Annotated in this window: 57 protein-coding genes, 1 pseudogene and 1 riboswitch (1 of these 59 cut by a window edge); of the genes and pseudogenes, 19 read left to right on the forward strand and 39 right to left on the reverse strand. The window is 63.2% G+C overall.

The genetic code is table 11. The annotated features are described in order from the left end of the window. The 3 genes from AC1D0I_RS22875 to AC1D0I_RS22885 all read right to left on the reverse strand — a co-directional run. Positions 1 to 1,118: sugar ABC transporter substrate-binding protein (locus AC1D0I_RS22875; RefSeq protein WP_477397897.1), on the reverse strand; the 1,118-nt coding region annotated here is incomplete at its 3' end. Positions 1,119 to 1,422: 304 nt separating this feature from the next. Further along, complete coding sequence (gene gntR, locus AC1D0I_RS22880) at positions 1,423 to 2,451, reverse strand: HTH-type transcriptional regulator GntR (protein ID WP_477397899.1); 1,029 nt, start codon at positions 2,449 to 2,451, stop codon at positions 1,423 to 1,425. Between the two features lie 154 nt (positions 2,452 to 2,605). Continuing rightward, complete coding sequence (locus tag AC1D0I_RS22885) at positions 2,606 to 3,835, reverse strand: MFS transporter (protein WP_477397901.1); 1,230 nt, start codon at positions 3,833 to 3,835, stop codon at positions 2,606 to 2,608. A gap of 176 nt (positions 3,836 to 4,011) precedes the next feature. Here AC1D0I_RS22885 and AC1D0I_RS22890 point away from each other — a divergent pair, with 176 nt between their 5' ends. After that, positions 4,012 to 4,299, forward strand: a complete 288-nt coding sequence (locus tag AC1D0I_RS22890) for a DUF3175 domain-containing protein (protein ID WP_477397903.1) — start codon at positions 4,012 to 4,014, stop codon at positions 4,297 to 4,299. A 6-nt stretch (positions 4,300 to 4,305) separates the two neighbouring features. Here the strand turns inward: AC1D0I_RS22890 and AC1D0I_RS22895 are convergent, their stop codons facing one another. Together AC1D0I_RS22895 and AC1D0I_RS22900 are read right to left on the reverse strand one after the other, a co-directional pair. Then, positions 4,306 to 5,082, reverse strand: coding sequence for a FadR/GntR family transcriptional regulator (locus AC1D0I_RS22895; RefSeq protein ID WP_477397905.1), 777 nt, complete (start codon positions 5,080 to 5,082; stop codon positions 4,306 to 4,308). A gap of 102 nt (positions 5,083 to 5,184) precedes the next feature. After that, complete coding sequence (locus AC1D0I_RS22900; RefSeq protein WP_477397907.1) at positions 5,185 to 6,081, reverse strand: NAD-dependent epimerase/dehydratase family protein; 897 nt, start codon at positions 6,079 to 6,081, stop codon at positions 5,185 to 5,187. A gap of 119 nt (positions 6,082 to 6,200) precedes the next feature. Here AC1D0I_RS22900 and AC1D0I_RS22905 point away from each other — a divergent pair, with 119 nt between their 5' ends. Then, positions 6,201 to 7,139, forward strand: a complete 939-nt coding sequence (locus AC1D0I_RS22905; protein ID WP_477397909.1) for an NAD(P)-dependent oxidoreductase — start codon at positions 6,201 to 6,203, stop codon at positions 7,137 to 7,139. Positions 7,140 to 7,288: 149 nt separating this feature from the next. On the opposite strand, the gene AC1D0I_RS22910 is transcribed toward AC1D0I_RS22905, so the two are convergent. After that, complete coding sequence (locus AC1D0I_RS22910; protein WP_477397911.1) at positions 7,289 to 8,074, reverse strand: FadR/GntR family transcriptional regulator; 786 nt, start codon at positions 8,072 to 8,074, stop codon at positions 7,289 to 7,291. 181 nt (positions 8,075 to 8,255) lie between these two features. Then, positions 8,256 to 9,245, reverse strand: a complete 990-nt coding sequence (locus tag AC1D0I_RS22915) for a sugar-binding protein (RefSeq protein ID WP_184875023.1) — start codon at positions 9,243 to 9,245, stop codon at positions 8,256 to 8,258. A 470-nt stretch (positions 9,246 to 9,715) separates the two neighbouring features. Here AC1D0I_RS22915 and AC1D0I_RS22920 point away from each other — a divergent pair, with 470 nt between their 5' ends. The 12 genes from AC1D0I_RS22920 (at position 9,716) to AC1D0I_RS22975 (ending at position 20,575) form a co-directional block, all read left to right on the forward strand. After that, complete coding sequence (locus AC1D0I_RS22920) at positions 9,716 to 10,456, forward strand: ATP-binding cassette domain-containing protein (RefSeq protein WP_095091448.1); 741 nt, start codon at positions 9,716 to 9,718, stop codon at positions 10,454 to 10,456. 35 nt (positions 10,457 to 10,491) lie between these two features. Further along, a complete protein-coding gene (locus tag AC1D0I_RS22925; protein ID WP_477397913.1) occupies positions 10,492 to 11,490 on the forward strand; it encodes an ABC transporter permease in 999 nt (332 codons plus the stop codon). An 86-nt stretch (positions 11,491 to 11,576) separates the two neighbouring features. Then, complete coding sequence (locus AC1D0I_RS22930) at positions 11,577 to 12,344, forward strand: SDR family oxidoreductase (RefSeq protein ID WP_477397915.1); 768 nt, start codon at positions 11,577 to 11,579, stop codon at positions 12,342 to 12,344. Positions 12,345 to 12,530: 186 nt separating this feature from the next. Continuing rightward, complete coding sequence (locus AC1D0I_RS22935; RefSeq protein ID WP_477397917.1) at positions 12,531 to 13,358, forward strand: helix-turn-helix domain-containing protein; 828 nt, start codon at positions 12,531 to 12,533, stop codon at positions 13,356 to 13,358. Positions 13,359 to 13,494: 136 nt separating this feature from the next. Further along, positions 13,495 to 13,938 (forward strand): SRPBCC family protein, encoded by a 444-nt coding sequence (locus AC1D0I_RS22940; protein ID WP_477397919.1) that lies wholly within the window; start codon positions 13,495 to 13,497, stop codon positions 13,936 to 13,938. Positions 13,939 to 13,950: 12 nt separating this feature from the next. Further along, a complete protein-coding gene (locus AC1D0I_RS22945) occupies positions 13,951 to 14,745 on the forward strand; it encodes an FAD binding domain-containing protein (protein WP_477397921.1) in 795 nt (264 codons plus the stop codon). Between the two features lie 60 nt (positions 14,746 to 14,805). Beyond that, positions 14,806 to 15,288: a (2Fe-2S)-binding protein gene (locus AC1D0I_RS22950; RefSeq protein WP_477397923.1), complete on the forward strand. Its 483-nt coding sequence runs from the start codon at positions 14,806 to 14,808 to the stop codon at positions 15,286 to 15,288. Positions 15,289 to 15,299: 11 nt separating this feature from the next. Then, positions 15,300 to 16,667, forward strand: a complete 1,368-nt coding sequence (locus tag AC1D0I_RS22955) for a xanthine dehydrogenase family protein molybdopterin-binding subunit (protein WP_477397925.1) — start codon at positions 15,300 to 15,302, stop codon at positions 16,665 to 16,667. Between the two features lies 1 nt (position 16,668). Continuing rightward, on the forward strand, positions 16,669 to 17,673 hold the full coding sequence (locus tag AC1D0I_RS22960) for a xanthine dehydrogenase family protein molybdopterin-binding subunit (protein WP_477397927.1): 1,005 nt from the start codon (positions 16,669 to 16,671) through the stop codon (positions 17,671 to 17,673). Between the two features lie 9 nt (positions 17,674 to 17,682). After that, entirely contained in the window at positions 17,683 to 18,564 is an 882-nt protein-coding gene (locus tag AC1D0I_RS22965) for an AAA family ATPase (RefSeq protein ID WP_477397990.1), read from the forward strand. Positions 18,565 to 18,569: 5 nt separating this feature from the next. After that, positions 18,570 to 19,688 carry a vWA domain-containing protein gene (locus AC1D0I_RS22970; RefSeq protein ID WP_477397992.1) on the forward strand — a complete coding sequence of 373 codons (1,119 nt, stop codon included), beginning with the start codon at positions 18,570 to 18,572 and terminating at the stop codon, positions 19,686 to 19,688. Further along, entirely contained in the window at positions 19,688 to 20,575 is an 888-nt protein-coding gene (locus AC1D0I_RS22975; RefSeq protein WP_477397994.1) for an amidohydrolase family protein, read from the forward strand. The genes AC1D0I_RS22970 and AC1D0I_RS22975 overlap by 1 nt, the downstream gene beginning before the upstream one ends. 56 nt (positions 20,576 to 20,631) lie before the next feature. On the opposite strand, the gene AC1D0I_RS22980 is transcribed toward AC1D0I_RS22975, so the two are convergent. From AC1D0I_RS22980 to AC1D0I_RS23015, 8 genes are all read right to left on the reverse strand, one after another. Beyond that, positions 20,632 to 21,162: an N-acetyltransferase family protein gene (locus AC1D0I_RS22980; RefSeq protein ID WP_477397928.1), complete on the reverse strand. Its 531-nt coding sequence runs from the start codon at positions 21,160 to 21,162 to the stop codon at positions 20,632 to 20,634. A gap of 30 nt (positions 21,163 to 21,192) precedes the next feature. Continuing rightward, positions 21,193 to 21,600, reverse strand: coding sequence for a carboxymuconolactone decarboxylase family protein (locus tag AC1D0I_RS22985; RefSeq protein WP_477397930.1), 408 nt, complete (start codon positions 21,598 to 21,600; stop codon positions 21,193 to 21,195). A gap of 154 nt (positions 21,601 to 21,754) precedes the next feature. Continuing rightward, positions 21,755 to 23,251, reverse strand: coding sequence for a sugar ABC transporter ATP-binding protein (locus AC1D0I_RS22990; protein WP_477397932.1), 1,497 nt, complete (start codon positions 23,249 to 23,251; stop codon positions 21,755 to 21,757). Further along, positions 23,251 to 24,306 carry an NHL repeat-containing protein gene (locus AC1D0I_RS22995; protein WP_477397934.1) on the reverse strand — a complete coding sequence of 352 codons (1,056 nt, stop codon included), beginning with the start codon at positions 24,304 to 24,306 and terminating at the stop codon, positions 23,251 to 23,253. Before AC1D0I_RS22995 ends, AC1D0I_RS22990 begins: the two co-directional genes overlap by 1 nt. After that, positions 24,303 to 26,426, reverse strand: a complete 2,124-nt coding sequence (locus AC1D0I_RS23000) for an ABC transporter permease (protein ID WP_477397936.1) — start codon at positions 26,424 to 26,426, stop codon at positions 24,303 to 24,305. The genes AC1D0I_RS22995 and AC1D0I_RS23000 overlap by 4 nt, the downstream gene beginning before the upstream one ends. Positions 26,427 to 26,516: 90 nt before the next feature. Then, positions 26,517 to 27,542: a sugar ABC transporter substrate-binding protein gene (locus AC1D0I_RS23005; protein ID WP_477286667.1), complete on the reverse strand. Its 1,026-nt coding sequence runs from the start codon at positions 27,540 to 27,542 to the stop codon at positions 26,517 to 26,519. Between the two features lie 100 nt (positions 27,543 to 27,642). Further along, the gene (locus AC1D0I_RS23010) at positions 27,643 to 28,629 is read right to left on the reverse strand and encodes an ABC transporter permease (protein ID WP_477397938.1); all 987 of its coding nucleotides are present in this window, start codon (positions 28,627 to 28,629) and stop codon (positions 27,643 to 27,645) included. Between the two features lie 267 nt (positions 28,630 to 28,896). Then, a complete protein-coding gene (locus AC1D0I_RS23015; RefSeq protein ID WP_477397940.1) occupies positions 28,897 to 30,330 on the reverse strand; it encodes a DHA2 family efflux MFS transporter permease subunit in 1,434 nt (477 codons plus the stop codon). A 118-nt stretch (positions 30,331 to 30,448) separates the two neighbouring features. Here AC1D0I_RS23015 and AC1D0I_RS23020 point away from each other — a divergent pair, with 118 nt between their 5' ends. Next, complete coding sequence (locus tag AC1D0I_RS23020; RefSeq protein ID WP_477397942.1) at positions 30,449 to 31,450, forward strand: ornithine cyclodeaminase family protein; 1,002 nt, start codon at positions 30,449 to 30,451, stop codon at positions 31,448 to 31,450. Next, positions 31,447 to 32,964, forward strand: a complete 1,518-nt coding sequence (locus AC1D0I_RS23025; RefSeq protein ID WP_477397944.1) for an HAL/PAL/TAL family ammonia-lyase — start codon at positions 31,447 to 31,449, stop codon at positions 32,962 to 32,964. The genes AC1D0I_RS23020 and AC1D0I_RS23025 overlap by 4 nt, the downstream gene beginning before the upstream one ends. Here AC1D0I_RS23025 and AC1D0I_RS23030 read toward each other — a convergent pair. The 15 genes from AC1D0I_RS23030 to AC1D0I_RS23100 form a co-directional block, all read right to left on the reverse strand. Continuing rightward, positions 32,929 to 33,729, reverse strand: coding sequence for a 3-methyl-2-oxobutanoate hydroxymethyltransferase (locus AC1D0I_RS23030; protein WP_477397946.1), 801 nt, complete (start codon positions 33,727 to 33,729; stop codon positions 32,929 to 32,931). The two genes, AC1D0I_RS23025 and AC1D0I_RS23030, sit on opposite strands and share 36 nt — an antisense overlap. A gap of 34 nt (positions 33,730 to 33,763) precedes the next feature. Beyond that, on the reverse strand, positions 33,764 to 34,075 hold the full coding sequence (locus AC1D0I_RS23035) for a MocE family 2Fe-2S type ferredoxin (RefSeq protein ID WP_477397948.1): 312 nt from the start codon (positions 34,073 to 34,075) through the stop codon (positions 33,764 to 33,766). An 11-nt stretch (positions 34,076 to 34,086) separates the two neighbouring features. Further along, a complete protein-coding gene (locus tag AC1D0I_RS23040; RefSeq protein ID WP_477397950.1) occupies positions 34,087 to 35,178 on the reverse strand; it encodes a fatty acid desaturase family protein in 1,092 nt (363 codons plus the stop codon). Positions 35,179 to 35,198: 20 nt separating this feature from the next. Then, positions 35,199 to 36,113 (reverse strand): sugar phosphate isomerase/epimerase family protein, encoded by a 915-nt coding sequence (locus AC1D0I_RS23045; RefSeq protein WP_477397952.1) that lies wholly within the window; start codon positions 36,111 to 36,113, stop codon positions 35,199 to 35,201. Positions 36,114 to 36,169: 56 nt separating this feature from the next. Next, on the reverse strand, positions 36,170 to 37,258 hold the full coding sequence (locus tag AC1D0I_RS23050) for a Gfo/Idh/MocA family protein (protein WP_477397954.1): 1,089 nt from the start codon (positions 37,256 to 37,258) through the stop codon (positions 36,170 to 36,172). A gap of 181 nt (positions 37,259 to 37,439) precedes the next feature. Beyond that, a complete protein-coding gene (locus AC1D0I_RS23055) occupies positions 37,440 to 37,892 on the reverse strand; it encodes an aconitase X swivel domain-containing protein (RefSeq protein ID WP_477397956.1) in 453 nt (150 codons plus the stop codon). Further along, the gene (locus AC1D0I_RS23060; protein WP_477397958.1) at positions 37,889 to 39,139 is read right to left on the reverse strand and encodes an aconitase X; all 1,251 of its coding nucleotides are present in this window, start codon (positions 39,137 to 39,139) and stop codon (positions 37,889 to 37,891) included. The genes AC1D0I_RS23055 and AC1D0I_RS23060 overlap by 4 nt, the downstream gene beginning before the upstream one ends. Before the next feature lie 71 nt (positions 39,140 to 39,210). Beyond that, a complete protein-coding gene (locus tag AC1D0I_RS23065; protein ID WP_477397960.1) occupies positions 39,211 to 40,278 on the reverse strand; it encodes an ABC transporter ATP-binding protein in 1,068 nt (355 codons plus the stop codon). After that, the gene (locus AC1D0I_RS23070; RefSeq protein ID WP_477397962.1) at positions 40,278 to 41,066 is read right to left on the reverse strand and encodes an ABC transporter permease; all 789 of its coding nucleotides are present in this window, start codon (positions 41,064 to 41,066) and stop codon (positions 40,278 to 40,280) included. Before AC1D0I_RS23070 ends, AC1D0I_RS23065 begins: the two co-directional genes overlap by 1 nt. Continuing rightward, a complete protein-coding gene (locus tag AC1D0I_RS23075; protein ID WP_095091419.1) occupies positions 41,066 to 41,929 on the reverse strand; it encodes an ABC transporter permease in 864 nt (287 codons plus the stop codon). The genes AC1D0I_RS23070 and AC1D0I_RS23075 overlap by 1 nt, the downstream gene beginning before the upstream one ends. Positions 41,930 to 41,996: 67 nt before the next feature. After that, positions 41,997 to 43,058, reverse strand: coding sequence for an ABC transporter substrate-binding protein (locus tag AC1D0I_RS23080; RefSeq protein WP_477397964.1), 1,062 nt, complete (start codon positions 43,056 to 43,058; stop codon positions 41,997 to 41,999). A 55-nt stretch (positions 43,059 to 43,113) separates the two neighbouring features. After that, a complete protein-coding gene (locus AC1D0I_RS23085) occupies positions 43,114 to 44,088 on the reverse strand; it encodes a PfkB family carbohydrate kinase (RefSeq protein ID WP_477397966.1) in 975 nt (324 codons plus the stop codon). Continuing rightward, positions 44,085 to 45,125 (reverse strand): ADP-ribosylglycohydrolase family protein, encoded by a 1,041-nt coding sequence (locus AC1D0I_RS23090; protein ID WP_477397968.1) that lies wholly within the window; start codon positions 45,123 to 45,125, stop codon positions 44,085 to 44,087. The genes AC1D0I_RS23085 and AC1D0I_RS23090 overlap by 4 nt, the downstream gene beginning before the upstream one ends. A gap of 3 nt (positions 45,126 to 45,128) precedes the next feature. Continuing rightward, positions 45,129 to 45,854 carry a GntR family transcriptional regulator gene (locus AC1D0I_RS23095; protein WP_477301832.1) on the reverse strand — a complete coding sequence of 242 codons (726 nt, stop codon included), beginning with the start codon at positions 45,852 to 45,854 and terminating at the stop codon, positions 45,129 to 45,131. 211 nt (positions 45,855 to 46,065) lie between these two features. After that, positions 46,066 to 46,347: a DUF982 domain-containing protein gene (locus AC1D0I_RS23100; protein ID WP_095091794.1), complete on the reverse strand. Its 282-nt coding sequence runs from the start codon at positions 46,345 to 46,347 to the stop codon at positions 46,066 to 46,068. A gap of 74 nt (positions 46,348 to 46,421) precedes the next feature. Between AC1D0I_RS23100 and AC1D0I_RS23105 the strand changes: the two genes are divergently transcribed. Continuing rightward, positions 46,422 to 46,679, forward strand: coding sequence for a hypothetical protein (locus AC1D0I_RS23105; protein ID WP_095091414.1), 258 nt, complete (start codon positions 46,422 to 46,424; stop codon positions 46,677 to 46,679). 278 nt (positions 46,680 to 46,957) lie between these two features. Here the strand turns inward: AC1D0I_RS23105 and AC1D0I_RS23110 are convergent, their stop codons facing one another. The 7 genes and pseudogenes from AC1D0I_RS23110 to AC1D0I_RS23140 form a co-directional block, all read right to left on the reverse strand. After that, positions 46,958 to 47,122 (reverse strand): DUF3309 family protein, encoded by a 165-nt coding sequence (locus AC1D0I_RS23110; RefSeq protein WP_095091793.1) that lies wholly within the window; start codon positions 47,120 to 47,122, stop codon positions 46,958 to 46,960. A 256-nt stretch (positions 47,123 to 47,378) separates the two neighbouring features. Then, a complete protein-coding gene (locus tag AC1D0I_RS23115; RefSeq protein ID WP_477397970.1) occupies positions 47,379 to 48,014 on the reverse strand; it encodes a methyltransferase family protein in 636 nt (211 codons plus the stop codon). A gap of 503 nt (positions 48,015 to 48,517) precedes the next feature. After that, positions 48,518 to 49,540 carry an ABC transporter substrate-binding protein gene (locus AC1D0I_RS23120; protein ID WP_477397972.1) on the reverse strand — a complete coding sequence of 341 codons (1,023 nt, stop codon included), beginning with the start codon at positions 49,538 to 49,540 and terminating at the stop codon, positions 48,518 to 48,520. Further along, entirely contained in the window at positions 49,533 to 50,312 is a 780-nt protein-coding gene (locus tag AC1D0I_RS23125) for an ABC transporter ATP-binding protein (RefSeq protein WP_477397974.1), read from the reverse strand. The genes AC1D0I_RS23120 and AC1D0I_RS23125 overlap by 8 nt, the downstream gene beginning before the upstream one ends. Then, positions 50,309 to 51,064: an ABC transporter permease gene (locus AC1D0I_RS23130; RefSeq protein ID WP_477397996.1), complete on the reverse strand. Its 756-nt coding sequence runs from the start codon at positions 51,062 to 51,064 to the stop codon at positions 50,309 to 50,311. The genes AC1D0I_RS23125 and AC1D0I_RS23130 overlap by 4 nt, the downstream gene beginning before the upstream one ends. A gap of 99 nt (positions 51,065 to 51,163) precedes the next feature. Continuing rightward, positions 51,164 to 51,737: pseudogene (locus AC1D0I_RS23135) on the reverse strand (YkoF family thiamine/hydroxymethylpyrimidine-binding protein). Beyond that, positions 51,728 to 51,841: riboswitch (TPP riboswitch) on the reverse strand. (Overlaps the previous pseudogene by 10 nt.) Before the next feature lie 104 nt (positions 51,842 to 51,945). Then, positions 51,946 to 52,866: a LysR family transcriptional regulator gene (locus AC1D0I_RS23140; protein ID WP_477397976.1), complete on the reverse strand. Its 921-nt coding sequence runs from the start codon at positions 52,864 to 52,866 to the stop codon at positions 51,946 to 51,948. Between the two features lie 145 nt (positions 52,867 to 53,011). Between AC1D0I_RS23140 and AC1D0I_RS23145 the strand changes: the two genes are divergently transcribed. Together AC1D0I_RS23145 and AC1D0I_RS23150 are read left to right on the forward strand one after the other, a co-directional pair. Then, a complete protein-coding gene (locus AC1D0I_RS23145; RefSeq protein ID WP_477397978.1) occupies positions 53,012 to 53,749 on the forward strand; it encodes an SDR family oxidoreductase in 738 nt (245 codons plus the stop codon). Between the two features lie 184 nt (positions 53,750 to 53,933). Beyond that, the gene (locus tag AC1D0I_RS23150; RefSeq protein ID WP_477397980.1) at positions 53,934 to 55,028 is read left to right on the forward strand and encodes a nucleotidyltransferase family protein; all 1,095 of its coding nucleotides are present in this window, start codon (positions 53,934 to 53,936) and stop codon (positions 55,026 to 55,028) included. An 81-nt stretch (positions 55,029 to 55,109) separates the two neighbouring features. On the opposite strand, the gene msrA is transcribed toward AC1D0I_RS23150, so the two are convergent. Further along, positions 55,110 to 55,628, reverse strand: a complete 519-nt coding sequence (gene msrA / locus AC1D0I_RS23155; protein WP_477397982.1) for a peptide-methionine (S)-S-oxide reductase MsrA — start codon at positions 55,626 to 55,628, stop codon at positions 55,110 to 55,112. A gap of 135 nt (positions 55,629 to 55,763) precedes the next feature. Then, positions 55,764 to 56,239, reverse strand: the 3' portion of a protein-coding gene (locus AC1D0I_RS23160) for a glycosyltransferase family 39 protein (protein ID WP_477397984.1). Its footprint extends 1,069 nt past the window's final position; the window shows 476 of its 1,545 coding nt (coding positions 1,070–1,545); its start codon lies off the right edge, out of view — the gene reads right to left on this strand; it ends in the stop codon at positions 55,764 to 55,766.

Consider the following 56,239-nt stretch of genomic DNA (forward strand, 5'->3'; position numbering starts at 1 on the left):
GCCTTGGTCTGGCCCATGATTTCCTGCGCGGTGAAATTGATACCGCAAGTCGGGAAGGAATTGCCGACGAAGAAATTGTCGGACTGATCAGGGAAGAAATCCTGACCTGCCTTGAAGTTCGGATCCTCGACGATCGCAAGCGGTAGCTTGACCGACTGCGGGACGACGTTGCCTTCAAGGGCTGCTATCGCCGTCTTGATAGCAACCGCCACCTGGGCGGGGCCGGTACCGGCTGACGAGCATTTCAATCCGTCCGCCGCATGGGCCGCGCAGAATTTGCGGAAGCCGTTCTCTGTTTCGCCGCCGAACGGCACGAACGGATGCTTGGCGTCGATCATCGCCTGCACGATGCCGGTGTCGCCACCCTGGCCGGTGATGCCGACGAACGGACCATTGGTGGCGATCGCGTCAGCCGTGACTTTCTGCGCCGTCGGATCGTCCCACTTGCCGGCGACTTCGGTGACGTCCCATTTCTTGCCCGACGCGTCGAGAACCTCATGGATGCCATTGTGGCGATCGGTGTCGACCGACGTGCCGGCAACGCCACGGACTTCAAGAATCTTGCCGCCTTCGGGTATATGGCCGGTCAGCCATTTGCCCCAAAGTTCGCCAAGGCCCTTCTGATCGACATTGACGTTGATGGCATCCTTGGTATCGAGAATGTTGTCGAAGGCGACCAGCACGACGCCGGCTTCCTTGGCGCGCTTGATGACCGGCGCGAAAGCGGTCGGGTTCTGCGCGTTGACAACAATGGCGTCATAGCCGGAATCGATGAAGTTGTTGATCGCCGAGATCTGCGCCGGCACATCCTCGCCGGTCGACACCACCTTGAATTCCTTCAGCTTGGCGGCGACGTCCTTCTGCGCTGCGTAAGCCTTGGCCGTCTGGATCATCTGGATGCGCCACGTGTTGGCGATATAGCCATTGGCGAGCGCGATCCGGTATGGGCCATCTTTCTTGGGAAACTTGAAGAACTGCGTATCTGCGGCCCAGGGCGCGAAGCAATCCGGTTCGGCGGCTGGTCCCTTCACGACTTCGGGGCCGGCGGCCATTGCGGCCGAGTTGAGCATGACAAATGCAGTGGCGGCAACGATGCCACCCACGAGTGACTTGATCATCGATATTCCTCCCAGTTGCAGTTTTGATTGTTGTTGGCTGCCATGCACTTCACGCGTCCGGCTAGGCACCTCCTGCCTTGCCTGCAGCGCTTTCTTAAGTCGCCAATGTCGACCCGGGTCCCTCCCTTGCCACCTCTAAATGGGAAATAAAAACTATCATATTATACATAATAAACAAGCATCAGCTGTCGCTTATATATAATAAACAGGCCTTGGCTTTTGCCGTAAGTTTCCACTCTACGAAATTGGTAGCGCTACCATGACGTTGTGTAAACCGGCATTCACACAGTCGCTTCTGTGTGTTTCAACGGGCGGTGCTCTCGCGGCGCTTGAGTTCGAAGCCGAGATCGACGATCCGTTGTTCCGGCCTGTTGCCGGCGATCGCCGCCAGCGCCATGGCGACCGCACGTCGGCCGATCTCATAGCGGTGGGTGCGGATGCTGGTGATCGAAGGAAACGCCACCTGCATCATGTCGAGATCGTTGAAGCCGACGATGCCTATCGTCTTCGGCACCGCGATCGAGGCGCGATGGCACTCGAACAACACGCCGAGCGCGATGTCGTCATTGTTGCAGAACACACCGTCGAGCGTCGGTACCTTGGCCAGCGCGTCGCGGAGCATTTCGCGCCCGAGCGGCACGCTCGACAGCACCGGCGTGGTGGTGACGAGGCGTGGGTCGAACAGCCCGGCGGCCTCCATCGCCGCGCGATAGCCGGCAAGGCGCCGCTGCGAGCGCGGGTCCATGCGCGCGCCGATGAAGCCGATGCGGCGGTAGCCTGTCTCGATCAGATGCTCGGTCGCCGTCCTGCCGCCGTCGAAATGCGAGAAGCCGACCATCATGTCGACAGGATCGGGCCCGGTTTCCATGACCTGCACCACCGGGCAGCCGGCGCTCTCCAGCAGTTTTCGCGAGGTCGGTGTCTGGTCGATGCCGGCGACGATCAGCGCTGCCGGCCGCTGCGAACCGAAGACCTGCAGCAGCCGCTCTTCTTCGAGGCCGGAATAATGGGTGTTGCCAAGCTGGATGCGGAACGGGCTGGCCGACAGGCTGTCATAGATGCCGCGCACCACCTCGGCAAAGACGTTGTTGGTGAGCGACGGCACCAGCACGCCGAACACCTCGGCGCGCGCCGAAGCCAGTGCTCGCGCATTCGGGTCCGGCACGTAGCCAAGTTCGTCGACCGCGGCCTGGATCTGGCGTCGCAAATCCTCCGAGACGCGCTCCGGCTCGCGCAGGGCGCGCGACACGGTGATGGCGCCGACACCGGCCTTGCGCGCGACATCGGCAATGGTCGGGCGGCCGCCGCCCCGGCGCGAGCGCGGCTTGATCAAGGACCCGCTCCCTCGGAAGTGCACCCACCGAAGCGCGGGGATACGATCGTCCTCGCTGTCGTCATCTCACCCGGCTTGCCTTGCCGCACCCACTCGTGTCTGGCGTCGCGCAGCCTTTCGCCCTTGTCAAGCAACGCGAAATAACTCTGCCCTTTCAAGCCATCGCCATGGCACGTTGCCTTGCCCTCCAAAACAACAGACCGATCGCCAGTATGTTCAGCAGATTCCACGCGATACCGTTCAGGAATGCCGCGGCGTAGGAGCCGGTCAGATCGTAGATCCAACCCGACATCCAGCCGCCGATCGCCATGCCGAAGATCGTCGCCATCATGACGATGCCGATGCGCTGGCCGGCCTCTTTGGCCGGCATGTATTCGCGCACGAGGATCGCGTAGCAGGGCACGATGCCGCCTTGCGACAGGCCGAACACCAACGATACGACGTAAAGCGAGGCAAGTCCGTCGAAGGGAATGTAGAACAGCAGTGATAGGCATTGCAGCACCGAGCCGACGAGCAGCGTCTTCACGCCGCCGATGCGGTCGGCGAGAAACCCGGAGGCCAGCCGGCTGACGACGCCCGCCGCCATCATGATCGACAGCATGTCGGCGCCGTGCGCCATGCCGTAGCCGAGGTCCATGCAATAGGCGACGATATGCACCTGCGGCATCGACATCGCCACGCAGCAGCCGAGGCCGGCGACGACCAGAAGCACCTGCAACGCCGCCGGCGACAGCGAGATCGGCTGCACCGGCCGGCTTCCCGGCGAACCAGCTGCGGCAGTCTCCGGAGCACCGCGCCGCAGCAACAGCACCAGCGGCACCATGGTCACAAGGCAGAAGACGCCGATCGCGGCATAGGTGAAGCGCCAGCCTTCTGCCGTCATCAGCGTCGGCATGATGGTTGGCCAGATCGCTCCGGCAAGGTAGTTGCCAGCGGCCGCCGCGGTCACCGCGACACCGCGCCGGCGGTTGAACCAGTGCGAGCTATCGGCGATCAGCGGCCCGAAGATCACCGATGTGCCGACACCGATCAATAGCCCTTGAGCAAGGGTGAATTGCAGGATCGAGGTCGACAGCGCCGCCAGCAGGAGGCCGGCGGCGAGCGCAATCGAGGAGAGCAGCGCGGGGATCCAGTAGCCCATGCGGTCGATGGCGCGGCCGACCAGCACGTTGCCGGCGGCGAAACCGACCATGGTCGCGGTGTAAGGCATGGACGCCGCGGCGCGATCAACGCCGAACTCGGCCTGCACAGCGGGCAGCACGACGACGACAGCCCACATGCCGACGCCGCCGATCGTCGCCAGCAGCATCGAAATCGCGAGCCGCATCCAGGCATAGCTGCTGTCGATCCCGGGGCTCGGCCGGCTCAAGTCGGTTCGGGTCAAGGCGTTTCCTGTCGGCGGTCTCGAAAATCGGCTGCCGTTTGCGCCACTATCGGCACATTCGCAACGCGCAGCAGCGCCACGGCGGGCAAATCCGTCGCACCAGACCCCACGCGAATGCGGAACCGATGCCAAGGTGTGGAGTTTCCTGGCAAGCCACCCTGCAAAGGAGTCCTGCCATGACCGCGAAGAAGAAATGGTCGGCCGAGGTGACGGAGCACAGCGACGCGATGGATCTCGAGGACCACGTCTTCGAATCCGACGACGCCAGGAAGATCGCCGCCTCTCTCAAGCGATCCGCCGAACACAGCCTCCGGCGCAAGGCCGAGCCGTTCCAGTCCGCCATGTCGATGCTGAACTTCTACATCAACCGCGCTGGCAAGAATCTGCCCGCTTCGCGCAGACAAGTGCTTGAGGACGCCAAGGACGAGCTTCGCGGCGCCTTCGGGCGGGAGAAAGAGGATTAGCCGCGCCTAGCGCGAACGGATGACGCCGTCAGTGTTGGCCAACAACTTGCGCACCGCGTTGCGCGCCGCATCCGGCCGCTGCAGGCGGATGTTCTTCTCGATCGCCTCGTGCAGCTTCTGTGCGTGCTGCAAATCATCCAGCTCCCGTGTCGTATAGGCGAACAGGTGGTCGAACGCGGATTCGATGAGCACGCCGAGTGGCACCAAAAGGTCGTTGCCGGATGCCCGCAGGATCGCCAGGTGGAAACGCGTGTCGGCACGCGTGCGCTCCTGCAGGCTCGTCGCCTCGCCCATCTCGCGGCAGGCCTGGCTGATCTCGGCCATCTGCTCGTCGGTCCGCCGCATGGCGGCAAAGGCGGTCGCTTCCGGCTCGATGATGTGGCGGAACTCCTGCACGGTCTTCAGGAACACCTCGCGATCCGGGGACGTCGCGTACCAGGCGAGCACGTCGCGATCGAGAAGGTTCCAGCGTTCCTTCGGCTCGACCCAGCTGCCGATCTTGGGGCGCGACGCCAACAGGCTCTTGGCCATCAGCATCTTGATCGCTTCGCGCACCGCCGAGCGGCTCACGCTGAAGGTCTCCGACCATTTCGCTTCATTGGGCAGGATGGTACCGGGCGGATAGTCGCCGCGCACGATCCTGAGACCAATCTCGCTGGCCAGCGAAGCATGGACGCTCGAGCCGGGGATGCGCGCCGCGTCTGGTCGGCGAACGCCCGCCGTGCGCTCGCCGGAGGCCGCTTTCGCTGGCGATTTTTCCTTGTTCGGCTTCGCGTCCCGCATAGGCTCCAGAAAGGCCGGATTGCAGGGGCTGTCAAGCGCGGCAAGCGGCTCAGGCGGCAAAGCCGGCCGCTGTGCACAGATCAGCCCGATTGCCCCTGCGGATCAGGCCTGCTTGACGTATTTGCGCCAGCTGTGCTCCGGACGAAAGCCGAGAATATCCCGCGCCTTGCGGTTCGACAGCAGCGTCTCGTATTCGCCGAGTTCGGCCTTGACCGGTACGCTGGGATAGAACCGCTTCAGGAGTTCGGCGGTCGGCAGGTCGGATGAAGTATCGTCATTGGCGGCGTTGAACACCTGATAGCCGAGCCCGTCCTTCTCGATGGCACGCAGGGTGATCTGGCCAAGGTCGCGCGCAYCGACATAGCTCCAGGCAATGCGCYTGCGGAAACCCGGGTCGGCGAACCATTTCGGAAACAGCGAATATTCATGTGGTTCGATGACGTTGCCGATGCGCAGCGCATAGATGTCGGTGCCGTTGCGCAGAGCAAAGGCGCGCGCCGTCTTCTCGTTGACGACCTTGGAAAGCGCGTAGCTGTCCATCGGATCGACATCGTAGTCCTCGTCGAGCGGGAAATACTGGGGATCACGGGGCTCGTTGGCGAACACCAGCCCATAGGTGGTTTCGCTGGAGGCAATCACCACCTTGCGGATGCCGAGCTTCACCGCCGCCTCGATGACATTGTAGGTGCCGAGCGCATTGATGCGGAACACCTCGTTGTCGGTGGTGATCATGATGCGCGGGATGGCTGCGAAATGCACCACCGCATCGACCGGCTGGGAGCGCAGCGACGGGTCGAATTCGTGCAATCCCATATAACTCGACAGCGCGTTGAACACCTGTCCGCTGTCGGTGATGTCGGTGATCAGCGTGCGCACCTTGGGATTGTCGAGCGGCTTGGTGTCGATGTTGAGCACCTGGCAGCCCTGCTCCACCAGATACTGCACGACATGGCGTCCGGCCTTGCCGCTGCCGCCGGTGAACATGATCCGCTTCGTCATTTTGCTCTCCACATACGCTGGGATTTATGTGTATTGTCAGACAAAATCGCAATCCGCAACCACCCTCGCCTGCAAAACGGCAGCGCTGATCATCAATCATTGCAACAGGACTTGAAGACATGAACACGACTGCCGCGAGCGAAAAGATCGGCTTCATCGGCCTTGGCCTGATGGGGCATGGGATCGCCAAGAACATCGTCGACAAGGGCTACAGCCTGACCTTTCTCGGCCGCAAGAACCGCAAGCCGGCGGAAGACCTGCTTGGCCGGGGCGCCACCGAAGCATCGACCTCACGCGACGTCGCGGCGGCATCGGACATTGTCTTCATCTGCGTCACCGGTTCGCGCGAAGTCGAGGCCATCATTCGCGGCCCCGGCGGCCTCAAGGAGGGCTTGAAAAAGGGCGCGGTCGTCGTTGACTGCTCGACCTCCGATCCGGTCTCGACCATTGCATTGGCGGCCGAACTCAAAGCACTCGGCATCGACTATGTCGATGCGCCACTGAGCCGCACGCCGAAGGAGGCCTGGGAAGGCACGCTCGACGCCATGGTCGGAGCGCCGGACGCCGTCTTCACCCGGGTGAAGCCGGTGCTCGAAACCTGGGCCGGCCGCATCGTTCATATCGGCGACACTGGTGACGGCCACCGCATGAAGCTGCTCAACAATTTCATCTCGCTCGGCTATGCCGCGATCTATTCCGAGGCCCTGGCGCTGGCGCAGAAAGTCGGCATCTCACCGCCGCGCTTCGACAGCGTCATCCGCAACGGCCGCATGGATTGCGGCTTCTACCAGACCTTCATGCGCTGGACGCTGGAGGGCGACCGCGACGCCCACAAATTCTCCATCGCCAACGCCTTCAAGGACCTGACCTATCTGGAATCGATGGCCGGCGCGGCCGGCATCGCCAACCCGCTCGGCAACGCCACCAAGAACTCTTTCGCCGGCGCCTTCGCCACCGGCCCGGCCGAGCAATTCGTGCCGATGCTGGCAACCCATATCGGCAAGGTCAACGGCGTCGACCTGATGCCGACCAAGGATGGCAAGAAACAGACGATTTGAGGTGAGAAGCGGTCCGCGCAACTGACCAAAAGCCAATTGCTTGGCTTTTCGAGTTTCGAACGGTGAAGGCCGGGTCCGCTTCCGGGCGGAAAAAAGGGCCAGTGGACATTTTAAAGGGAAAGCCCGAAGGGCCGGCTGTCACTGCCGCACTACCATCGCCTTGACCGTCCGATCCCTTCATCGGTGTTCTCAAGCAGTTTGTGCACGGCGTTGCGCGCGGCTGTCGGACGCCGCAGCCGGATGTTCTTCTCGATCGCCTCATGCAGCTTCTGCGCCTGTCGCTGGTCACCAACCCTCTGCGTCGTAAAGTCGAAGAGATGGTCGAGTGCCGATTCGATCAGCACGCCGAGCGGCACCAGCAGATCGTTGCCGGAGGCGCGCAGGATGGCGAGATGAAAACGCGTGTCGGCGCGGATACGCTCCTGCAGGCTCAAGGCATCGCCCATCTCGCGGCAGGCCTGGCTGATCTCGGCCATTTGCTCGTCGCTGCGCCGCATGGCGGCAAAGGCCGACGCTTCCGGCTCGATGATATGGCGAAACTCCTGCACGGTGCGCAGGAAAGCCTCGCGGTCTGGCGCCGTCGCGTACCAGGCCAGCACGTCGCGGTCGAGCAGGTTCCAGCGCTCTTTCGGCTCGACCCAGCTGCCGATCTTGGGGCGCGAGGCCAGAAGGCTCTTGGCCATCAGCATCTTGATGGCTTCGCGCACCGCCGAACGGCTGACATTGAAGATTTCGGCCCATTTGGCCTCGTTGGGCAGGATGGTGCCGGGCAGATAATCGCCGCGCACGATCCTGAGACCAATCTCGCTGGCCAGCGAGACATGAACGCTCGCTCCCGGAAAGTGTGCAGCGCCAGCCCTGCGCATGACAACCGGACGGAGGCTGTCTTGTGCCTTGGCCCGGTCGGTTCGCTTCTTTGACTTCTTGTCCGGCATCCACGTTCCAATGCGTCGGCCGTCTGTCGTCCGGACTGGTCCGAACCCGCACGGCGCGCCGATCTCGTTGCCGAAAAATCCAGACCATGGACGCGACAAAGCCGGAGCCTGTCGCCCCAACCACAGCGTCCCGTTCAGGAATCGACGGGGCGCCCGTTACCGAGCGCCCCAAATAAGGAACCTACTTTTGGATGCAGGTGTCGACCGTGTCCTTGGTGCATTCGTCGAGACCGGTAAACACCGGATCGGCGACGGCCTTGCCTTCGATCAGGTCGATCATCACCGATGGTGCCTTGTAGCCCATTTCGAACGGCCGCTGGCCGACCAGTGCGGTGACCAGGCCGTCGCGAGCAATCGCCACCTCGTCGCCAATCGTATCGGCAGCGCCGATGACGAAGTCGTTGCTGGCGATGCGGTCCTTGAGCGGCCCGAACAGATCGCGATAGGGCTGCGGCGCACCGAACAGCGGCCAGCCGCCCATGATGCCGAACGCGTCGAGCTTGGGGTTGGCGGCGAGGATATCGGTCATCGCCTGAACGCCCTTGGCGCCATCGTCATTGGTGAACACCGGGCAGCCGGCGACTTCGGTCCAGCCACCTTCGCCGGCGAGCGCCGCGAGGCCTTCCTTGCCCGACAGTGCGTCACGCATGCCTTGCGCACGACGCAAGATGTTGTCGGCCGCAGGATTGCCCTCGATGGTGCAGATCGTGCCGCCATTCGGCTTGCCCTTCTTGATGTACTCGCCGATCTTCTTGCCCATCAAATAGTTGTCGGTGCCGAGATAGGTCTTGCGCAGCGCCGCATCTTCCTTGCTGAGGTCGGCATCGACCGTCATGATCGGGATCGTCGGATTGGCGGTCTTGATGGTCTGCGCGATCAGCGGCGCATTGGATGGCGAAATCGCCATCGCCACGGTGTCGGCCTTGCTCAACATGTCCTGGACGATCTGCGCCTCGCCGGCCTCGTCCGAGGTCGAAGCAGGGCCGGTGTAGAAGCATTCATATTCCGAGCTGGCGTTTTCCTTGTTCCATTTCTCGCAACCCTGGTGGATGGCTTCGAAGAACGGATTGTCGAGACCTTTCACGACAATGACGAGCTGTTTCTTGGCCAAAGCCGGTCCGGCGCCAAGCGCCATCATGGCGGCGGCGGCAAGCAAAAGTGATTTCCTCATATCAGTCCTCCCTTGAAACAGACGGACACGGCGTGCCCGCCACACAGATCGACCGGACGCGTGATGACCGAGGTTCGTTTCGCGAGCTCTCGTATCGCCAAGACAGATCGATAAGCATTTCCAGATGCGGCCTTGGACCGGCTCAACACACGGGGTGCAGCCGGAACCTCCACCGATAAACCTCCACCGATTCCACCCGGCGAACCGCAGGCAGGGACCGGCATAATCTCCTCCGACGCTTAGCTAATATCGGCTCGCCGCCAACGTCAATGCTATTTGTCCTACAAAACGGATTTTTAGAATAATCCAACCTTAATTCGTCCGACAATTGATTGACGCGCGCCGGCTTTTGCGTAAAAGAACGCTAACGCTGTTTCCGGGAGGAGCTGGGAAGAGCGAGGCCAAAGCAGCGCCGGCATTGACGCCGGGAACAGCAGCAGGTCGCAAAGCACGGGGAGGCAAGAAGGCTGGTGGCGGTTCTCGAACTCACCAACATATCGAAGCATTTCGGCGCCATCCAGGCGGTCAACGACGTGTCTTTGTCGATCGAGCCCGGCCAGGTGGTCGGCCTGATGGGCGACAATGGCGCCGGCAAGTCGACGCTGGTCAAGATGATCGCCGGCAATTTCCGCCCGAGCCACGGCACCATGCAGATGGACGGCAAGGATTTGATCCTGCACAAGCCGGTCGAAGCCCGCCAGCACGGCATTGAGATCGTCCACCAGGACCTGGCGCTCTGCAACAATCTGACGGCAGCGGCSAAYGTCTATCTCGGCCGTGAAYTGCGCCGCGGCGTCGGCCCCTTCCGCATCCTCGACTACGCTTCTATGTACAAGCGCGCCGGCCAGATCTTCGCGGAGCTCAAGTCCGAGACTCGCCCGCGCGACCTCGTCAAGCAGATGTCGGGTGGCCAGCGCCAGGCGGTGGCGATCGCCCGCACCATGCTGTCGCAAGCCAAGATCGTGCTGATGGACGAGCCGACGGCGGCGATCTCGGTGCGGCAGGTCGCCGAGGTGCTGAACCTGATCCGTCATTTGCGTGACCAGGGCATCGCCGTCGTGCTGATCAGCCACCGCATGCCCGACGTCTTCACCGTCGCCGACCGCGTCATCGTCATGCGGCGTGGCCGCAAGGTCGCCGACAAGACGATCGCGTCCAGTTCGCCCGAAGAAGTCACCGGGCTGATCACTGGTGCTATCGAACAGGTTTGATTTCAGCGCGTTCCACCGGCAGATAAAGGTCGATAATGGCAGTCACCCTTGACCAGACGATCGCACAGAAACAGCACACCTTGCTGTCGAAGCTGTTTGCCAGCCAGACCTTCTGGGTGGTGATCGCGGTCATCCTCGCCTGCCTGTTCCTGTCGTTTGCCACCGACGCCTTCGCCACGCAGAAGAACCTCTACAACATCACCCGCAACATCACCTTCGTCGCCATCATCGCGCTCGGCATGACCTTCGTCATCATCACCGGCGGCATCGACCTCTCGGTCGGTTCGGTGCTGTGCCTGTCGTCGATGGTGCTGGCCGTCACCATGCATGCCGGCTACTCGATCGAGATCGGCATCCTGGCCTCTATCGCAACCGCGCTTGCCATCGGCGCCTTCAACGGCATCCTGATCGCCTATCTCGGCTTTCCGCCGTTCGTGGTGACGCTCGGCATGTTGTCGATCGCCCGCAGCCTGGCCATGGTCGCCTCCAACAACACCGTCGTCTTCCAGTTCGGACCGGACCACAACAAGCTGCTGGCGCTGGGCGGCGGCGCCTGGGTGTTCGGCATCGCCAATCCAGTGCTTTACATGATCCTGCTGGCGCTGATCACCGGCTTCATCCTGCGCTGGACCAAGTTCGGCCGGCACATCTTCGCCATCGGCGGCAACGAGCATGCGGCGACGCTGACCGGCGTTCCGGTGCGCCAGATCAAGGTCGCCGTCTACATGATTTCTGCGCTGTCGGCCGGCATTGCCGGTATCAYCCAGACCGGATGGCTGGGCGCCGTCACCACCAATCTAGGCACCGGCATGGAGCTTCAGGTCATCGCCGCCACCGTCATCGGCGGCGCCAACCTTGCCGGCGGCGTTGGCACCGCTTTCGGCGCCATCGTCGGCGCGGCGCTCATCGAGGTGATCCGCAACAGTCTCGGCCTGCTCGGCATCAACGCGTTCTGGCAAGGCGTGTTCATCGGCGGCGCCATCCTGCTGGCGGTTCTGTTCGACCGCATCCGCAATTTCCGCCGCAACGACTAGGACCATGATCCCGAAAGTGGAAACCGGCTTTTCGGACAAACGGAAACCGTTTGTCCAGAGATCATGGTCGAACAGAAGACAGCCTGATGGCAAACTCGCTGTTCAGCCTTGAGGGCCGGCTGGCGCTGGTAACCGGCTCTGGTCAGGGCATAGGTTTTGCCCTGGCGCGCGGCCTGGCTGAACATGGCGCCGGCGTAGTGCTGAACGGCCGCGATGCCGCCAGGATCGGCGGCGCCGTCGAAAAGCTGCGCGATGCCGGCTTCAAGGCGCACGCCTCGACCTTCGACGTCACTGATTTTCAAGCGGTCAACGCGGACATCGCCCGCATCGAAGCCGAGATCGGCGCCATCGATATCCTCGTCAACAACGCCGGCGTGCAGTTCCGCGCCCCGCTCGAGGATTTTCCAGAGGATCAATGGGAGCGGCTGTTCAAGACCAATGTGTCAGGCGCCTTCCATGCCGGCAAGGCGGTCGCCCGCCACATGATCGCGCGCGGCATGGGCAAGATCATCAACATCGGCTCGGTGCAGAGCGAACTGGCGCGGCCGAACATCGCGCCCTACACAGCAACCAAGGGCGCGATCAGGAATCTGACCAGGGGCATGTGCACCGACTGGGCAAAACACGGCCTGCAGATCAACGCGATCGCGCCCGGCTACTTCCGCACCGAAATGAACCAGGCGCTGGTCGACAATCCCGAATTTTCCGCCTGGCTGGAGAAGCGCACGCCGGCCGGGCGCTGGGGCAATGTCGACGAACTGATCGGCGCCGCCGTGTTCCTCGCCTCCGATGCATCGTCCTTCGTCAACGGCCATACGCTCTATGTCGATGGCGGCATGACGGCTTCGGTTTGAGGCACCAACTCCGGCGAGGCCATCCACCGTTGTTCGGTTCACTGCCTATCGCTCAGTCTGAAAATCCACCGGCATCGGCCGTCATCCACCCTCGCCACAGGCCCACGTCTTGACGCGGCCCCGAACTCAGCCGCACAATCCGCCCCGCAGGCGAAGGGAGGCCAGTCGTCTGCGGGAGGAATACCCATGACGGAAGCGATCAGGCTCTACTGGGGCCGGTTCGGACATGTTTCTGTCCTGAATGTCGCAAGCGACTTCGTCACCCATGCCCACGTCGAAGCACATTTGATCATCTGGCTTGAAGGCACGGCCGGCGAGATGACCATCGGCCGCGAGACGGTACGGCTTGGCCCGCGCACCGCCGCCGGCATCAACTCCTTTCAGCCGCACARCCATGTCCTGTCGCGAAACGGCACGCCGGGCCTGTTCCTCGCCTTCTACATCGATCCCGACTGGGCGCGGCGGCGCCGCGACCTGCCTTCGTCCGCATCGCTGTTCTCGCAGGCCGCGATCACGCTGGAGCCCTGGCTGCACCAGGCCGCCGCCAGTCTGCTCGATCATCTCATCGACAATGAAAGCGTCGACGATGTCGCCAATTACGAGATCGAGCGTTTCATCGACAGCGTCCTCGATGCCGCGGACGCTTCGGCGCCGCAGGAAGCGCGCGTCCGCATAAACACCATGCAGGATTTCCGCGTCCGCAAGGCAATCCAGCTGATGAAGGCCAATGTCTGCGAGCGCATCTGTTTCGACGACGTGGCGCGCGCGGTCGGCTTGTCACGGCCGCACTTCTTCGCGTTGTTCAAGGAACAGACCAATCTGACGCCCAATGTCTACTGGAACACGCTGCGCATGGAGGAAGCGGTGCGGCAATTGCAGTGGTCGCAGGAGCCGCTGATTTCGGTCGCTTGCAATCTCGGCTTCACCACGCAGGGCAATTTCTCGCGTTTCTTCCGCGACCATGTCGGCGTGCCGCCGACACTCTACCGCGAAGCGGCGCGGATGATCGCCTGAGCCAACCGGCTGCCACCTTTTTCAGACTCCCACCGTTTTTCAGACTCCTTGATACGGGCTCAAGACGCATTGATAAGCGCCTTTGACTTGGCCGCCCTACCCTTGCCCAACTGCCGCATCTGCAAGGGACATCCATATGGCGAACGTCACCATCTCAAGCGTCATCGACGCACCGGTCGAACAGGTCTGGGCGCGCATTCGCGACTTTAACGGCCTGCCAGGCTGGCACCCGCGCATGGTGGAAAGCCATATCGAGGACGGCAAGGACGCGTCGACGATCGGCTGCGTGCGCAATTTCCAGCTCGCCAGTGGCGCCCGCATTCGCGAAAAGCTGCTCGACTTCTCCGACAACAATTTCCTCGTCAGCTACTCGATCCTGGAGACGCCGCAGCCGCTCACCAACCACATGGCGACGCTGCAGCTCAGGCGCGTGACGGATGGCGACCGAACCTATGCCGAATGGACCGCCAGCTTCGATGCAGCGCCGGAGGAAGCCAGCAAGCTGGCCGAGGGCATGGGCGCCAATGTCTTCCAGGGCGGCTTCAACGCCTTGAAGAGCCATTTCGCCGGCCAGAGCTGAGGGAGCCTGGCTATGGCGCTAGCACTGCAGACTTTTGCGACGGTGAAGGAGGCCAACGCGGCGCTGAAATCCCAGGGCACCCGCTATCTCGGTGGTGGCACGCTGGTCGTGCGCGCCGCCAATGAAGGCGATGTTTCGGTCTCCAGCCTGATCCGTTCGGCCGAGCCGTCGCTTTCAGCAATTACCGTCACCGACGGCAAGGCCCGCATCGGCGCTTCAGTGACCATGGCGGCGATCGGCCGTCATCCGGATCTCGGCTTCCTTGCCAAGGCCGCGCGCGCCGTCGGCGGCCCGGCGGTTCGCAACATGGCGACGGTTGGCGGCAATCTGTTCGCACCGGCGCCTTATGGCGACTTCGCCGTTGCCCTGCTGGCGCTCGATGCCACGATTGGCACCGATGACGGCGAAACGCCGATCGAAGCCTTCCTGGCAGGGCGGGACAGCAACCGCGCCATCGTCACTTCGGTCGCTTTCGCGCTTCCGAACGCAGACGGCTTTCGCTTCCTGAAAGTGTCGCGGGTCAAGCCCAAGGGCGTCTCGGTGCTCAGCATCGCCGCCGTGCTTGAACTGGCCGGCGACGGCGCCGTGTCGTCGGCGCGGATCGCGCTCGGCTGCATGGCAGACCGACCGATGCGCGCCAAGGCGGCGGAAAAAGCATTGATCGGCCAAAGCCTGACCAAGGACGGCATCGCCCCTGCGCTCGCTGCGGGCAACGAAGGCACCTCGCCCGTCACCGATCCGATCGCCAGCGCCTGGTATCGCAACGAAGTGCTGCCGGTCCATCTCGGCCGGCTGCTGCTGACCTGAAAACACCCGTTGGGGGCGCGCGTCTGTCCGATCAATCGGGCAGGCGCGCAAGGAGGAAACATGGCAAAGGTCCCGGTCCAGTTCACGCTCAACGGTTCTGAAAAGGCCGAATTCATCGACAGCGGCACGACGCTGCTTCACGCCTTGCGCGACAAGATCGGCGACACCTCGCCGAAAGGCGGCTGCCATCAAGGCACCTGCGGCGCCTGTTCGGTCATCATAGACGGCGAGCTCCGGCTGTCATGCCTGACGCTGGCCGAGGCCTGCAATGGTGCGGCCATCACGACGACATCGGGGCTTTCGGAGGGTGGCGTTCTGCACCCGCTGCAGCACGCCTTTCTCGAAACCTTCGCCACGCAATGCGGCTTCTGCACGCCGGGCATGATCATGGCCGCCAAGGTGCTGCTCGACCATACACCCAATCCCAGCCGCGACGACGTGGTCGAGGCGCTGTCGGGCAACATCTGCCGTTGTACCGGCTACGAGCCGATCATCCAGGCGGTGCTGCGTGCAGCCCGCGCCAATTCGCAGAACGCGGCCTGAGGGAAGCAAACATGGAACTGCGCAAGAGCTACTTCGCCGACGTCCGCAAGGATGATCTGCACGAGATCGGCCAGCCCCGGCCGCGCTCGGATTCACCCGGTCATGTCACCGGCAAGACCGCTTTTTTCGCCGACCGCAATTTCCCCGGCATGCTGCACCTGAAGATGGTGCGCAGCCCGCATCATCACGCCCGCATCCGCTCGATCGACACCGCGGAGGCGGAAAAGCATCCAGGCGTGGTGAAAATCCTGACCGCCAAGGACGTGCCGCACAATGTCTACACCATCCTGATCCTGATCCAGATTGGACCGGAGGACGAGACGGTGCTGGCCGACGGCAAGGTGCGCTGGAAGGGCGAGGCCGTGGTCGCCGTTCTGGCCGAAACCGAGCGCGCCGCCCAAGAAGCCGCCGCCAAGGTCAAGGTCGACTATGAAGTGCTGCCGGCCGTCTTCGACATGGAGGAAGCGCTGAAGCCCGGCGCGCCGCTGGTCAACGAGTACCACGGCCAGAATTATTATCTCTATGACAGCGGCGAATGCCGCAAGGTGCGTTTCGGCGATGTCGAGGCAGGCTTCGCGGCCGCCGACCACGTCCTCGAGCAGAGCTACCAGTCCTCGCCGATCGAGCATGCGCCGACCGAGACCACCGGCTGCGTGGTGGCGCCCGAAGGCAATGACCGCTTCACCTGCTACACCAACACGCAGGCGATGTTCTTCACCCTCGACAACGCCTCGATCATCCTGCAAATGCCCGGCAACAAGCTCCATTTCGTCGGCGGCACCGTCGGCGGCGGCTTCGGCGGCAAGGTCGACGTCATCGTCGAGCCGATCGCCATTCTCGGCGCCAAGCTCACCGGCCGTCCGGTTTCCTTCATCTACAGCCGCGAGGAGGAGATGCAGATCTCCTCGCCGCGGGCCGCCGAAAAGGTGGTCATCAGGGACGGCGTCATGAAGGACGGCCGCATCGTCGCGCGCAAGGTCACCGGCTATACCGACGCCGGCGCCTATTCGCGCCATTCGCCCTACGGCGCGCAGAAGGGCGCTGGCCACTATCCCGGCCCCTACACCATCCCCAATGTCTGGATCGACACCTACTGCGTCTACACCAACCGCACGCCCTCCTCCGCCATGCGCGGCTTCGGCGTCACCATTGGCGACTTCGCGCTGGAGGTGCAGATGGACAAGCTGGCGCGGCTGATCGGCATGGATCCGCTCGAATTCCGCTTCATCAACGCCTATCGTGACGGCGACATGAAGGCGCATCGCCAGCCGACCGAGGGTGCGGCGCTGATCGAGTGCATGCAGGAAGCCTCGCGCGCGGCCAACTGGCCTGTGGCGGAAAAATTCATGGCGATGTCGTCCTACGTGAAGGGAGCTTGAGATGGCGATCAGGCGCGGACGCGGCGTTGCCGCCATCAACTATCCAACCGGCATGAACCTTGGCGGCGACCCGACCCAGGCCCTGGTGCATTCGACGCCGACCGGCAATTTCATGGTCACGCTGTCATCAGTCGATCTCGGCCAGGGCATGAAACAGATCATGGCTCAGATCTGCGCCGAGACCATCGGCGTGCCGACCGACCGCGTCGTCGTCGATACCGCCGACACCGACACCGGCCCGCACTGCATGGGCACCTTCGCCTCGCGCGGCACCCACCGCGCCGGCAACGCCGTCATCCAGGCCGCCAAGGAGGCCCGCCAGGTGATGCTGGAAGTGGCCGCAGAAGAGCTGGAAGTGAACGCCTCCGACCTTGAGACCGACGGACAGGGCAACATCCTGGTCAAGGGCGCGCCGCAAAAGTCGATCTCGATCTTCGACGTCGCACTGTCGGCGCATTTCAAGCGCGGCCGCTCGATCTCCGGCCGCGGCATGTTCCTGATCCCGCGCTCCTATCCCGATAAAGAGACCGGCGCGATGAAGCCGTCGACCTGCTATGCACATGCCTGCACCGTGGCCGAGGTCGAGGTCGATGACGAGACCGGCGAGGTCACAGTGCTGACGGTGAAGAACATTTTTGAGATCGGCCGTGCGCTGAACCCGAAAATGGTCGAGCAGCAGCTGGTCGGCGGCTCATGGATGGGTATCAGCCACGCGCTCTACGAGACGACCGAGCCCTACTATCCCAACCGCGACCATGGAGGCACTGACTTCAACCAGTATCTGATGCCTGGCCCCGGCGATCTTGCCGAGACCGAGATCATCGTGCTGGAGCGACCGTCGGCCGACGGGCCTTATGGCGCCAAGGGGCCGGGCGAAATGTGYGCAAACCCGCAGATACCAGCGGTTGCCAATGCCGTCTTCGACGCCGTCGGCGTGCGCATCGACACGCTGCCGATCACGCCAGAGCGCATCCTGCGCGCGCTCAGGGCGCAAGCGGCGAACTGAGTGATCGAAATGCCCGAGGTGAACGCCGAGACATCAGCGACCTCGCCGGAGGCAGTGGCGCAGCACCTGGCCGCCTTGCGCTATCTGGCCGATGACAGCCTGGCAACCGCCATCTTCCTGGCTATCCGGCTGGGCAAGCCGCTGCTGCTCGAAGGCGCGCCGGGCGTCGGCAAGACGGAAGCGGCCAAGGCGATCGCGCAGCTGCTCGGCCGCGATCTCGTACGGCTGCAATGCTACGAAGGCATCGACGCCGCGCACGCGCTCTACGAATGGAACTACCAGCGCCAGTTACTCGCCATCCGCCATGCCGGCGAGCACGAGATCGATATCTATGACGACCGCTTCCTGATCGCCCGGCCGCTGCTGCAGGTGCTGAAGGCGCCCGAGCAGCGTGTGCTGCTGGTCGACGAGATCGACCGATCGGACCATGAATTCGAGGCGCTGCTTCTCGAATTCCTCTCCGATTTCCAGATCAGCATTCCCGAGCGCGGAACCATCCGCGCCACAGCTCAGCCGATCGTCATCCTGACCTCGAACCGCACCCGCGAACTCGCCGAGGCGCTGCGCCGCCGCTGCGTCTACCACTGGATCGCCTATCCCGACGCCGAGCGCGAGGCCGCCATCATCATGCTGCGCGCCGGCGATGTGGCGCAAGACACCGCACGCGCGGTGGCGGCAGCCGTGCAGAGCATCCGTGCCCGCCCGCTGGCCAAGCCGCCCGGAATTGCCGAGGCGGTCGAATGGGCCAACGCCGCGACCATTCTGGAAAAGGGCGGCAGCCCGTGGCCCGAAGCCTTCCGCCGATCGATCGGCGTGCTGATCAAGGACGAAGAAGACCTGACCTGCATCGCGCCGGAGCTTGGCCGGATTGTCGAGGAGGCCCTGGCGTGAGCGCCCTGCCCCGCGCGGCCGCGCCGTTCCTCGGCTTCGGCCGGCTGCTGCGCCGTTACGGCTTTGCCGTCGCGCCGGAGCAGGTGTCCGGCTTCATGCAGGCCGTGACATTGCTCGGGCCGCGTTCGATGGCCGACATCCGCGAAGCGGCCCTTGCGACGCTGGCGCCGCCGCCCGACCGCCGCGACGAATTCGAGGCGCATTTCCAGAACCATTTCTACGGCAACGCATCCGCCGTGGTTGAAGGAGACGGAGATGAGGAAATCAATATCAAGGATGATGGCGGCGCTGACGTCGAACGGATCGAAGCCGAGCACAGCCAAGAAGGCGGCGAACTGTCCTCGGCCCTGGAGCAATTGAGCGCGCGCGATTTCCAGCGCGACGACGATAGGCTGGCCGCCTTCCGCCGCAAGCTGTCCCCGGCCTTGCCTGCCCGCCGCTCCTTCCGGACCGTGCGCACCCACTCGCGCGGCAAACTCGATCTGCGCCGGTCGCTCAGGGAAATCGTCAGTGCCGATGGCGACGTGCCCTCGCCGCTGCTGCGTCGCCGGCAGACTGTGCCGCGCAAGCTGCTGATCCTGATCGACGTCTCCGGCTCGATGAAGCTGCACACGTCAGACTATCTCAAGCTCGCCCATGCCGCAGTGCAAGGTGCTGACCGCGCCGAAATCTTCACCTTCGGCACCCGGCTCACCCGCATCACCGCCGCACTGCGCATTCGCGACCGCGACCAGGCGCTGGCCCGCGCGGCGGCGCAGGTCGATGACTGGGACGGCGGCACCCGCATGGGGCCGACGCTGCTCGCTTTCCTGTCGGTGCCACGCTTCTCCGCTTTCGCCCGCGGTGCAGCGATCGTCATCCTCTCCGATGCGCTGGAGCGCGGCGATCATGCCGCACTAGAGACAGCGATGCGTCGGCTGAGCGCGCGCGCTTTCCGATTGTCTCTCGCGACGCCGCTGGCCGGCGATCCGCGCTTCTGGCCTGCAACGGCAGCACTGCGCGCCATCCTGCCGGTGCTCGACGATCTCATCGACGGCTCGTCGCTCAAGGGCCTCACCGATTTCATCCTGTCGCTCGCCCGCCCGGCCCCGGCGGCGGCGGCAATCTGGAAGAGGGTTTCGTGATGCAGAAAGCAATCGACGCGCATTTCCACATCTGGCGCCAACAGGACCAGCCCTGGCTGGTCGGACCGATGGTGCCGCGCATCTTTGGCCCCTATGAGCCGATCCGCCGCGACTACCCGATCGAGGAATTCTTGGCCGACCAGAAGGGATCGGGCGTCGAAAAAGCCGTTTATGTCCAGACCAACTGGGCCAAGGAGGATTTCGAGAAGGAGGTCGCCTTCCTGCAGAAAACCGCAGATGAGACCGGCTGGCCACACGCCATCGTCGGCTACACCGATATGACCGTGGACGATATCAGGCCCCAGATCGACCGGCTGAAGAAATATCCGCTGCTGCGCGGCGTGCGCATGCAATTGCACTGGCACGAGACGCCGGCCTTCCGCTTCGCCACTTCGGCCGACCAGGTCATCGATCCCAAGGTCCGCGCCAATGTCGCCCGGCTGAAGCACTACGGCCTGTCCTTCGACCTTCAGCTATTCCCTGCCCAGATGAAGGACGGGCTGACGCTGGTCGGCGAGAACCCGGAGACCAATTTCATCCTCACCCATGCCGGCATGCTCACCGGCATGGAGCCCGAAATCACGGAAGCCTGGAAGGCAGGCCTGCGCACGCTGTCGGCCGCGCCCAATTTCCATGCAAAACTGTCCGGCCTCGGCACCTTCGTCCACGGCAACGACCCGGCTCTGATCGCTTACATCGTCGACAATGCGATCGACATCCTGGGCGCGGATCATCTGATGTTCGGCTCGAACTTCCCGATCGAGAAACTGTGGACCAGCCATGCCGAGCTTATCAAGGCGCATCGCGCGGCGGTGGCCAAGCATGGCGCGAAAGCTGAGGTGGATATTTTCTGGAACACGGCCGAGAGGGTTTATCGGCCTGCATAGCACACGCCTTCCCTTCTCATTTCAAGAAGGTGGCCAAGCGCCTATGATGGATCTGCTCACAACGGCCGGCCTAAAACCTGGACCATATGCCGTTTTGCCCCAATGCTGACTGGCCCCGCCGTCCGCATTGGCTTGAAGCCCTGCCGCTGCCAAAAGCGAAGAGCCTGCTCATTTTCTGTGATCACGCCGAGTTCCACCCACTTGACGTTCTGGGATTTCAGCCACCTGAAAAAGTCGTCGCACAGTGTACGCCCCAACCCTCTTCCGCGAAGTGCTTTGTCGATCATGAACAACGCGATCCACCAACACTCCACTCGCGGATAATTGCGGTCGCAGGCCAGCAAGCCTACAAGTTCACCATCGATCGCCTTCACCCCGAATATGAACTTGTCGGCCTCCGTCCGGTTCGGTGGAAAGTTCTCAAATTCCTCCTTTGCCGTGGCAGCGTCGGGCGGCTCGCCTCGTTCCAGCACGACATAGTCAGAGCAGCCCTGATACAGCGGCACCAGTCGTGAAGCGTCAATTCCAATCAGGCCTTCAATCTCGTAGCCAGAGAGCGACGTTGGAAATCTGGTGCTTTTGTCCATGAAAGTTCCAGCCGCGGGAAGCAACCGCCCTCACTTCACCTCGAACTGCGGATCGACGGGGATCTGCATCGCCGTGACCAGATGGTTGGTCTGGCCGGCCAGCCCGATGATCGAAACCAGTTCGCCATGCTGCACGTCTGTCATGCCCTTCGCCCGGGCCGCCGCCGTGTGCGAGTGGACGCAGTAGGAGCAGCCATTGGCGGTCGACACCGCGATATAGATCATTTCCTTGGTCAATGGATCGAGGGCGCTCTCAGCGACCATCACCACCTTCAACTGTTCCCAGATCCGCTTCAGCGCCGGTGGATCATTGGCCAGCCCGCGCCAGAAATTGTTGACGAAATCGGCTTTGCGAGTCGCGCGGATGTCGTCGAACACCGCCTTCACAGCCGGGATCTTCTCCACCTCGGCATCGCTCAGAAGTTTCGTGGTGGCCATGGCTGGTCCTTTCGTTTGAATCGTCTTGTGAATTAAATCAGGTCTTGAGCAATCGCAGCCAATCCATTTGCCCGATTCACTTTTTAGCGACGGAGTGGCGATTTTGCTCAGGAAGCCCAGGAAGCCGCCATTTGCAGGCCGGCCTCACCTGAATCTAGTGAACCGCCGCGTACATGATCTTTTCCTCGGTTGCCTCCGCCGGCGAAAACTCTTCGACGATACGGCCTTGCCGGCAGACCAGGATGCGGTCCGACAGGTTCATGATCTCCGGCAGGTAGGAGGAAATCACGACGACAGCGAGGCCATCGTCGGCCAGCCGGTTGATGATCTGATGGATTTCGGCGATCGCGCCGACATCGACGCCGCGCGTCGGCTCGTCGAAGATGACGATGCGCGGCCGCTGCACCAGCCCTTTGCCGATCACCACCTTCTGCTGGTTGCCGCCGGATAGCTCGACGACGCGTGCATTGTCGTTGATCGCCTTGATGTTCAGCGTCTTCGTCCATTCGGCCGCAAGCTGCCGCATCTCCTGCTGGTCGATCACCCAGGCCTTTTCGCGGCCCGCCGCCAATAGCCCGCCGAACAGGTTCTCGGCAATGCCCATCGTCTCGAAGATACCCTCGCTCTTGCGGTCCTCGGTGACATAGACGATGCCGTCGGCCACCGCCTCGCTCGGCACGAGATAGCGCACCGACTTGTCGTCGAGTTCGATCGCCCCGCCACGCAGGAAATCGCGCTTGTAGATACCGGAGACGATCTTAAACGTCTCGGTGCGGCCAGAGCCGATCAGCCCGAACACGCCGGTGATCTGGCCCTCGAAGATAGAGAACGAATTGTTGCGCACGACATTGCTCATCGAGATGTCCTGCACCGACAGAACCTTCTTGCCGGCCTTGCGCAATTTCGCCTCGTCGCGCTGCCGATAGATCTGCCCCGACAAAGTACGGCCGACCATGGCGGCGACGATCCGGTCGCGGTCGAAGGCGGATGTGTCGTCGGTGATGACCAGCTCGCCGTCGCGCAAAATGGTGATCCGGTCGGCGATATCAAGCGCCTCCTCCAGCGCGTGGCTGATGAAGACGATCGACACGCCATTCGCCTTCAGCCGCCGGATCAGCGCGAAGAAATGTCGTTTCTCTTCCGGCGTCAGCGTCGCCGTCGGCTCGTCGAAGATGATGACTTCCGCATTGTGGTGGACGGCGCGCGCGATCTCGACCATCTGCCGCTTGGCGGCACCCAGCGTCGCCACCATGGCGTTCGGGTCGACGGGAAAGTTGAGGGACTGCAGGAACTGCTGCGCCGAAATGTAGGTGCCGCGTAGCCGGTTGAGGAATTTTTCGGTGCCGAGATAGAGGTTCTGCGCCACCGTCATCGACGGCACCAGGCTGGTTTCCTGGAACACCATGGCAATGCCGGCTTCGAGCGCCGCATGCGGCGAGGCGTAGGCGATTTCGGCGCCCTTATGGAACATCCTGCCGGAGGTGGCGTCGACCACCCCGGCGACGATCTTGGTCAGCGTCGACTTACCCGCGCCATTCTCGCCGAGCAGCGCGTGGATCTCGCCCTTGCGCAGGTCGAAGCTGACGTTCTTCACCGCGGGCACGCCGCGATAAGTCTTGGTGACGTTTTCCAGGCGGACGATCGGTTCCATCAAAACCCTCCCGACGCGAGGTCGACGGACAACACGCAGTCGCCGCCCCTGGAGGCGATGAACAGAAGGCCGGCCCTTTCGGCGACGCTGCAAATGCCGTGGCGCGTGCCGTTGGCGCGGCTGTGCAGGCTGAATTGCGGCTGCAGCCTCTGGTCGAGCCTTACCACCAGCCCGTAGGAGCGGCTTGGCGACCAAGGCTTGTGGATGCCCATGGTGCGGATGCCACCGCATTGCAGCGGTTCAAGGAAGCTGCGGCTGGAAGCCAGGGCCGGCGCGATCCAGTAGGCCGGTGGCACCTGATTGATCATGTCCTGCCGGTAGTGCGTTTCCTGCAGCACGAATTCGATCAGCCGGTTGCGCGGCGCAAACAAGGTCAGCCACGCACCGCCATCGGCGGTCGGCGACAGCCGTGCGGGATAGCCGGGCAGATGCGCCAGCACCGTCGAGCGGTTGCCGGTCGCGCCGTCGAAGCGGACGAGCTGGTGGCGCCAGCTTTCGCTGACCAGCACATCCTGCCCTATGGGATGGAGCCCATAGGGAAAGGCGATCTCGCCTGCCACCTTGCGGAACCCACCGCCCGCCGCATCCCGCTTCCACAGCGAACCGGACGCGCCCTTCTTCATCAGGTCGGCGGCCCATTGCGAGGGCGCGTGTTCAGCCGAACCGTTGGCCAGCCACAACATGCCATCATCTGCATAGGCAAGTGCGGTGATGCAGCGCATTCCGGCCGGCAACGAAACCTCCTTGCCGGCAATCAACAGCCTGCCACTCTCCAGCCCGACCGTCAGTTCGCCTGATGGCGACAGCGCCAGCGCCGTGACCGGAGATGGAAAAGTCTCGACCACGGTTGGCACAGCGCCGGCAGCGATAGCGTGTATGGCATTGCCGCTGGAGGCTAACAGCCTGTCGCTGGAAATCAGCAGATTGTCCGGCTCGGTCAGCTCAGCGACAGCCGGCGCGTCGTCCAGCCGCGTGTTCGGGCGGAAGGCGCCGTCGAGCGGCGGAATGGTCACCGCCTTGCCACGAAACAGGTCAAGCACCGGATCGAGGATCATGAGGCCGCCCCCCAGTAGGAAGCGGGGCTGGTCCAGTTCGGGTCGGCGCCTGATATCTTGTAACGACCGATGCGGTTGTTGAGGATACCGCCGACGAACAGATACCCCCTGTGCTCGCGCATCGAGGTGACCATCGGGTGCGCACCGCCGGTAAGGTCGCCCATCGCCTCGACGATGCCGCCCTTTTCGTTGAACTTCACCACGCCGCCGGTGTTGATGTTGGGGAACAGCCATTCATCCTGCGGCAGCCGGCGCGTCATGCGCTTGCGCATGTCGGGATGGCGCAGCGACAGGTCGAAGCTCGGCGTGCGCATGCCGAGCCACGCCATCCAGTAGTTGCCGTCGGAGGCGCGGTTGATGTTGTCGGGGTAGCCCGGCATGTCGCGGATGACGCATTCGGCCGTGCCGGCCTTCGGCCCTTCCAGCCAGTAGCGGTGCACGCGGCAGGCCCAGCTTTCGGCGAAGAACAGCGACTTGCCGTCATGCGCCATGCACACACCGTTGGTATAGCGGTAACCGTCGAGCAGTGTCTTGGTCGAGCCGTCCTTCGGGTCGTAGACCAGCAAGCGGCCGGTGGCGCGGTTCTCGATCGAATCCAGCGCCCAGTCATGGGCGTCGTAGCGCTTGGTCGAGTCGGTGAAATAGATACGGCCGTCGGGTGCCACGTCGCAGTCATTGGGATCACGCAGTCGCGCATCGTCGACGATCGAGGTCCAGGAGCGCGAGGTCTCGGCCGACAGGCGTTTGACCTCGCGCGTCGGCGACACGGAATAGAGCCCCATGGCGCCGACACAGCTGATCAGGTTGCCTGATTTGTCGAAGGCAAGTCCAAGCGGAAAGCCGCCAATATGGGCAAACACTTCCGACCTGACGTAGTCCGGCGCGAAGAAGCGTACGATCTCACCATGGCGGGTGCCGCAATAGAGATTGTCGTCGCGGTCGAGGATGACATCCTCCGGCCCCTCCAGTTCGCCAAGCCCGATGTGGTCGGCAGCCGAGAGCCTGTTGTCGAGTTCGTATGGCGTGCCCGAACCGGGCGCCGCCGACTGTGTCGCGCCCATCTTGAGATAGACCGGCGCGACATAGACCTCGTTCAGCACCTTGTGGCGGTTCTTCAGCCAGCGGATGTCGATGGTCACCGCCACCGCCAGCATGATGCCGAGCACCATCTGGTTGGTTCCGGTGCCATAGCCCAGCCGGATCAGCCCATTGGTCATGGTCAAGACGATGATGGCGCCCATCAGCCCCTTGATCACCGAGCCGCGCCCACCGCCCAAGCTGACGCCGCCGACCACCGCCGCCGTCAGCGCCATGATCTCGAGATTGAGGCCGGTGCCCGGCCCTGCCCCGCTCAGGCGGCAAGCGATGAGGAAGCCACCGATCGAGGCGCAGAAACCTGAGAAGACATAGGTCATGAACACGGTGCGGCGCACCCGAATGCCGGCATTGTGCGCCGAGCGCCTGGAGCCGCCGACCGCCAGCACGTGCCAGCCCGGTCGCGAACGGGTCAGCGCGATATGGGTGACGATGGCGAGGATGATCGCCAGCCAGACCGAGACCGACAAGCCCCAGAAGGTGCTGTCGCCGATGAAGTCGAGCACATCCGACGTGGCTGTCGAGAGCTGCACATCAGCGGCATAGGTGGTGACCAGGATGTCGAACAGTGCCCGCCCGAAGATGAAGGTGACCAGCGTGGTGAGAAAGGCGCGCAGGCGGAGATAGCCGACGAGATAGCCATTGATGGCACCGAAGACGAGGCCGGTGGCAAGCGAAGCGGCCAGCGCCAGCCAGATCGACTGTTCGAGGATGAAGAAGACATAGACGGCCGAGAAGCACGACAGCGCGAAGATCGAGCCGACCGACAGGTCGATGCCGCCGCCCAGCATCACCACCGTCATGCCGGTGACGACCATCGAGAACTCGCCGAGCTGGCGGGTCGATTCCTGCAGCGAGGTCAGCTTGAAGAAGCCCGGAATGATCGAGCCGAAGGTCGCCAATGTCACCACCAGCGCCAGGAACGGAATGGCGTTATCGGTCCAGCGCTTGGTCAGGATCTCGCCGACAAGATGGTCGGGCACGAGATTGTAGCGCCAGGACTGGAGGCGTTCGCGAAAGGACATCGGGTCACTGCTGCAAGATCTGGGCTGCTAGAGAAAGAGGTGGCCGGGCAATCCGGCCACCTCGTTGATTGATGTTTGGCAAGGATCGATCTATTTCGCCGCCGCTTCGGCCTGCAGCGCCTTCAGGTCCCAACAGCTGTCGGGCTTGAGGTCGGCCTTGGTCGTCGCCTTCTCGAGCGTGTAGATGTAGGTGTGCGAGGTACCGGCCGGTTGGCCGCTCTGCAGCAGGAACTTGATAATGGCGTTCATGTCGCCCGACTGACGGGCAAGCTCGGTCATCACCACGGCGCCATAGGTGCCGTCCTGCAGCTTGTCGCAGTCCGCCGCCTTTTCCCCGCCGCCGGTGGTGACCAGGAACACCTTGCCCTCGAGCTTGGCGTCTCGGATCGCGGCCGACGCGCCGGTGGCGTCACCATCCCAGAAGTCGATGATCGAGCAAATGTCCGGGTTCTGCTGCAGCATCGTCGTCGTCACGTTGCGCGAGGTCGTCGCATCCCAGTTGGAGTCGGGCTTGGCCACCACCTTGAAGTCGGGATGCTTGTCCAGAACCTTCATGATGCCGGCATACTGATAAAGGCTGGAAGAGTTCGCCTGGTCGCCCTGCACCAGGCCGATCTTCTTCGACGAGTTTTCGCCACAGCCCTTGATCGCCGCTTCGGCCTCGAGCTGGCCTAGACGGTCCCAGTCGCTGCCGACAAAAGCGTCGGCCGGGAAGTTGGCAGGATTGTCGACCAGAAGCACATAGGTGCCGGCCGCCTGCGCCTTCTTCATCAACTTGGAATAGGAGTTCAGGTCCGGCGCATGGATGATCAGCACGTCCGGCCGGGTATCCGACGAGATGGCGTCGGTGATCGCCTGCGCGCCGGCATCGACGACCCAGTTCGGGTCGCGCGTCTCGAACACGCCGCCCCAGGCCTCCACTTCGGTCTTCAGATAATGCGCCCAGCCCTGCGCCAGGTCGAAGCCCATCGCCAGCGGCACCAGCATGACGCGCTTGCCCTTCAGCGACTGCGCATAGGCGGCCGGGCCCGGATCGTCGGCGGCAAAGGTGGGCGCGACGAAGGCGGTAACGGCAAGCGCCGTGGCGGCGGCCATGAGTGTTCTGATCAGTTTCATGTCACATCCTCTGTTTTGGTCACTGTGGTTCACCGACGGCCCTAACCGTCAGCGTTTGGTCAAGTCTTCTGGTTCGAGAATGATCTCTTCGGGATCATGCTCAGATATCGCCCTGCTGCGCGGTCTGTTCGTCACGTGGGTTGATGACGCCATCGACGATGATCGCCCCCAGCAGGATCGCCGCCTTGATAAGGTTCTGGTAGAGCAGCGGAATGTCGATGATGGTCATGGCGTTGAGCAGGATGCCGATCAGCGCCGCCCCGACCAGCACGTTGCGCACCCCGCCCCGCCCGCCGGACAGGCCGATGCCGCCGATCACCGCCACCAGCACGATGTCGTAGAGCAGCGTCGAGTTGACGACGCGGGTGTTGATCGAATGCAGGCTGGCCGCCGTCAGCAGGCCGGCAATCAGCGCGACGAAGGCCGACAGCACATAGCGCAGCACCAGCATCGGCCGCACCGGAATGCCGATGTTGCGCGCCGCGACCGGATTGTCGCCGGCGAAATAGATGTAGCGGCCCCATTTGGTGTATCGCAGGAACAGGAAGAACAGGAAGGCGAGGCCCGCGAAGACGAACACCTCGACGGGAATATCGAGGAAGCGCAGGCCGCCGAGCAGCTCGACCCAATGGCCCTGCGGCACCGGCACGGCATCCTGCGTGATCAGTTGCGAGCGGACGTAGCCGAAGACGAAGGAACCGGTCGCCAGCGTCACGAAGATCGCCGGGACATCGGCATAGGCGACGAGGAAGCCGTTGAGCAGGCCGATCGCAAGCACGCCGGCCAGCACATAGGCGAAGGCCAGCCCGTCCGGCGTTCCTGAATTCAGGAGTTGCAGATACCAGGCGACAGACATTGCCATGATCGCCACGGCCGAGAGGTCGATGCCCCGGCCGATGATGACGACAGCCATGCCGAGCGCCAGTATGCCGAGCACCGACACCGAGCGGACGATGGCCACGAGATTGTTTGGGTCGATGAAGCCCGGCAGGCCGATGGCAGCGGCAACGAACAGCACCACGGCAATGGCAAAGACAATGCCTTCCTGATTCAGGCTCCTGAAATTCGGCCAGCCGATCGCGTTCATGTCCCGCTTACGCCCCAATGGCAGCGCTGCCATCCCACGGAAAGCTAATCGGCTTAGCGCCGGTTCGTCAAATGAATCCGCGTTCAGAAGCCCGGTCGGCGGCGATATTCATCGAGTGGACGCATCGATTGCCAAAACTGGCGCAATGCCCGGAAAAGCCTGGATTTTTAGCAATTGGTTGCGCCAATGCGATCGCTTGCGAAAGCGCCGACCAAGGCGAAAGGGCAAGGCGGAATTTATCTCCGCATCAGGTGGAAGAATTCGATTTCAGTTCCCCCGTGCGTGTCCGGAAACCTCGGCACCCGCACCTGGTGGCAGCGCGAGGAAACGCAACGCCGCCACCAGCCCGATGGCGCCGATCGCCAGAAAGGCGATTCGAAAATCGACGAGGTCGAGCGCCGGCCGGTCCCTGGCGATCTGCGACAGGTTGAGGATCGCCGCCGCCACCGCGACGCCGAACAGCATCGCCACTTGCTGCAGCATGCTGGACAGTGTCGCGGCCGAGCTGCGCTGCGCCGCGTCGATATCGGCGAAGGCCAGCGTGTTGAGGGCGGTGAACTGCATCGAGCGCGACAGGCCGGCGATCAGCATCAGTAGGATCACCAGCGCTTGCGGCGTCTGCGGTGAGATCGCCGCGCACGCCATGATCGACGCCGAGGCGATCAGGCCGTTGACGACCAGCACAGATCGAAAGCCGAAGCGCCGCAGCGTCGGCGTCGTCACCGTCTTCATGCCGAGATTGCCGAGGAAATAGGCCAGGATCATCATGCCGGCATCGACGGGGCTGAGACCGAAGCCGACCTGGAACAGAAGCGGCAACAGGAACGGCGTGGCGTTGATCGCCACCCGGAAATTGGTGCCGGCGGCAAGCGTCGAGATGGCGAAGGTCAGCACCTTGAACGATGAGAGGTCGAGCAGCGGATGCGGTGCGCGCCTGAGATGGCGCACCGCCAGCCAGCCGATGGCGACGCCGAAGGCGAGGAGCGCCACCGTCGGCAAGACACCGTCTTCTGGATGCGCGATGCGTTCGAGCCCGTACAGAAGGCAAGCAAGTCCCGCCGATGTCAGGAAAAAACCCGGCCAGTCGAGCGGTTTTGGGTTGGCCTCGCGGTCGCCGGGAATGAAGCGGGCGACCAGCGCCAGCCCGATCACGCCGAGCGGGATGTTGATGAAGAAGTTCCAGTGCCAGGACAGATAGGTGGTGATGAAGCCGCCCAGCACCGGCCCGACCACCGGCGCGAACAGTGCCGGCCAGGTGATCAGCGCGGTGGCGTTGAGCAGCTCGGACTTCGATGCATTGCGCAAGACGAGAATGCGGCCGACCGGCGTCATCAGTGCGCTTCCCAGCCCTTGCACGACACGTGCGGCGACGAACTGGGTCAGGTTTTGCGAGAAGCCGCAGGCGAGCGAGGCCAATGTGAAAAGGATGATTGCCAGCAGGAAGATATTGCGCGCACCGAACCGGTCGGCGAGCCAGCCCGACAGCGGCACGAACACTGCCATGGTCAGCATGTAGACGGTGATGCCGATGCTCATCGCCACCGCCGGCACGCCGAAGGAAGCGCCCATCTGCGGCAGCGATGTCGAGATGATCGTCGAATCCAGCAACTGCATGAAGAAGGCGATGGCGACAATCAGCGCCACGCGCCGCGCATTGGTGGCCGTTTCGGGTAAGGCTTCAGTGTCGGGAATGGCAGTCATGACGGAACCGGTTTGAACAGCAATTAGCCGGCCGCGTCCATAGACGGCGTAACAAACTTTCGTGTCGCGTCACGGCCTGTTATGGATGAGAGGCGACCGGGGAAAGTGCACGCAGCAGATGAAACCCATCTATATCGACTATCTCAATGCCCTCGATATCGACGCCCTTGCCATGTCCGATGGTGAAATCATTGCCGCCGTAGAGGCCGGCCTGGTGGCGCAAGGCAATGGCCAGACGGTGATCGAGCCGCGCGTCCATCTCGAGCCGGACCCGTCCTTCCACGGTCATTTCAATGTCCTGCGCGGCTACGTCGCGCCTCTCGACACCGCCGGCGTCAAGATCGTCGGCGACTATGTCGACAACTACCTGCACGGCCTGCCCTCCGAATTCGGCATCCTCAATCTGTTCGATCCGCGCACCGGCACGCCGCGCGCCATCCTCGACGCCACCGTCATCACCGACATGCGCACCGGTGCCGTCACCGCCATCGGCGCCAAGCATCTGGCGCGCAAGGGCTCAAAAGTGCTGGCCCATATCGGCGCGCGCGGCACCGCCTACTGGAATGTACGCCTGCTCGACCATGTCTTCGACTTCGACGAAATCCGCGTCCATTCGCGCCGCCCGGAAAGCCGCGACGGTTTCGCCGCAAAACTCTCCGCCGATCTCGGCAAGCGTGTCACCGCTGTGGCCGACTGGAAGAGCTGTGTCGAAGGCGCCGACATCGTGGTCGAGGCCTCGCGGCTGCCGGAACCGCAGCCCTTGTTGAAGACCGAATGGATCAAGCCCGGCGCGCTGGTCGTGCCCTACGGCACCATGAGCGCCGTGGAGCTGTCGCTGACCGACATCATGCAGAAGATGGTCGTCGACGATTGGGGCCAGTGCAAGGGCGGCAAGTTCGGCTCGCTGCGCGCCCATGTCGAGACCGGGCGGCTGAGCGAAAAGACGCTGCATGCCGAGCTTGGCCAGATCGCCGCCGGTCTCAAGGCCGGGCGAGAGAATGACAGCGAGACGATCCTGTTCTGGCACCGCGGCCTGTCGCTGTCCGACATTGCGTTGGGCAAGGCGATGCTGGCCAAGGCGCAGGCGCAAGGCATCGGCCAGCGGCTGCGCTTCGCATGAGTGCGCTCGTCCTCACCGGAGCCGGCGTGGGTACGGCGGATGTCGCCGCTGTGGCCCGCGAAGCGCGCAAGGTGGAGGTCCGATCCGATGTCCTCGGCAGGCTGCAGAAGGCGCGAACAGTGCTCGACCAGGCCGCCGCCTCCGGCCAGCAGATCTATGGCCTCAACACCGGGCTCGGCGCCAATCTCGGCACGACGGTCGAGGGCGACGCCAGCGCCTTCCAGCGCCAGCTGCTGGAAGGACGCAGCGGCGCGGTCGGCGAAGCGCTACCGGTCGAGACCGTGCGGGCAACTATGTTTGCCCGCGCGGCGACGCTTTCAACGGGAGGCTCCGGACTTTCGCCCACCGTGTTTGTCGCTTTGGTCGACGCGCTCAATGCCGGCGTCCACCCGGTGATGCCGTCGCTCGGCTCGATCGGCGCCGGCGATCTGGTGCTGATGACGGCGCTTGCCCGCCTGCTGACCGGCGAAGGAGACGCCGACTATCAGGGCCGGCGCATGCCGGCGGCCAAGGCGTTGATGATGGCCCGCCTCGTCCCCATCAGCCTGGCGCCCAAGGACGGGCTGTCGCTGATTAACGCTTCGGCTGTTTCAGCGGGCAGCGGTGCGCTCGTGGTGACGGATGCGCTGTCCACCCTTGCCCAGCAGCACCAGGCCGGCGCGCTGACCATGGAAGGTATCGGCGCCAATCGCACCATCCTCGACCCGCGCCTGCATATGGCGCGGCCGGCGGCCGGCCAGCAGGAAGCGGCCAAGGCCTTGCAATATCTGCTTGCCCGCGACGAGGCACCGGCGCCGACCACCTTGCAAGATCCCCTGTCGATCCGCTGCATGCCCTCGATCCATGGCGCGCTGATCGAGGCGATCGGCCAGGCGAGACATGCCGTCGAGATCGAACTCAATGCCGCCGCCGACAACCCGCTGGTGCTTAGCGACGACGGGCTGGTGCTGTCGACCGGCAATTTCCACACTGCCTCGCTGTCGCTCGCCTTCGAAACGCTCGGCCTGGCGATCGCCCAGTGTGCCGCCGCGAGCGCTGCCCGCTTCATCCAGCTTACTGGCTCCGGCCGTAACGGCCTGCCGAAATATCTGTCGCCGGTCGGCGGCGCCTCGGCCGGCTTCGTGCCGCTGCAGAAGACGGCGACATCGATCCTGGCCGCCATCCGCCACAGAGCCAATCCGGTGATGCTGGATTTCTTGGCCGTCTCGGAAGGCGTCGAGGACCATGCCACGCAGACACCGCTGGCTGTCGCGAAATGCGCTGGGATGGTCGCGCTGTGGCGGCGGCTGATCGCCTTGGAATTGATGGCGGCGGCACAGGCGGTCGACCTGCGCGACGGGCTCACCCTGGCGCCCCGCACCGCCGCAATTCACAGGGCGATACGCGCGCTGGTCCCTAGCCTGAAGGAGGATCGGCCACTCGGCATCGACGCCGAAGCGCTCTTCGCCGCGCTCGCCAACGGACCCTGGCAGGTGACCTTACGCCCGGCCAACCTTGTCGAGGAACAGCCGTAGTTCACCCGGATCCATGTGCACGACATGCCTGTCCTCGGGATAGGCCAGGCTGTTGACGTCGGCGACATATTCGGAGAACGCCGCGATCCGCTCAGCCTGCAAACGATCATATTCGGCGGCGAAATTGCGATAGACCTTGGAGTGGCGAGGCATGTGCCCACGGTTCTGGCCGAGAATGTCGTCGGCGAACAGATATTGCGCGTCGCAGCCGGTCCCCGCCCCCATCGACAGCATGATCAGCGACGTCCGCTCCGAGATCGCCTTCGCCACCTCGACCGGCACCACTTCGATCTCCGCGCCGATGGCGCCGGCGGCCTCCAGTTGCTTCACCGCTGCGAAGACCTCCATGGCGGTGTCGGCTGTCTTGCCAACAGCCTTGAAGCCGCCCGTCCAGGTGGCGCGCGATGGAATGAGGCCAACATGGCCGATGACCGGGATGGCGTCGTCGGCCATCCGCTTGATCGTGGCGTAGCCGGCGCTGCAATAGACCGCGTCTGCGCCGGCCTTATAGAGCCGGAAGGCCCAGCGCAGGAAATCGTCCGCCGTGCCGATCTCGAAGAAATTCTCCCCCGGCATGGTGAACAGGCTGGGCGCCGCATCGCGGTATCGCGGGTTGAGCACCAGTTCGGGCGGCACCGAGACGATGTCGACCCCTGCCCGCTCGGCGGCCTCGGCCTCGTCCATCGTCAGTACGCGCAGCATCGTCAGCTGGCGCTTGCCCTTCATGGCGCGCAGGTCCGCGACCGTCGGTCTTTTTCGACTCATCGAAAGAATTCCCTCTGTTACATGCTGCGGCAGGTCAGCCGACCTGGATCATCACTTTGCCAGCCTCGACCTTCACCGGATAGGTCGCGAGATTGACGCACACTGGTGCGCCCTTGGCGGCACCAGTCTTGTAGTTGAAGCGGCCATTGTGCTTGGGGCATTCGATGATGTCGTCCATCACCAGCCCGTCAGCCAGATGCGCCTTCTCATGCGTGCAGTAGCCGTCGGTGGCGAAGAATTCGTCATCCGGGCTGCGATAGATGGCGAAGGTGCGACCGCCATGGTCGAAGCGGATGACGTCTTCTTCCTCGACATCATCGACGCCGCACGCTTCAACCCAGCCCATCTGGTTCTCCCCTATTCCGCTGCCGCCGGGACGGTCAGYGCATGGAATTCGTCGCGGTACGGCCGTGCCGTTGGCGGCAATTCGCGCTCGAGGAAATAGTCCTCGTGCTGGAGCTGTTTGATCAGTACCGGCCAGACCTCGCGATAAGCATGCCACATCGAAGGGTTCGGTTCCGGCAGATCATGCTTGATCAACTCATGCAGCTTCGGCAGCGCATGATAGGGCACCATTGGAAACATGTGATGTTCGACGTGGTAGTTCATGTTCCAATAGATGAAACGGCTGATCGGGTTCATGTAGACGGTGCGCGTGTTCAGCCGATGATCGGTGACATTGTCGGCCAGCCCGATATGCTGAAGCAGGCCGGTCAGCACCATGTGCCAGCTGCCGTAGAGGCGCGGCAGGCCGATCAGCACCAGCGGCAGGAACGACCAGAGGTAGAGCGCCAGCGCGATCGCAGCGAGATAGATAGCGATCTGCCAGCGCGCGGCGATGACCGCCTTGTGCTGCTCCATCTCCGGCACGAAGCTTTTCTCGTCCGGCGAGAGTTTGCCGAACGCATTGCGCACCAGCGTTGGCAGCGAATAGCGGAAATCGAGGACGCCGGTGAAGGCAAGTGCGGCGCGCAACAGGTCCGGCGGACGCATCACCGCGATCTCGGCGTCGCGGCCAACGATGATCGTGTCGGTGTGATGTCGGGCATGGCTCCAGCGCCAAGTGACCGGATTGCGCATCAGCATGAAGCTGGCGATCTGGTAGACGACGTCGTTCATCCAGCGGGTGCGGAAGGCTGTGCCGTGGCCGCATTCGTGCCAGCGCGAGTCGCTGGAGGAGCCGTAGAGCACACCGTAGACGCAGAAGAACGGCACGCACCACCATGAACCCCAAAACCAGATGCCGCCGGCAGCCGAGCCCAATATGGCGGCGATCCAGATGAGGGTGTCGCGGATCGCCGGCATATCGGAGCGTTGCATCAGCTCCTTCATAGTCTTGCGCGGCACGTCCGTGTGATACCACTCGGCGGAGGCCAGCCCGGTCTCGATCGCGATCCGCGTGCTTTCACCGACCAGGCTGTAGTCGCGCTTTGTCTTGACCGTCGCCATCGTCGCCTCCCGTGCGGTCCTCAAAGGCCGTTGGCGCGGAATTTTCCATCGAGGAATGTCTTGGCGCGTGGCACGTCGTCCTCGGTCAGGTGCTCGATGATGACCGGGATGTTCGGGTGCTTTTCGCTGAGCCGCTTGAGATAAAGATCATAATTGAGCGAACCGAGGCCGGGCGCCGGCAATTCGATCTCGCCGACGCCGCGAAAGGTGAGGCCTTCCGAAGCATTGTCATCGCCAATGTCGGCGTGCTTCTCCGACTTGTCGCTGCCGGAGCGCTTGACGTCCTTGGCATGCGCGATCCTGATCTTGTCGGTCAGCGTGTCGAACACCTGGTTCAGCACCTGGTCCATGCGGTCGATATTGTGCGCCTCGAAATAATTGGTCGGATCCATCAGCAGGCCAAGACCAGGATGGTCGACCTGCGCGAACATCTTGACCGTTTCCTCGACTGAGCCGACGACATTGTTGACATAAGTTTCGAGCAGGAAGACTGCGCCATGGTCATAGGCCGTCTGGGCAAGGTCGGAGATCACCTTACGGCATTCCTCGAATCCTTCCTCAGTCTTGTTCCTGGGGTGGTGCACCCAATCGGATTCGGTGTTGTAGGTGCCTGTTTCCGAGATCACGTAAGGCGAGCCGAATTCGCGCGCGTTGCGGATGATCTCCTTGAGATAGCCGACGCGCTTGTCGCGCTCGACCTTGTCCGGGTGGATGATGTTGGTGTAGCCGGAAATGCAGCAGACCGGCAGATTGTGGTCGCGGAACGTATCCCGCACAGTCCTCGCCTTATCCTTGGTGATCTGCCCAGCCGAGAGGTCGATATCCCTGAAATGCAGATCGAGTTGTACCGTGTTGAAATCAAGCGCGCGAATGCGCCTGGCCACCTCTTCGAGGCCATAGGGAAAATAGCCGGTGAAGATACCCGCCTGCATCATGATGTGAACTCCTCCGGTAAGCGATTCAGCCGCCACGCGATTCGGCGACCAGATGTTCAGTCGATCGATATCTCGGACAGCTTGACCGTGCGGCCTTGTGCCATGGAGCGGTAGCCGGCTTCGACCAGCGCCATGGTCTTGACGTTATCGGCGCCAGACAGCGCCGGTGGCGTGCCCGTCTTCACCGCATGCTGAAGCTGTTCCATCACGCCGATGAATGCGTGCGGGAACCACATCGTATCCCAGCTGGGCGTCACCCACTCGCCACCGGTCGTCTCGGCCGAGGCATAGGTCAGGGTCGAAGCCACGCCCGTCGGCCAGCCGATGGTGCCCTTGGCGACACCCCTGGTGCCGTCGACGCGCCAGTTGATGTGCTGGTCGTCCTTGTACCCCTCCTGCCGTGGACCGGACCAGACATCCTCCAGCGACACGGCGAGCACCCCGGACGGGAAGCGCAACGTCGACACGGTGATGCCGTCGGAATGGTCGAATTTCGTGCGCGGATCCTTGCGCGTCAGCGTCGTGATCTCTTGCGGATCGCCGAACAGGAAACGCAGCACGTCGAGATGATGCACGCTCATATTGGCGAGCGTCAGCCGGTCATAGTCGGCAAGAAAAGTCTGCCAGTGCGGGATCGCATGCATGTCGATCTGCGCGAAGACGATGTCGCCCAGCGCGCCGCTATCGATGATTTGTTTCAGCACACGCATCGACTGGTCGTAGCGCATGTTCTGGTTGACCGAGAGTATCTTGCCGGACCCGGCCGCTTCGTCGCGCAGCCTGACCGCTTCCTCTACCGACAGCGCCAATGGCTTCTGCGCCAGGATCGCCTTGATGTGCTTCTGCTTCAGCGCATGTCGGATCAGCGCCGGTTGCTGGTCGGGCGGAAAGGCAAGATCGACGATCTCGACACGGTCGTCCTCGATCAGCTGTTCCGGCGTCTCATGAACGGTTGGGATGCCCCAGCGCCCGGCCACTTTTTCGGCGCTGGCTTTCGTACGCGAAGCGATCGCGACCACCGGGAAGCCGGCCTGTGCATAGGCGGCGAGATGGCATTCGGCCATGATCTTGCCGGCGCCGACGCAGCCGATCCGGTACTCCCTGGTGCGGACCTTCACATCCGGCTCGAAATTCGTGCCTGCCATCCATTCCTCCCGTGGAGGACAGGATATAACGCGATGGCCTGTGCCTCGGCCAAGGCCGACACCATCATTTCCCATCACGGGTGTGACGACCGACCATTCAGACCAGGAATGACGAAGGCCGCGCCGATAAGCGCGCGCCGTCTGTTCGAAGTGGCGACGCGAGGCAGCACTTTCAAGCCACTCAGGCTGGGCGTCTCCCGATGCTGACGATCGCCCGGCCATCCGCGTCGAGCCCGATCGCGATCCGGTCGCCGGAGGCGACACCGGCAATGTCGCACACCACCACCGGCATGCGAATGGCGTAGAGGAATTCGGCGACGATGGCGCCCACCGCCAGGATCGGGTCCGGCCGCTCCAGAAGGATGCCGGAAGGTGCCGTGCCCTTGCGGATCGCCTCGGCCAGAACCGAGGATGAGGAGGACGAGCCACGCCCGCTCGGCATCACCAGGATCTTGCCGGCGATATTCTGGCCGAGACCGGGATGCGAATGGTCAATGATGTCGCCAGTCTCGGCGTCGACACCGCCCCAGAAACTGAGCGGCTGCGAAAAAGCCAGCGCCTGGCCCTCGGCCTCACCGGCCAGTTGGAAGGTCCCGAACCGCTTGACGGGCTTCGTTTCCGCCGATTGCGTCATGACGCACTCCGCACGACATGTCCGACTGCAGCCGAGCGGATGCAATCCCGCATGTCGGCGAAGGCCACGGACACGCCGATATTGCCCGGCGCGTAATGCGCCCATTTGCCGGAATTGGTCATCACCACGCCGTCCAGGCGCTCGAGGATCGAGGTGACATAGGTGCAGGTGTCGGCGACCGGGATCAAGCCGAACCCCTCCATGCCTGCCAGCGCGCCCTCCTCCTGCAATCGCGTCAGCGTCGCGCGACCGGTGTTGACATAGATCGGGATACGCCTGGCCGGCGCGATCTCGCGCATCATCGGCAACAGACGCATCCATTCGTCATGGGAAAAGTGCGGCGTGCCCAGCGACACGGCCGCCAGCGGCGCACCATCAGGCACGGTCGATAGCCTGGCCAGCGCTTGATCGATGTCGGCGCGGCAGATGCGGATCGAAGCCTCTGGCGCATGGCCTTGGAACGCCTCATCGAGCGTCTTCGCTTCTGGCGTGATGCCGACCGCGTGGAACAGCGCCACCGCGCCGGTGGTTGCCGCCGCAGCACCCAGCGCCTTCAGTTGGTCCTCGTCACGCGGTTGTGGCAGGCCGGCGATCACCGGAATCCGATCGCCGCTTGCCTGCCCGATGAACAGCCCGACGCCGACGAACAGGCTATCGCTCGGCTCCGGCTCAGGAACGGCCAGGTCGAACAGGATGCGGCCGCGCCGGTTCTCGCTCAGATGCAGGCCCCAGGCCGGCGCACGCGCGGTCATGGCGCAGCAGAGGTCGATGAAATCGCCATAACGGTTGGTGCGCGCGCCGATAACCGAATTGGCAAAGACGATGGCATTGGATTCACCCCAGGCGATCTGCTCGCCGAAGCCCGGCCGGAACCGCGTCTGGTAGGGTGCGCAGGTGAACGTCGCCTGGCAGCCGAGTTCGAGATGCGCCTTCATCAGACGCCGCGCCGGCGCTTCCTCCGCCGCCGGCATCTTCACCATGCCGGGATGGATGAGATCGAACGAACCAACATTGAGCGTCGTCGGCACCCGGACACGGCCACCGCCCTCGACCAGCCGTTCGACGAAATCGAGCCCGGCCTTGCCGTGGTAAAGGCAGCCATCGATATGGGCGCCGGCAATATCGAGCAGGCTGCCGGCTCCAACTGCATTGGAAAACGCGACCAGGATTTTCATCGCAGCGGCTGCCGACTGGCCCTGCTCGCCATCGAGCATCGACTGGTCCCGCCCACTCAGTTCCAAGGTCATCGCCACTCCGGACTCTTGCCCGGCTATGCTGTCCCTGATTGCGAACGGTCTGGCAAGACCCGTTGCAGGTCTCAGCCCGCAGCGATCAGCACCGTGCTCTCCGGCGACCAGCGCAGCACCACGTCCTGCCCTTCCGCCAGCCGCTCGATGCCGGTGTTCTGCACGATGACCTTCAGCGTCTGGCCGGCGCGATCGACGAAGTACGTGCTGTTGTTGCCAGCGAAGATGCGCTTGGAAACGTGGCCCTTGAGCACGTTCGTGTCGGTGGCATTGGAAACCCCGGCATCGGTGCCAATGCGGATGCGTTCAGGCCGCACGGCGCAGCTAGCCTTGGCGCCGACGGCAAGGGTCGCGCCCGCGCCCGCGGCAATCGCCGTGCCGTCCGCCAGGCGGATGCCGCTGCCCGTCGTGTCGCCGCGAAAGATATTGGCGTCACCGAGGAACGTGGCGGCGAACTCGCTCTTTGGCCGGTCATAAATTTCCTCCGGCGGCCCTTCCTGCACCAGCCTGCCGTCGCGCAAGATGCCGATGCGGTCGCTCATCGTCAGCGCCTCTTCCTGGTCGTGGGTGACGAAGATGGTGGTGATGCCGATCTCGCGCTGGATGCGCTTCAGTTCGATTTGCATGTCGACGCGCAGCGCCTTGTCGAGCGCGCCGAGCGGCTCATCGAGCAGCAGCACGCGCGGCTTGGTGACGATGGCCCGTGCCAACGCCACCCGCTGGCGCTGACCGCCCGACAGCTGGTGCGGGCGCCGGCCGCCGAGCTTGCCGAGTTGCACGAGATCGAGCGCGGCCTGCACCTCGGCGGCAATCACCGCCTTGGCCTCGCCGCGCACCGACAGGCCGAAGGCGACATTGTCGGCAACGCTCATATTGGGAAACAGCGCATAGTTCTGGAACACCATGCCGATGCGGCGCTTCTCGACCGGCACCCGCTCGACGCTCTCGCCGCCAATGGCAATGCGGCCGGAATCGGGAAAGTCGAACCCCGCGATCTGGCGCAGCAGCGTGGTCTTGCCACTGCCCGACGGCCCAAGCAGCGCATAGAAGCCGCCATCGGCGAAATCGATGGAGACATCGTCCAGCGCCTTGTGCGCGCCGAAGCTGCGCGAGACGTTCGATACCTGCACGCCGGCCATTATTTCTCTCCGCCGAATTTGAAGAAGCGCGCCGTGAGCAGCATGAGTGCCATCGACACGACAATGATGATTGTCGAGACCGCGTTGATCTCGGGCGTGAAGCCCTTGCGGATCGCGGCGTAGATTTCGACCGGCAGCGTCGTCTGGCCCGGCGTCGCCAGGAAATAGGACACCACGAACTGGTCGAACGAGACGGCGAAGGCGAACAGCCCGCCGGCAATGACGCCGGGCATGATCCACGGCAACGTAACGCGCGCGGTCACTTGCCACTGGTTGGCGCCGAGAGAGCGCGCCGCCTCCTCCAGTTCCGGCGCAAAGGTCTGCAGACGGGCCGAAACGACGACGATGACATATGGCAGCGCCAGCGCCACATGGCCGAGCAGGATGGCATGCAACCCGCGGCCGATGCCAACGCCGAAGAAGAAGATCAGCATCGCCGTGCCGGTGATCAGCCACGGAATGGCGATCGGCGGAAACAGCAGCGCCTGAAGGAATTTCTTGCCGCGAAATTCGTAACGATAGAGCGCCAGCGACGCTGCCGAGCCAAGCACCGTGCAGACAATGGTGGTGATGACTGCGATCTCGACGCTGTTCCAGGTGGCGGCAATCAGCTGATCGTTCTGCCACAGCGATGCGTACCACTCCGTCGTCCATTCGAACGGCAATTGGTAGAAGGGCGAGACGTTGAACGACATCAGCGCCATGATGATGATCGGCAAATAGAGAAAGGCCAGCAGCAGCCAGATGTAAAGGCGGCCGAGCCATTCGAGGATGCGGGTTGTCGCCATCACGCGGCCCTCTTGAGCACTGGCGAGGCAGCCGCCAGGATCACCAGCACGACGGCCAGCAGGATGAAGGAGAGCGCCGCACCCAGCGGCCAGTTGAACACGGCGACGAACTGGTCCTCGATGACCGTGCCGTAGAAGGTGCCTGTACGGCCGCCGAGGATGCGTGGCTCCATGAACGAGCCGACAACCGGCACGAAGATGAGTGCTGCGCCGGCCACCAATCCGGGCATCGACAGCGGAATGATCACGCGCTTCAGCACCTGTAGCCGCGAGGCACCGAGCGAGCGCCCGGCCTCGATCAGCGAGTCGTCGATCGCCTGCAGGGTCAGGTAGCAGGTCAACACCATGTAGGGCACATAGGAATGCACCAGCCCGATGATCACGGCCGGATAGGAATACATGAGGTCGATGTTGATCTTGAACGGCAGCACTGCGTTGAGCGCCGTGTCGAGGATGCCGCCTTCGCGCAGAACCATCGCCCAGGAGAAGATGCGCACCAGGCCGTTCGACCAGAACGGCAGGATGACGAGCAGGAAGATCGCCTCGCGGCTGCGGCCCTTCAGCACCTTGGCCAGCACGTAAGCCGCGGGGTAGCCGATGACGATGCACCACAGCGTCACTTCAAGGCCTAGCCGCAGCGAGGCGAGCAGCAGCGTCAGATAGAGGCTCTGCGAGAAGAAGGCGGCATAGTTTCCGAGCGTGAATGCCCACGGCTTCCCAGACAGGGGCAGCTCGGTCATGAATGAGAAGAATACCATGGCCGAGAGCGGCAGGAAGATCGCCACCGTCAGCCAGAGATAGGCCGGCGCCAGCAGCGGCAATGCCGATCTCAGCCCGCTTCGCGACGCTGTCGCAGCTGCCATGATACCCTCCTCCCCAGGATTGAAAGAACCAGCCGGCGCGAACCGCCGGCTGGCCCGGATGTCGGCCTTATTTCACGTCGACCTTGAGCTGCTGCCACAGCGCCAGATAGGCTTCGCGCTGCGCGTCGGTTATCGGCGCCTGGAACTGGATGCGCTTGGCCACTTCGGGGTCCCCCATCACCTTGCGGTTGAAGGCATCCTCGGGCAGCGCTTCCACCGCCTTCGTGTTGGCCGAGACCGGAGCGCCGACCTTGGTGACCCATTCGACATAGAATTTCGGGTCGATCATGTAGTTGATGAAGGCCTCGGCGCCGGCGACGTTCTTGGCGCCGGCCGGAATGGAAAAGGCATCGAGCCAGGCGACGGCGCCTTCCTGCGGCACGACCAGCGAGACCGGGAGCTTGAAATGCGTCTTGGCGCGGTCGGCAGAACCGCTCCAGTAGGTGCCGATGTCGATCTGGTTGGAGGCGACCATCTGGTTCCAGTCGTTCTCCGAGCTCCAGAAGGTCTTGATCTGCGGCATCAGCGAGGTGAGCTTCGTCTTGACCGCATCCATATCCTTGATGTCGTTGATGTTCTGGCCGGTGGCGATGGCGCCGAACTGCACCGCCTCGACGGCGTCGTCACGAATGACGACGCGGCCCTTGTGGGCGGCATCCCACATCGCGGCGATGCTGGTCGGCGGCTTGTCGAAGGATTTCTCGTTGATGGCGAGCGCTGTCAGTCCCCACACCCATGGCACGCCATAGACCTTGCCGTCATGGACAAGCATCGGCGATCCCGCCTTGTCCTTGCTGATGTCGGCGTAGTTCGGCAACTTGGACGTATCGATCGGCTGGATCAGCTTTCCGTCCATCGCCTGGTCGTTGAAGGCGGCATTGATCATGACCACGTCATAGAGACCGGGATTGGTCCGGATCTTGGTCAGCATTTCCTGTTCGGAATTGAAGAAGTCGTTGATGACCTTGTTGCCGGTGGCCTTTTCGAAAGCCTCGACGGCCCACGGCTCGTCGGTGCCGTAGCCCTTCCAGTTGAGCACATGCACCTCGTCGGCCTTGGCGGCAAACGCGAGTGCGGAGGTAAATACGGCGGTCGCCGTCAAAAGAGCAGTCAAGTCAGGCATGCGCATGGTTGGTTCCTCTCTGTGTTTGCCCGCTTCCCGGGCTTGTCAGGCTTTCTGGCAGTTATGCATTGGCCTTCTGTGTCCGGCCCTGTGCGCCCGACGGGTCGGCGGCATGGCTCAGGAATGTCTGGATCTCGTGATCGGTCGGCGCCGAAGAACCGCCATGGCGGGTCACCGAAACCGCCGCCGCTGCATTGGCATAGCGCGCTGCCTCGAAAGGCGGGATGCCGCGCGACAGCGCGCTGACGAAGGCGCCGATATGTGTGTCGCCGGCGCCGTTGGTGTCGATGGCGGAAACTTTGAAGCCGGCAACGGTCTGCATCGAGCCGTCGGCCCGCCGTACGTGACAGCCCTTGGCCCCGGCGCGGATGACCACGCCGGCTGCTTTCGGGCAATGGACTTCCAGCAACCGCGCGGCAACCGTTTCAACGTCGCCCGGACCGGCAATCTCGGCCGCTTCCGTCGCGTTGCAGCTCAGCCATGTGGTGCGGGCCAGCACTCGTGACAGGATGGCGCGCGGAATGTCCGATATCACCGGCGTCGGATCGAAGACGAAGGGAGTGTCCGCCGGCAGTGTTTCGATCCAGTCGGTGAGCACGTCACGGCTTGCCGGGTAGCTCAGCGTGTAGCCGGAGGTGAACACCCAGTCACCCGGTGTGACCGAGACGGGCGCCATCATGTCGAGGCTGAGCACGCTCTCAGCACCTGGCCACGACACGAAGGTGCGTTCGGCGTCGCTCGAGATCATGGCGACGCAATTGCCGCTATCCATCAAGGGCGATGGCGGCGTCAGCGTCTCGATGCCCTCGTTGGCGAAAGCGGCCCGCAGGAAGTCGCCGTTCGGCCCACTGCCGAGCTGGCCGCCGAACACCACCTTCATGCCGGTACGGCTGGCCGCGACCATCATGTTGAAGCCGCCGCCGGCGACCTGGGCGAAGCTCGATGCGGTCTTCTCCGTGCCGGGCGCCGGCAAGGCATCGATGCGGTAGACGTAGTCGACCACGGCACTGCCGATATGAACGAGATGCCCGCTCATGCCGCCGCGTCCTTGCCGGAACCTTTTTTCGCCACCCTTACCGCCATGAGATCAGAGGCAAGGGCGCGAACCTCCGACATGTCGATGCCGACAAGCCTGGCGATATGCTGCTGCGGCAATCGGGAAAAGCCGGCGCAGGCTCCCGCCATGCCAGCCGCGATGGCGCCGATCGTGTCGGTGTCACCGCCGAGATTGGCGCTGATGACGGCCGCCTGCCATGGATCGCCGCCGGCGACTTCCAGCACCGCGAAGGCGGCCGGAACGGATTCCTGGCTGGCGACGCCGGTGCCAACCAGATCGGTGATCAGCCGGATCGCATCCTTCATCACCTTGCCACGCACGATATCCCGCGCCCAGACGATGCGCGCGGCGATGTCGCCGCCGGTTACCCAATGGCCGAGCGTGGCCCCGCGCCTCGCTGCGGCAACGGCGCTGTCGGATGCGGCGCGCCAGCCACCGCCGGCGACGCCACTGCTGACGGCGGCAGCGACGGCGGCGGCCGAAGCAATGGCGATCGAAGTGTTGTGCGTCGCCTGGCAGGTCTCCGCCACCTTGGCGACCAGCGCGTCGAGCGGCTCCAGCGGCATCATGATGCCGACAGGCGCAATGCGCATCGCCGCACCATTGGTGTCGCCGCCGCGCCCTGCTTCCTCCGCCGGCACGCCATTGTTGATGGCATCGATGGCGCGCTTGGTCGACGGTCCCAGCAGATCGTAGCTGCCGCGCGCTTTGACCTCGCGCTCCCAGTCGAGCAGTGCGTTGACCCAGCGCGCATGGTCGAAACGGTCACCGGACTCCACAAGGATGCGGCCAAGCAGCAGTGCCTGCTCGGTGTCGTCGGTGACGGTGCCAGCCTGAAGCCCTTTCGACACCGGGTGGTCGGCCACCGGGGCGACGAAATCATCGACATGGCCATAAAGCTCGGCAATCCGGACCGGCGACAGGAGTTGCGTCGGCATGCCCAGCGCATCGCCAATCGCCCCGCCGACAAGTGCGCCCATGGCGCGGTCGATCGCCTTGCTGGCTGCATCCGACATCGCTCAGAACCTCATATGCAGCGCGAAATGCGCCGGGTTGAGCAGGCTGGTGACATATTCGATCGGCCGCTCGTCGGCGGCGCGGGTCAACCGACGGCCGCGCAGGAACGGCGAGCCTTGCGGGCAACCGAGGATGGCGGCATCCTCGGCATTGAGCATCTCGATTTCGACCCATTCCTCACCATGGTCAGGAATGAGCCCGGCGTCGCGCAGCGTCTGGTGCAGCGAACCCTCGCGCAGGCCGCGCAGCGGCACGTCCTCCAGTTCCGGCGACAGCGGCAGCCGGCTGCGTTCGATGGAAATGGCATGGCCGTCGCTGGCGTTGGTGCGAACCCGGTCGACGGCGATGAAAAACGGGCTCTCAATGCCAAGCCAGGCAGCCAGGTCTGCGTCCTCGATCACCTCCAGTCGCAGCGTCCGCGTCTCGGCATTGGCGCCGGCATTGGCCAGCGCCCGCGACCAGCCGACCGCGTCGTCGACCGGCATGCCGTCAAAGGTGACGAACGAGCCGATGCCGACCTTGGTGGTGATCAGCCCGCGGCTGGACAGTTCCTCGAGGCCCTTACGAACCGTGTTGCGGCTGACGGAGAAGCGCTGGACCAGCTCGTTCTCGCTTTGCAGGCGGTCGCCGAAGCCGAGCACGCCGGAGCGGATTTCATGCTCCAGAACAGTGGCAATCTGCTCGGGCTTGCCCGTGCCGGGAGACAGTTGAACCGCGCGCCGCTTCATATGCGTACCTGTCTAGTGAACCTGTATAGTCCTGTTCAATATATGGACGTGGGTACCGTGTCAACGGGATGCCGAAGGCAAGCCAAACGGCCAGCGAATGGTGCGGAGGTGCCTGCAAAGCGTCGGCAGGCCGGGCAGCATGAACCCGAAAAGCTGATCGCGATCGCCGAAAGCACCGCAATCAATCAAGAGGATAGAGCCAAGTCTTGATTCAATTTTGGCCGGACGGCATCGACACTTCACGGGGTTCAACGAGGATATCCGCTTCGATTGCGGCGCTGATGAACGCCGCTCGTGCCGCCGAGGCTTCCTTCCTTCCCTCAAGCACGGCCAGGCAGACCTTACGGGCTGCCATGTGCCTTTGCCCTGTCGCAACCGGCCAGCGGTTCATCAGAATGTCGGCGGCCTGAGCGACACGCTCCACGTTGAAGATCGAGTTTCGCGACCGGCCGAGCGCAATCCTCACCGGCTCATCGAAACGCTGGTCCTGCACCACGCCACCTCCCGAAATCGAACGTGCCGACCTAGTTCCTTGTAGTGTGATAGATTTCCTGAGGAAGGTGCAAGATGTCCGATTCCCAAGGCCAGAAAAGTCCCAAACTGATTGTCGTGGTCGCGTTCGACCGCGGCGATGACGGCGAATTGTTTCCGGCCTTCGGCCCTGCCGACCAGCAGAGCGAGGACCGCGCCATCCGCACGGCCAGGGCACTGGCGGCAAAACATGTCGGCGTCATCGCCTGGAGCCGAGAGGCCGACCCGACACTTGGCGAGTACGGTCCGCCGAACACCCTGTTCGTCAGCGGCGACGTGCCTGACATGGAATGATCGATTGGCCTCGGCCCCTGGCCCGAACTCAATGTCGGCGGCAAACCGGTTTCCTAGACCGCCAAGCAAAAGCCCGCCACGGGCGAACCGGAGCGGGCCTTGGAGGAGGACAAGGGGTGGGACCCTTTCCTCTTGTTTCCACGGGGGGTGTGGACCGCGATCACCTTACAAAGTTTTCCAAACAAGCCGGATCACAAGCCGGCTTGCGAAGTTCACATTCCGGTGCGCGCCGGAATCGACGCGGTCACGGGATTGCGATCGGTTCGGCAAGCAAGCGGCTAGATCCGCCCGAGCACGACAAGTACGATGATGATGAGCAGCACGAGCCCGAGACCGCCGCCGCCATAGTAACCGGTACCATAGAATGGACCGCCGCCGAGGCCACTGAAGCCTCCGAGCAGCGCTATGACAAGAAGAATGATAAGTATGGTTCCAAGGCTCATGGTTTCCCGCTCCTGTAGACGCTGACGCGCCGGTTTAAACATCGTCGAACGCAATGTTTCGTTGACGTGAACGTTCGAGCAGCCTTACCGTTCCGCGAGATTGTAATGCAGCGCATGCATGAAGAAGATTCGCCGGCAAAATGAAAAAGGGCCCGCCACCTTGCGGCAGCAGGCCCTTGGCCTTTTCCAGCTTTAACGGCGCGAGGTCAGCAGGCGCAACTCGCGGTGTAGCTGCCTCTGTCCACAGGCCTTGTTGTCAGACGATCCCGTAGTACAGCCTGTAGCGGACGCGCTTCATATAGTCCCGATATTCCGGCGTGGCGGCAAGCAGCGCCTCTTCGCGCAGGATGCGATGCACCTGGAAGAACGTGATGACGGCGTAGACGGCGAGATTGTAGAAGGAAAAGGCCGACAGCAGGAACAGGACATGGCCAACCAGATAGCCGGCATAGATCGGGTGTCGTACCAGGCGATAGGCACCCCCGGTCATCACGCCGCGATTGCCCGGCAGAATGGCGAACGAACGCCCGAGCGATGCCTTTCCCCAGATTACGAAACTCAACGCCAGGGCTTGCAGCGGCGCGGCGACATAGATCGGGATGATGGCAACGCCCGGCTCGAAGGTGATGAATCCGACACCGAAGCTGGCAATCACGGAGACGATCACCGTGAGCGGGTTCCAGTCGCGAACCTGCGGCCGCCGCGACAAAAGCAGCCAGGTAAAGGTTAGGATCTCGGACGTCGCCACCAGTGCCACATTGATACGGGTCGGGTCGAGCATGAGGTGGTGTATGCCGCGATAGACAAACAGCCCCGCGAAAGCCAGCGCGCAGAGCCGAAAGAAACCTTCCCGCAGGTCGACCAGGATTTCCCGCTTTCGGGCTGCGGACAAAATCCCTTCGTCGTTGACGTGCGAAAGGGTTTCAATTTTTGACATGAGCAAGGCCAAGCACCCGGTTATCCCTCGGGGCGACCTTTGCACGCAACCATTGCCGTACGGTTAATCAAGAAGATCAGATCGGCAGTAAAGCGCTTATGTGTCTCCGGACGCCAGCGAACGCCTTCAACGATCGTGCGAAACACGAGCAGGATGTCTCCGGCCCCAGGCAAAGATACGCGTCTCTGCTGTCTTCGGCTCCACAGCAAAGCCGCCGAGGCGCTGCGTGCACAATTGGCCGTGCTCAACCATGTCATGTCGCGGGAAACCGGAGCCACCTGTCGCGTGGCGAAACTCTACGCAGCCGCTTTGTCGCTGCAGGGTGAACCCGGGCGGCATAACCACTCTGCTCTATGAGATCGCGTGGAATTAGCTGGAATCTGCCAATGCGTGCGCGTTTGACGGGAAGCTGCCACGCCACGCGAGTCCTTCGAAGTTTCGAGAATCAGATAGGCTCCCTACCCCAGAGTTGAGTTGCTGAAGTACTCCGCGAATTCAGGGCGTTGCGTCAGAACTTTGCCATCGGCATCGCGCAGAATGCCCGCAGCGAAGAGGTAGTCGCCAATCGCGTGCATCTTGGTCGGATCCATCGTGCCGATTGCGCCATTGTCCCCGCGCAAATAGTGGCCATCGATCAGTGCCTTCAGCGAGGCTTCGATCAGCGCCGGATTTGTCAATGTGTCCTTATTGGCGGCGATCAGAAGTGCGGCAGCCGCATCGGGATGGTCGACGGCGAATTGGTAGCCGCGCCGCGTCGCTTGGACGAAGGCGGCCGCAGGTTTGGGGTTTGCCTGGAGATAGGCCTCGCTCGAGGAGATCAGGGTCGTGTGCTCATCAGGCACGCCATAGTCGGCGTAGACGAAGCTGCGCTGCTTGACGCCTTTCAACCCGGCTTCAACACCTTCCCAGGTCGAGACCTCCAGCGTGAAATCGACCGAACCGTTGGCCAGCGCTTCATAGGCTGAAGTGCCGAGTGTCACCGTCTCGAAATTGCCCTTACCGCCATCGTGGCGGATGATGGTGCCGATCAGGGCGTTTTCCCAGGCGCTGCCGAAGCCGCCATAGGTCAGGCCGTCAAGGTTCCTCGGGCTTTTGATCTCGCTGCGTGCCGCGTTGAACACCAGCCGGCCGGTTTCGGATTGCACGACGGCATAGACGCCCTTCAGGTCGGCTCCGGCGGTTTTCTGGGTGAACAGGCTGATGGTGCCGTTGATGCCGAAATCGGCGACGCGGTTGGCGACCAGGGTGCCGGCACCGGTATCGCTGTAGGGCAGGATGTCGACCTCGAGCCCGGCTTCGGAATAGAACCCTTTGTCGCGGGCGACGAACAGCCCGATGTGGTTGGTGTTGACCGTCCAGTCGAGGGCGACGGTGACCTTTTGCGCAGCCGATTGTGCTTGGGCACGGCCAGCTCCGGCCACCAGCGGAAGACCGGAGACAAGGGTGAGCAACAAGGCCTGCCGGCGCGTCAAGTCAGTCATGGTCGTGTCCTTTGGATGAGTGCGGGTTGGGCTCGGGGTTGAGCAGGATGTCGAGTATCTCGGCCTCGATTGCGCTTGTCTGCAACGCGTCAGCGCCGCCAAGGCTGCGCAGGCGCGGCAGCGGCACCTTGATTTCGCGGACGATGCTGGCCGGACGCGCCGACAGCACATAGATGCGGTCGGACAGGAAGACGGCTTCGCGCACATCGTGGGTGATCAACAGTGCCGTCCAGCGATGGCGCCGCCACATCTGCTCGAGCCAGCGCTGCATGGCGGTGCGGGTCAGTGCATCGAGCGCGCCGAACGGTTCATCGAGCAAAAGCATGTCGCGCTCCTGCACCACGGTGCGCAACAGCGCCGCGCGCTGGCGCATGCCGCCCGAAAGCTGCGCCGGAAAGTGCCGTTCGAAGCCGGCAAGCCCGAACTCGGCAAACAGCGGCGCAACGCGCGCCCGCGCCGCCTTGCGCCTGATGCCTTGCACTTCGAGCCCAAGCGTCGTGTTGTCGAGGATGCGTCGCCACGGCATCAGCGCGTCACGCTGCGGCATAAAGGCGAAATGCCTGCCGTGGTCGTCGAGCGGCGTGCCGTCGAAGAACATGTCGCCCTCGCCGTGCTGCGCGCCGGTCAGAAGCTGGAACAGCGTCGACTTGCCAGCGCCCGACGGCCCGAGCATGGAGACGAATTCACCGGCGCCGACGCTGAGCGAAATGTCGGCGAGCACGTCGAGCCGGCCAAATGCCTTGCGCACATGCCGCAGTTCGAGCCGGCTCATCGCCACGGCCCCGTCCCGGCGGGGTGCTGGCCGGCGGCCCGTTCCCAGGGCATGGCAAGGCGCTGCAGGAGCACCGTCAGCCCAAACAGAGTGAGCGTGAGCGCGGCGGTGACACCGACGGCGGCCAGCACCAGATCGGGGCGGAAATTGTTCTTGGCGTTGAGCATGTAGATGCCCAGCCCCTTCGCGGCACCGGCATATTCGGCGAAGATGGCGCCGACCACGGCATAGGTGATGGAGATCCTCAGGCCTGCGAAGAAATAGGGCAGCGCCGAGGGCAGTCGCGCCAACAAGAAGACGCGCCAGCGCCCTGCCCCCATGGCGCGCAGCATCTGCCCGATCTCGGCCTCCGTCGCCTCGTAGCCCTGCACCAGCGCCACCAGCATCGGAAAGAAGGTGACCAGCGCCACCAGCATGATCTTGGGCATCAACCCGAAGCCGAACCACAGCACCACCAGCGGCGCGATCGCCACCAGCGGCAAGGTCTGGCTGACGATGAAGACGGGAAACAGCGCACGCCGCAGCGGCCGGAAGAAGTCGACCAGCATCGACAGCGCAAAGGCCGCGCTGAGCGAAAAGGCAAAGCCGATCAGCGTGGCCCGGATGGTCGGAATGGCATTGTCGACCAGCGCTTCACGATTGAGCATCGCCTGCTCGAACACACGCGAAGGCGCCGGCAGTGTCGTCGACTTGATGCCGGAATAAGTGGCATAGAGCTCCCAAGCCAGCAGCAGCAACCCGACCGAAATCATGGCCGGTGCTGCCTTGACAAGAAGGCTCGCGATCGGGCTCGAAGCGGCTGATGATGAGACCACGGGCATAACCTTTGACGGGGTCGCGAATGCGGCCGCTCAGCTGGCCGACGGGCTGTTCGCCGAGACCGTGACGTCGAGAGTTACGTGGCCGGCGCCTGGCCCGAAGCGGCAGAAGGCTTCGTCCAGCGCCGAAAAGATCGCGCCGGCATCCCCGCGCGCCGGACTGCTTGAGAAAATCGATGCAGCCGTAGATCTCTTCCATGTGGTCGTCGGTGCCCATCACATAGAGCGAGAACTGCGCTGCCGCCGGCTGGCCGGTCAAAGCCGCGCCACGCACCGCGGCGATTGCCGCATCCATGCGCGGGCCGAGGGGGCCGACAGGCCCACCAAGCGCATCGGAACGGCAGATCGGATCATCCGGCTCGCCAGGGCAGCCGCGCGAGATGGTGGCTGACAACACGCAATGTTTGCCGCTGCGTGCCGCCGCCACGAACAGGTCTCGCATCGCCGGAAACAGCACTTCGGGCGGCCCGACCAGCAAGGTCGAGATGTCGTCGGTCTCGATCCTGAGCCGATCGCGGTAGGGGTCGAGCCCATCCAGCGCGCCAAGGATGACGCCGACGAAATCGTCGGCCATGGGATATAGGGAAATCTGTGCGCCTGAAAACATCGCCCGCCTCGCTCCGCTGGTATTACCCAGATCAGCTTCTAGGGTCTGTGGGCTTGCCGCCCCCGTCTCAGCCCCGACCGTACGGAGCACCCCTGTGGATGCGCGGGTTAAAGCACCATTCGAGTTGAAGCGAAAGCCGTTTTTTTGGTGTGCTCCTCCAAAAGCATTGCGCCAGGCCTGCGAAACCGGACCGTCGAGCGACAAACTTTCAACCAACAGGCGTTGTCTGGCGCCGGGTATGCGCATGGCGCAGGAAATCGACGAAGGCCCGTACGGTTGGTGCTGTATGACGCTGCTTCTGATAGCAGAGGAACCAACCGGGAAAGGCCGCGCACCAATCATCCAGCAGCGACACCAGCTTGCCGGCATCGATCAACGGGCGCACGAGGTCTTCAGCCCAAAAGGCGATGCCGACGCCCTGCACGGCGGCGGCAATCGCCATGTCGCGGCTGGAGACGACAAGCGGACCATTGACCACGACCGAGAACCATTCGCCGCCTCTGGCGAATTCCCATGCGTAGGGCCCGGCACTGCCCGGCCGGCGCCAATTGATGCAGCGGTGCTGGAGCAGATCGGCCGGTGCCGACGGCGATCCGTAGCGGGCGAGGTAGTCCGGCGAGGCCACGGCGAGTTGGCGCTGCGTGCCGCCAAGCGCCACCGCGACCATGTCGGATTCGAGAAATTCGCCGAGCCTGGCGCTGACATCATAGCCGGCCTCGACGATGTCGACGGCGGCATCGTCGATCGTCACATCGAGCACGATGTCCGGCCATGCCTCATGAAAACGGCCAAGCAACGGCTCCAGATAGGTGGCGGCGGCAACGCTGGGCATATGGACGCGCAAGACGCCGGCCGGTGTGTCGCGCAAGGCCGTCGCATCGCCGACCGCCGCCTTCATCTCGGCCATAGCCGGCGCGAAGCGCGCATGCAGGCGCGCGCCGGCTTCGGTCAAGGAGAGGCTGCGGGTCGTGCGGTTGAGCAGGCGCAGGCCAAGCCGCGTTTCGAGCTGACGGATCGTCTGGCTGAGCGTCGACGCTGAAATCCGCAGATCTTCAGCGGCACGGGCGAAGCTGCCATGCGCCACGACAGCGGCAAAGGCTTTCAGCTCGGCATAGTCGCTACCTCGCATTATGCCAGATTCTCCAATGAGTATGATGGCATCCTATCGCATTTTCGGTATGGCGTCTGCTGCCTAGCTTAAGGACACGCCTCGGACGGCTGCGATCATCGGCATCGAACACACCTGAATCTCCCTCTGAACAGGAGCAACGAAGATGCAGAAACTCAACGGAAAAATCGCCTTGGTGACCGGCGCCTCCTCGGGCATTGGCGCGGCAACCGCGCTGGCGCTGGCGGAGCAAGGTGCTGTCGTCGCCATCGCGGCGCGACGTCGGCAGCGCCTCGACGACCTGGCCGCGCGCATCCGCGACAACGGCGGCGAGGCCTTGGCCATCGAGACCGACATCACCGACGAGGCACAGGCCACAGCCATGGTCCGGCGCGTGCTGGAAAGCCATGGCCGGCTGGACCTGCTGTTCAATGTTGCCGGTGTCGGCGTCGCCGCACCCTTCCAGAACACCACCACCCGCGAATACCGGGAGATGGTCGACATCAACATTCTGGGTCTGCTCTACACGATCAACGCGGCGCTGCCGTCAATGAAACGGCAGGGATCAGGCCACATCGTCATCGTTTCGTCGGGCACCGGCCGCTACATCCACCCGTCGGTGGTCTATTCCGGCACCAAGCATGCGGCCAGCGCTATCGCCGAATCATTGCGCCGCGAAATCGGCAAGGACGGTATCCGCGTCACGGTGATCGAGCCGGGCGCGGTCAGGACCGAGTTCACCGCCAATATGCGCGACGATGTTCGGCTGGCTGTCGAGCAAAGGTTGGGCGACATGGAGCAACTGGAGAGCGAGGACATCGCCGCCGCCATGCTCTACGCAGTCTCGCAGCCACCAAGGGTCAACGTCAATATCCTGACCCTCTATCCGATACAGCAGGCTTGATAATCCGCCGCAGCCCGTTCCCCGCCGCAATGGATTGCTCCGTGGCGTATGAGCGTGGCGCCAGTCCGACAGTTATAAGTTTTTCGCAATTTTCTTATAACTCACTTGAAATGCGGAGCAAAAGCGCGCAGCTATAAGAGAACCGCAAATTTCTTATAACCTAGAGACATTGGTCGAACGCACGATGAAATCGATCGACATCGCTTATCGCACCTTGTTCGCTGAACTCGTGCAACGAAGCCTGGACGCGTCGTTCCAAACCGACTTCTCGACCGCGGGCAATTTCGTGCGAGTCCCCGTAAAAGGCCGCGACTACTGGTATTTTGAGGAGACTCGGCCGAAGACAACAAGACGATATGTCGGCCCGGCCGACGATCCCGAGATCGCAAAACGCGTCGCCGCCTTCAGGGAAATCAAAAGCGACCTGAAGAGCCGTCGCAAGCTTGTATCGACGCTTGTCCGCGAGGCTGGGTTGACGGAGCCGGAGAAATTTACCGGTGATATCGTTGAAGCCCTTGGCAAGGCCGGGTTTTACCGCCTGCGAGGCGTACTGGTCGGTACCGTCGCGTTCCAAACCTACGCCGGATATCTGGGCGTAAGGCTACCGGGGGTGGCGCTGCAAACAGGCGATGCCGACTTTGCTCAATTTCACTCGGTTTCCGTCGAAGTGAACGACAGTCTGCCGCCGATCATGGATGTGCTGCGCGATATCGATCCTTCGTTTCGCGAAATTCCACACCGAACGGATGCCGGTCGCACCACACAGTTCGAAAACGCTTCCCGGTATAAGGTCGAATTCCTGACCCCAAATCGGGGCAGCGACGACTACGCCGACCACGCGAGCGCGATGCCGTCTCTGGGCGGCGCGTCGGCGCAGCCTTTGCGATTCCTGGATTTTCTGATCCGCGAACCCGTAAGAACCGTCTTGCTGCATCGATCCGGAGTCCCGGTGCTGGTCCCCTCACCCGAGCGATATGCTGTCCACAAACTGATTGTTGCTTCCCTGCGCCAAATGAATGCAAACGGCGCCGCAAAGCGGGAAAAGGACATTCTTCAGGCAAGCTTGCTTGTCGAGGCGATGAAAACTGCCCGCAGGCAAGACGACCTCGCCGCGGTGTTTGCCGAAGCATGGAACCGTGGCACCAGCTGGCGTGATGCGATCCAGCGGGGTCTTCGTATGCTCGATCCCGATCGGCAAGACATGGTCGAAACAATCGTTCGAAGGGCACTTTCGGACATTGGTGAAAAGCTGGACGGCTTCACCAACGCGGCAAGCTGACTGAAAAGGCGTTTGGAATGCAACGATGCCGCTCGACGACCTCGTCAAGCGGCATGCCTGGCAGAACCGGCGCTGTAGACCCTACGAAACCGCCTTCTGGCGAACCGGCAGCTTCCAGCCCGGTCTGACGAAGTGGCAGGTGTAGCCGTTGGGGTATTTCTCCAGATAGTCCTGATGTTCGGGCTCGGCCTCCCAGAAGGGGCCAACCGGTGCGACCTCGGTGACGACCTTGCCCGGCCACAGGCCAGATGCGTCGACATCGGCGATGGTGTCTTCGGCGATTAGCTTCTGTTCATCGCTCGTGTAATAGATCGCCGAGCGATAGCTCATTCCGACATCGTTGCCCTGCCGGTTGCGGGTCGTCGGATCGTGGATCTGGAAAAAGCGCTCCAGCAGCGTGCGATAGCTGATCATGGCCGGATCGAAATTGATCTCGATGGCCTCCGCATGGGTGCCATGGTTGCGGTAGGTGGCATTGGGCACATCGCCACCGCTGTAGCCGACACGGGTGGAGATGACGCCGGGATAGCGCCGTATCAAATCCTGCATGCCCCAGAAACAGCCGCCGGCAAGCACTGCGCGTTCGGTCGAAGTCGCCATATCACGTCTCCTCAAAAAGCAATTCCAGGAAAAATGCGTAGTGGTTTTCCGTCTGGAATTGCGCAAAAGCAAGTTGGATCTCCCCATAAATGGGCATTGTCTCTTGCTTCGTCCAGCGGACCGGCCGACCCTGCTTCAGTTGCCGGGTTGGGCGAGGCTGTCGATCACACTCGGCAGCTGCGGCGCGCCGGGCGGAACGGCCGCAAAGCTGATCGCCATCGGCGGCGCCTTGAGCGACCAGTCGAAGAGAACGGTTTTGACCGGCAGTTTGCCTAGCCACGCCTGCAGATAGGGTGGCACGTCGCGCCCGGGCCAGACCAGGAGTATGCCGTGATCGCGCAGCCGCTGCTTGGTGATCCAGGGGGCGTACTGCATGTTCAGCTCGGTGAAGATCGACGGCTTGTCATAAGCATTGAGGCCCGCCAGCGGCGCAACAATGTTATGGCCGCCGACGATGTCGAGCCGACCGGGCGTCGCCGCGTGCCAGACGGCTTCTGCCTCATCCGAGATCTTCTGCGCCGGCCAGCAGACGGCGTCCATGCGCCCGCGCAGATTGCATTTCGTCCAGCGGATGCCCGCATAGGCACCAGATATGGCGATGATGCAGATGA

This window comes from Mesorhizobium sp. P2_D1 (assembly GCF_056404455.1).

Bases quoted from the DNA above. Each gene is read 5' to 3' on its own strand.
- AC1D0I_RS23055 (WP_477397956.1), bottom strand. From the start codon at position 37,892: ATGACGCAATCGGCGGAAACGAAGCCCGTCAAGCGGTTCGGGACCTTC.
- AC1D0I_RS22975 (WP_477397994.1), top strand. From the start codon at position 19,688: ATGCAGAAAGCAATCGACGCGCATTTCCACATCTGGCGCCAACAGGAC.
- AC1D0I_RS23050 (WP_477397954.1), bottom strand. From the start codon at position 37,258: ATGGCAGGCACGAATTTCGAGCCGGATGTGAAGGTCCGCACCAGGGAG.
- AC1D0I_RS22990 (WP_477397932.1), bottom strand. From the start codon at position 23,251: ATGGAACCGATCGTCCGCCTGGAAAACGTCACCAAGACTTATCGCGGC.
- AC1D0I_RS23025 (WP_477397944.1), top strand. From the start codon at position 31,447: ATGAGTGCGCTCGTCCTCACCGGAGCCGGCGTGGGTACGGCGGATGTC.
- AC1D0I_RS22985 (WP_477397930.1), bottom strand. From the start codon at position 21,600: ATGGCCACCACGAAACTTCTGAGCGATGCCGAGGTGGAGAAGATCCCG.
- AC1D0I_RS23075 (WP_095091419.1), bottom strand. From the start codon at position 41,929: ATGGCAGCTGCGACAGCGTCGCGAAGCGGGCTGAGATCGGCATTGCCG.
- AC1D0I_RS23130 (WP_477397996.1), bottom strand. From the start codon at position 51,064: ATGATTTCGGTCGGGTTGCTGCTGCTGGCTTGGGAGCTCTATGCCACT.
- AC1D0I_RS22995 (WP_477397934.1), bottom strand. From the start codon at position 24,306: ATGATCCTCGATCCGGTGCTTGACCTGTTTCGTGGCAAGGCGGTGACC.
- AC1D0I_RS22915 (WP_184875023.1), bottom strand. From the start codon at position 9,245: ATGAGGAAATCACTTTTGCTTGCCGCCGCCGCCATGATGGCGCTTGGC.
- AC1D0I_RS23000 (WP_477397936.1), bottom strand. From the start codon at position 26,426: ATGTCCTTTCGCGAACGCCTCCAGTCCTGGCGCTACAATCTCGTGCCC.
- AC1D0I_RS22980 (WP_477397928.1), bottom strand. From the start codon at position 21,162: ATGGACAAAAGCACCAGATTTCCAACGTCGCTCTCTGGCTACGAGATT.
- AC1D0I_RS22930 (WP_477397915.1), top strand. From the start codon at position 11,577: ATGGCAAACTCGCTGTTCAGCCTTGAGGGCCGGCTGGCGCTGGTAACC.
- AC1D0I_RS22890 (WP_477397903.1), top strand. From the start codon at position 4,012: ATGACCGCGAAGAAGAAATGGTCGGCCGAGGTGACGGAGCACAGCGAC.
- AC1D0I_RS23150 (WP_477397980.1), top strand. From the start codon at position 53,934: ATGAAATCGATCGACATCGCTTATCGCACCTTGTTCGCTGAACTCGTG.
- AC1D0I_RS23105 (WP_095091414.1), top strand. From the start codon at position 46,422: ATGTCCGATTCCCAAGGCCAGAAAAGTCCCAAACTGATTGTCGTGGTC.
- AC1D0I_RS22965 (WP_477397990.1), top strand. From the start codon at position 17,683: ATGCCCGAGGTGAACGCCGAGACATCAGCGACCTCGCCGGAGGCAGTG.
- AC1D0I_RS22950 (WP_477397923.1), top strand. From the start codon at position 14,806: ATGGCAAAGGTCCCGGTCCAGTTCACGCTCAACGGTTCTGAAAAGGCC.
- AC1D0I_RS23005 (WP_477286667.1), bottom strand. From the start codon at position 27,542: ATGAAACTGATCAGAACACTCATGGCCGCCGCCACGGCGCTTGCCGTT.
- AC1D0I_RS23030 (WP_477397946.1), bottom strand. From the start codon at position 33,729: ATGAGTCGAAAAAGACCGACGGTCGCGGACCTGCGCGCCATGAAGGGC.
- AC1D0I_RS23015 (WP_477397940.1), bottom strand. From the start codon at position 30,330: ATGACTGCCATTCCCGACACTGAAGCCTTACCCGAAACGGCCACCAAT.
- AC1D0I_RS23120 (WP_477397972.1), bottom strand. From the start codon at position 49,540: ATGACTGACTTGACGCGCCGGCAGGCCTTGTTGCTCACCCTTGTCTCC.
- AC1D0I_RS23060 (WP_477397958.1), bottom strand. From the start codon at position 39,139: ATGACCTTGGAACTGAGTGGGCGGGACCAGTCGATGCTCGATGGCGAG.
- AC1D0I_RS23145 (WP_477397978.1), top strand. From the start codon at position 53,012: ATGCAGAAACTCAACGGAAAAATCGCCTTGGTGACCGGCGCCTCCTCG.
- AC1D0I_RS23090 (WP_477397968.1), bottom strand. From the start codon at position 45,125: ATGTCGGATGCAGCCAGCAAGGCGATCGACCGCGCCATGGGCGCACTT.
- AC1D0I_RS23110 (WP_095091793.1), bottom strand. From the start codon at position 47,122: ATGAGCCTTGGAACCATACTTATCATTCTTCTTGTCATAGCGCTGCTC.
- AC1D0I_RS22910 (WP_477397911.1), bottom strand. From the start codon at position 8,074: ATGCCGGACAAGAAGTCAAAGAAGCGAACCGACCGGGCCAAGGCACAA.
- AC1D0I_RS23010 (WP_477397938.1), bottom strand. From the start codon at position 28,629: ATGAACGCGATCGGCTGGCCGAATTTCAGGAGCCTGAATCAGGAAGGC.
- AC1D0I_RS23095 (WP_477301832.1), bottom strand. From the start codon at position 45,854: ATGAAGCGGCGCGCGGTTCAACTGTCTCCCGGCACGGGCAAGCCCGAG.
- AC1D0I_RS23085 (WP_477397966.1), bottom strand. From the start codon at position 44,088: ATGAGCGGGCATCTCGTTCATATCGGCAGTGCCGTGGTCGACTACGTC.
- AC1D0I_RS23065 (WP_477397960.1), bottom strand. From the start codon at position 40,278: ATGGCCGGCGTGCAGGTATCGAACGTCTCGCGCAGCTTCGGCGCGCAC.
- AC1D0I_RS23070 (WP_477397962.1), bottom strand. From the start codon at position 41,066: ATGGCGACAACCCGCATCCTCGAATGGCTCGGCCGCCTTTACATCTGG.
- AC1D0I_RS23035 (WP_477397948.1), bottom strand. From the start codon at position 34,075: ATGGGCTGGGTTGAAGCGTGCGGCGTCGATGATGTCGAGGAAGAAGAC.
- AC1D0I_RS23045 (WP_477397952.1), bottom strand. From the start codon at position 36,113: ATGATGCAGGCGGGTATCTTCACCGGCTATTTTCCCTATGGCCTCGAA.
- AC1D0I_RS22905 (WP_477397909.1), top strand. From the start codon at position 6,201: ATGAACACGACTGCCGCGAGCGAAAAGATCGGCTTCATCGGCCTTGGC.
- AC1D0I_RS22945 (WP_477397921.1), top strand. From the start codon at position 13,951: ATGGCGCTAGCACTGCAGACTTTTGCGACGGTGAAGGAGGCCAACGCG.
- AC1D0I_RS23125 (WP_477397974.1), bottom strand. From the start codon at position 50,312: ATGAGCCGGCTCGAACTGCGGCATGTGCGCAAGGCATTTGGCCGGCTC.
- AC1D0I_RS23020 (WP_477397942.1), top strand. From the start codon at position 30,449: ATGAAACCCATCTATATCGACTATCTCAATGCCCTCGATATCGACGCC.
- AC1D0I_RS23140 (WP_477397976.1), bottom strand. From the start codon at position 52,866: ATGCGAGGTAGCGACTATGCCGAGCTGAAAGCCTTTGCCGCTGTCGTG.
- AC1D0I_RS22895 (WP_477397905.1), bottom strand. From the start codon at position 5,082: ATGCGGGACGCGAAGCCGAACAAGGAAAAATCGCCAGCGAAAGCGGCC.
- AC1D0I_RS22940 (WP_477397919.1), top strand. From the start codon at position 13,495: ATGGCGAACGTCACCATCTCAAGCGTCATCGACGCACCGGTCGAACAG.
- msrA (WP_477397982.1), bottom strand. From the start codon at position 55,628: ATGGCGACTTCGACCGAACGCGCAGTGCTTGCCGGCGGCTGTTTCTGG.
- AC1D0I_RS23080 (WP_477397964.1), bottom strand. From the start codon at position 43,058: ATGCGCATGCCTGACTTGACTGCTCTTTTGACGGCGACCGCCGTATTT.
- AC1D0I_RS22955 (WP_477397925.1), top strand. From the start codon at position 15,300: ATGGAACTGCGCAAGAGCTACTTCGCCGACGTCCGCAAGGATGATCTG.